We start from the raw sequence: 55209 nt of genomic DNA on the forward strand, positions 1-55209 counted from the left end.
GCGGGTCGGTGCACATCTCTTGCGGCACGTGTATGCCACACCGGTCAGATTTTGAGGTGAGACGCCGCCCCTCCCTGCCGCCCGTGAGGACCTGGAGGCCTCATCGGCCAGAAATATGGTGCCGTGTTGGTCCTTGTGGGTATGGGGGGTGCTGGTTGGCGTCGTTTCTTGGTCGTCTTTTGGGCCACGCCGCCGGGCCCGTCGCGAGCGGGTTGGCCAAGCCAGTCTCGCCCAGCGCCCGCCCCGGCCAGGATGCACGGGTCACCGTGGCCGCTCTGGTCCTATGGAGCCGTAGGCGCAGGCGCCGTTGAGGCCGTTCAGGGAGGCGCCGGTCCGCGGTCTGCGGCCGGCGCCTCTGCGCGTCACGGGGCCGTGGCCGGGCGCCTGCGGGACGCTGCGGGCGAGCAGCTCGGCCCGCATGCTGCCGCAGCCGGGTGAGACAGAGATTGCTGGGGAGGGAGTGCGGCGCCTTGTGGTGGACGAGCCTGGTGGGTGTCTCGGCCGCCTAGGCGAATCGCCGCAGTTGCTCAAGAAGGCCGTGGATGCTTCCGAGCTCTAGGTGATCTCGGGAAGTGAATTGCCTGTTCGAATGCGCCGGAAGGACGGGGGCGTGCGGACTCAGTGGCTTTCAGGTGGCGGGGCGGCCGAGTTCGAAGTGCAGGACCGTCTTCAGGTCGGCTGTGCGGTTCTGGATGTCGATGGCGCCTGCGGCGTCGAAGTCGAAGTAGGCGTGGAGGGTGGCGGGGATGTGGTCCTGGGTGGCTTGGCCGAACTCGATGCGGTGACATCGACTGGGCAGTGGGAGGCGACGAGATAGATGGAGCCGTCGATGTAGCCGTCCTCTGGGTTCACTGGGAAGGTGAAGGTGCGTTGGCTCAGACCGGTCAGTTCGGTGGCTGACAGGTGAATGTGATCGAGTGATATTTCCGTCTTGACGAGTTCTGGCCCGCCGTCGCCGGGTCGGAAGGTGGCGGGCTCGTACTCGTCGTCCGCAGAGAAGGGCTCAAGGGGAATCGTGATGTGCCAGGTTCCAGCGACCGGATGGTCTAGGGTGGCCGGCCAGTAGCAGATGGTTCCGGGCTTGAGCTTGAGGAAATCGTCGGTCAGTTCGATCACGAGAGAAGTGTGTCAAAGGATCTGAGTGTGGGGCTGGCAAGGCCCGAACAGGTCCTGGCAGTGGATCCCGGTCACTGTCCGGAAGTGGTTGCCGTTCGCGGACGGTTGGGGGCTGTCTGCTTCGTGGTACCTTCGCCTGCAGCGTCGCGTGCTGGTGGCAGGCCGTGCCAGGCATGGAGGCGCCGGACCGAAGGGAATCGACGACGATGATCGTCGTACCTTCGCTCTCCACCTGTGGGTGAGGGCGAGAAGACCAGGCTGGTGGCCTGGAGCAATGAATTGCGCCGCGTGCATGACAGGCTTCGCGAAGCGCTGAAGGTGACCCGGCACGCATTGGCCGCTGGTGAGCAGGCCGAGTCGGCGACCAGGGATCTGCTGCTGTTCTGTCACGGGTTCTGTGCTGCCTTGAGTGCGCACCACGTGGGCGAGGATCGTGACCTGTTTCCCGCTATCGCCGAGCGGCATCCCGAGCTGGGTGAGACGTTGCGGTACCTGCGGCAGGACCATTCGATGATCGAGCACCTGCTGACCGGGCTCCAGGCTGCCGCGGCTCGCGCGGCCCCGCCTGCGGAACTGGATAGGCACCTGGAAGGGCTGGCGGCGATCATGGAGTCGCATTTCCGGTACGAGGAGCGACGGTTGCTGTCCGTCCTGGAGACACTGGCGCTGGACGCGGACCCCGACGCAGTGCTGGGGCCTCTGTGACCGTCCCAGCGGGCGTCAGTTCGGACGACGTCCGGCGGCCTCCGCTGTATCGCGGGACGTCCGCGAACCGGAGCGGCTGGTGCGGTGGCCCGGGAAGCATGTTCGGCATGAAGAATCGCGCGGGCGTCCGTTGCCGGTGGCCGTCGTGTCGGTGCTCTGTGGCTTGTGGCCGTGCGGCGATCGGACGCGGCGGTGCCGTCCGTTGCACTTCTTCGAAGGGGTGCGGTACGTCACCGCGAGCCGCCTAGCCCGGGGTCTTCCACGGAGCCGCCCACCTGCACCTGCGTCTTGGGCAGCACCGCCGACTCCCTTGGTATGGACGGCGCTGCGTATCGCCCACCTTGACCTGGACTTCGAGGTGCAGGGGGCGACCGAGTTGGTCGACCGCCTCACCGTGATGGCCGCTCGGCTCCTAGGCAAGCCGGGGATCGCAGACGAGCACCACCGGCAGGACGTCCTGCCCCGGGTCAGCCGCGTTCCGACAGCACAGCGCCACGATGCCGGGATGGTGATCGTCCGCCAAGACCACCCACCGCGAAGCCGTTTGCCTTGAGGGCCATCAGGATCGTTAGCGGGACTGTTTGGTGTAGTCGCGGGTGTACCAGCGCTCCGGACGCACCCGTGTCAGGACCATTTCCCCGGCGACGTCCTTCGTCGCCTCCAGGTACTCGGCGCCGCCTTCGGCGCCTAGGTAGCGCTCGGCCAGTGCGCGGCGGTCCTCGGGACGGGCCGGGTCCTCGAACCCGATGACCGGTCCCTCCACCGAGGCGTACCGGTAGGGCAGTGCGGCCTCCTGAACCACCAGGCTCACCCGGCCCGCCGCCCGGATCAGGGCCATCTTGCGGCTGTCGCGGCCGGTGATGAAGGTGATCTCGCCGCCCGGCTCGTAGGTGTACCAGACGGGCAGTGCCAGCGGCGCCCGGCCGGCCTCGTCCGCGACGCTCAGAATGCCCACGTACGTGCCGGCGAGGAATGCCTCCCGCTCGGCCGCGCTCATCACCAGGGTCATCACGGCTCCTCTCCGCCGATCTCCCAGCATGCCCGAGACCCGGCGTTCCGACGATACGGCGGACCAGGGCGCTCTGCTCCTGATCTGATGAGTGGACACTTCCAAGGGCCACATGGCGCATGTAACGCATGGAGTTGAACAGTATTCAGTGGCGTCCTTTTCATTCGGGTGCTTGTGAGCTGGCACGGTGAGCTGGGCAGGCGCGACCGCTTATTGCCGTAGGTACCAGTCGCCGCATGTCCTGGACGAGATCGCCCGCAGGTGCTCCCAGCCGCCTCCGCCGCTGGATGGCGTCACGGGCGAACTGGACGCCTTGGTCGCCGCCCTCCCGGCCAAGGACCCGGCGGCCCCGCCCCGGTGACGTCCTCGGCGTCTACCGGCGCCTGTGCCCCTGGATGCGGGAGCCGACCCCGATCCCGGGCTGGACGTCCCGCGACCTGCCGATTGCCCCCGCCCACCTGGGAGAACGGCGAGGGATCCCGGTGACCGCCTGTTTGCCGTGCGTGTTCGCGGGTAGCCCGGCGTTCGTCAGTGGAGCGGGGCCACTGGCGGAGCCGCGGCAGGGGGAGTTGGCGGTGGGGATTCCGGGGGCGTCCCTGGTCAGGGCGGTGGCGCACGCGCCGGTCACGCTCGTGGACGCGGGCGCCCGGCGGGTCTCCGAGGGGGCCGGTGCGCTCGCGACGCTGGCCGGTGGAAGGCCCCGGCGGCGCGTGTGGATCGGCGAGGGGCGCGCTCACATCCAGGTGAACGGGCTGTCGGGGGCCGGAGGCCGGCACCGGCGGTACGTGGACGCGTTGACGGGCGCGCTGCGGCGGCTGGACGGGGTGAACTGGGCGGAGGTCAACGCCGTCACCGGCCACGTCCTGGTCGCCTTCGCGGAAGCCGAGGTCGGCCTGGACGCGTTGATCGAGACCGTCCGCGACGTGGAGGAGGCGCACAGCGCCGCCCGGCCTGACGCGCAAGCCGCCCAGAAAGGCGTGCACGCCGCGCCGCCCGATGACGAGATGGCCTGGGCGGCGGCCATGTCCGCCCTTGTCGCGGACTGCGCGGGTGCGGTCGGGGCCGTGGCCGGGCGGCTGCTCGTCCTGCCGCCCATTCCGAGCCCGGTGCGGGCGGCGGTCTCGGTGGCGGACGCGGCGCCCCACGTGCGGCGGATGCTGGACCGGTCGCTCGGCGGCATGCGCACCGACGCTCTGCTCGGCACCGCCAACGCCGTCCTCCAGGGCGCAGGGCAGGGCATCGCCCCGCTCGCCACGGACGCCGTGCACCGCGTCTTCCAGCTGTACGAGGTCGCGGCCCGCCGGGACGCGTGGCGGCGCCGGGAGCCGGACCTGGCGGCCGGGCCGCAGCCGCAGGAGTGCGGTGCCCCGAGGCGGCGGCCGTGCCCGCTGCCGGACGGTCCGGTGGAGCGGGCCGCGAACCGCACCGAGCTGGGGCATCTGCTCGGCGGGGCCGGTGTCTTCGCGGCCACGCGCGACATGTCCGCCGCCGCCGAACTGCTGCTGGCGACCATGCCGAAGGCCGCGCAGAACGGGCGGGACGCGTTCGCCTCCGTGCTGGCGCACGACCTGGCCCGCCGCGGCGTGGTGGTGCTGGAACCGGGCGCGGTGCGCAGGCTCGACCGCGTCAGCGCGGTGGTCATCGACTCCGCGGTGCTGTGCAGCGGGGAACTGCGGATGCTGTCCGCGACCGGCGAGCGCTTGGACGACACCGACGTCTGGCGCACCGCGGGCGCGCTGATCGCGGGCCGCGCCGCCGGGGACCGCCGCCTGGTGAAGGTGTCCGGCACCCCCGCCGGCCCCGAGGGCATGACCCTCGACCTGCTGGACGAGCGTGACCGGCTGTGCGGGCAGGTCCTGGTGGGCTGCGCGCTCGACCCGACGGCCGAGGGACTGCTCGCGGCGGCGCACCAGGCGGCCGACGTGGTCGTCCTGACCGAGCACGCGAGCACCCGGGAGCTCGTGGCCTGGGGGGACGACTCCCCGGTGACCGTCGACGACCTCGCGGACTCGGTGCGGGCCCTGCAGCAGGAAGGTCATGGAGTCCTGGTGATCTCGCGCGGGCAGGACCGGGCGCTGGACGCGGCCGACGTCGGCGTGAGCGTCCTCTGCGAGGGCGGATCGGTGGACTGGCGCGCCGACCTGGTCTGCGGGCCGGAGCTCGCCGACGCGTGGCGGGTGCTGGCGGCCGTCCGGCCCGCGCGGCGCGCGAGCGAGCGCGCCGCGGAGCTGTCGCTGAGCGCGTCGGCGCTCGGTGCGCTGCTCATCGCGGGCGGGCGGCCCCGGCGCCGCGGGCTCGCGGGCTGGCGGGAACTGCCGCCGGTGCACATGGCGGGCATGATCGCGATGCTGACCAACGCCGTCAGCGCCCGGCGGCTGGACCACCGTCCGCCGCCGCCGCCCGTCGTCCGCGACGCCTGGCACGCCCGCACCGCAGAGGAGGCGTACCGGCGGCTGTCCCGCGTCCCGTCCGCCGGGCCCGCCGCCGAGTCGTCCCGGCCCGCGGGCGCCGGGGCGCGGCTGGCGGCGGCGGTGCGGCAGGAACTGGACGACCCGCTGACGCCCGTCCTCGCCCTGGGCGCGGCGGCCTCGGCCGTGGTCGGCTCCAGCGTGGACGCGCTGCTGGTCACCGGGGTCATGACGGGCAACGCGCTCATCGGCGGCGCCCAGCGGATGCGCGCGGAGCGGGTGCTGGGCGACCTCCTCCTGGGGCAGCAGGTCAGCGCCCGCCGCCTGCGCGCCGCACCCGACGCCGCCGACTCCGAGGCGTTCGCGCGTCTGCGGTCGGCCGACGTCGAGAAGGTCTCCGCGGGTGACCTGCGGGTCGGCGAGATGGTGCTGCTCCGGTCGGAGGACGTCGTCCCGGCGGACGCCCGCCTGCTGTGGGCGGAGTCGCTGGAGGTGGACGAGGCGACGCTCACCGGCGAGTCCGTGCCGGTCGGCAAGGACGTCGAGCCGGCACCGGGCGCCGACCCGTCCGACCGGCACTGCATGGTGTACGAGGGCACCACGGTCGTCGCCGGCGAGGCGGTCGCGCTCGTCGTCGCCACCGCCGACGCGACCGAGGCCGGACGCGCCGCCGCGCTCGCCGGGGCGATGGACGCCTCGTCCAGCATGCAGGCGCGGCTCGCGGAGCTCACCCACGAGGCGCTCCCCGCCACCGTGCTCGGCGGCGCCGCCGTCACGACGCTGGGGATGCTGCGCGGGCTGTCGCTGCGCCGCGCCCTGGGCTCCGGCGTCGCGGTCGCGGTGGCCGCCGTCCCCGAGGGGCTGCCGCTGGTCGCCACCCTGTCCCAGCTCGCGGCGGCGCGGCGGCTGTCCGGCCTCGGGGTGCTGGTCCGCTCGACGCGGGCGCTCGAAGCGCTCGGCCGCGTCGACACCCTGTGCTTCGACAAGACCGGGACCCTCACCGAGGGGAGGCTCCGCCTGGTCGCCGCGGCCGGTCCGGCACGCCCGCTGTCGCTCACCGGGGCGGCCGGGCAGCGCATCCTCCGGACGGCCGTGCGCGCCTCACCGCCGCCGCGCGGGACGAAGGCCCCGCACGCCACCGACCGGGCCGTCCTCGACCGCGCCGCCGACCTGCCGCCGGACGACCGCTGGTCGCTGGACGAGGAACTCCCGTTCGAGGCCACCCGCGGGTTCTCCGCTTCGCTCGGGCACGACGGCGACCGGACCGTCCTCGCGGTCAAGGGCGCGCCCGAGGTGCTGCTCGGCAGGTGCGCGCTGATCCACGCCCCGCGCAGCAGCGCCGACGCCGACGAGCCGCTCACCCCGGCCCGGCGCCGTGCCGCCGCCGCGACCGTCCGGCGCCTCGCGGGGCAGGGGCTGCGGGTGCTCGCGGTCGCCGAGCGGCCCGTCCCGGACCCGGCCGCGTTCCAGGGGGAGTTGGCCGACCACGTCGAGGACCTCACGCTGCTCGGCTTCATCGGCATCGCCGATCCGCCGCGTCCCACCGCCGAGGACGCGGTGCGGCGGCTGAACGACGCGGGCGTGCGGACCACCATGATCACCGGCGATCATCCGGCCACCGCCGCCGCGGTCGCCGCGCGGCTCGCCATCCCGGGCGCCGGCCGGGTCGTCACCGGGGCCGAGCTCGACGCCATGTCCGCCGGCGAACGGCTCCGTGCGGTGCAGCGTGCCGCCGTCTTCGCCCGCGTCTCCCCTGCCCAGAAGGTGCGCATCGTCAAGGATCTGCGGCGGGCCGGGCGGGTGGTCGCGATGACGGGCGACGGCGTGAACGACGCCGCCGCCATCCGCCGTGCCGACGTCGGCATCGCGGTCGCCGGACGCGGCTCCGGCGCGGCCCGCAGCGCGGCGGACCTCGTCCTCACCGCGCCGGACACCGCGCTCATCCTGGAGGCGCTGCGCGAGGGCCGCGCCCTGTGGCACAGCGTCCGCGACGCCGCGGCCATCCTCGTCGGCGGCAACGCGGGCGAGGTGGCCTTCACCATCCTCGGAACGGCCCTCAGCGGGAACGCGCCGCTGAGCACCCGGCAACTGCTCGTCGTCAACATGCTCACCGACATGCTCCCCGCCCTCGCCGTGGCCCTCACCCCGCCCACCCCGCCACCGACCACCGCAGACCAGCAGGACGCGGACCAGCGCGAGGGCGAGCAGCGCGGGGCCGATGAGCTTGGTGCGGCGCCGAGTCGCGGGTTCACGGGGGAGGACATGCGGCGCGTCCTCTGGGTGCGCGGCACCGCCACGGCCGCGGCCGCGCTGGTGAGCTGGCAGACCGGGCGGCTGACCCGGCTGGTCCCCGGCGGCCGCCGCCGGGCGTCCACGATGGCGCTGGCGTCCCTGGTCGGCGCCCAGCTCGGCCAGACCCTCATCGCCCGCTGGCGCAGCCCGCTCGTCATCGCCACCTGCGTCGTCTCGGCCGCCGCCCTGTTCGCCGTCGTGGAACTGCCGGTCCTCAGCCACTTCTTCGGCTGCACGCCCCTCGGCCCCGGCGCCTGGGCCATCGTCGTCGCGTCGGCCGTCGCGGCGACCCTGGGCGCCGCCCTCGCCCCTCGCCTGCTCCCGCCCGCGGCGACCGGCTGACCAGCGCCGCGGCCCGGAGATGTCACACCTGATCGTTAAGCGCGGTCTATACGGGGCATACGGAGCTTTTCAGGTACGAGTGGGGGGATGAAATGACCATTGCAGCTCGGAAACCGCGGTCCCGTGTCCGGAGCGGCACCGGAAGGGGCCCCTGATGCCGACGATGACGGATCCGGGGGCGGACCACGAGCGGCAACGCTTCGAGCGGGACGCGATGCCCTACATCGACCAGCTGTACGCCGCCGCGCTGCGCATGACTCGCAACCCCACGGACGCCGAGGACCTCGTCCAGGACACCTACGCCAGGGCCTACGCGTCGTTCCACCAGTTCAAGGAGGGGACCAACCTGAGAGCCTGGCTGTACCGCATCCTGACCAACAACTACATCAACGAGTACCGCAAGCAGCGGCGGCGGCCCACCGAGGCTCCGGGCGAGGAGATCGAGGACTGGCAGCTCGCGGAGGCGGCCTCGCACACGCCGGGCGGCCTGAAATCGGCCGAGACCACCGCGCTGGAACGGCTCCCCGACTCCGAGGTGCGGCAGGCCCTCGCCGACCTGCCCGAGGAGTTCCGGCTGCCCGTCTACTTCGCCGACGTGGAGGGCTTCTCCTATAAAGAGATCGCAGAGATCATGAGCGTCCCGATCGGCACCGTCATGTCCCGCCTGCACCGGGGGCGGCGCCGGCTCCGCACCCAACTGGAGGACTACGCCCGCGAACGCGGTTTCGTCGCTGTGTCATAGCAGTCCAGCCCACTTCACTCGCCGGCGCTCGCTACGTGACCTGGCCTGGGCGAGCGCGGCATCGCTTCGCGATCTTCCCGGTAGGGGCTCGCCTTCGGCTTCGCCCCCACCGGTCAGGTAACGCGCTCGCGTGCGTGGCCGGGGTCGGGCGTGGGGGCGCGGGCAGGCCTCGGGGTAGGCCCTCGGGTTGGGTGTGGGTCAGGCGTAGGGAGGGGCTGCGGCGGTTATGGCGCGGGCCTGGGCGATCGCCTGGGCGGCCCAGGCGCTCGACTGCGGGCCGGGCGGGAACTGGGCGGTGTGGTGGAAGCCGGGGCCGGTCACGGAGATGGAGACGAACCCGAGGTAGCGGGTCTCCTTCATCAGCAGGAACAGCAGGCCCAGCAGGCAGAACCAGACGAAGATGACGGTGAGGATGATGCCCGCCGTGGAAATGCTCTCGGTGATCTGGGTCGAGTCGTGCACGGTCCACTGGGCGCCGTGCAGCGGGTACTGCCCATGGGGCAGGATCACGTGCGTGCTCGTCAGGGACATGTCACCGATCTGCAGCAGGACGGGCTCGGTGCCGCTCTGAGGGTACGGGTACATCCACTCACCTCTACTCAAGGCAGCCACCCGCTGCACCGGGATCACCCCATGCTATTGCGCATCCCGGATCGGGGGCAGCCGTCCGGCCACGGCCGGTCACCGACCGTGCAATGGCGGCGACGCCGTCCGCGGTGACGGGGCTGGACGCGTTCCCGCGTAGGCCGAGGCCGTCGAACGGGCCTTGCACGGTCAGTCCGTCCGACTGGCTGGGCACCGTCCAGAGGGTCATGGGGCCGGACGCGTTCAGCGGTCGGCTCGACCAGACGTAGGTGTCCGCCTCGCCCGCGGCGGTGACCCAGCTTTTCCGCGCCTGGAGCCGGACGAGGTCGCCGCCCGCGCGGCCGGGGCGATGACGGTGTCGATGACCGAGGTGAGGGGATCGGCTACGAGGGCATCGGCCGTGTGGGGATCAGGGTCGCCGAGACCGGTCGTGCGCTCGGTGGACGGGGCAGAACTCACAAGACCTCCAAGGTGGACGCAGTGGGCGCCGCGATCGCGGTGCGTGCGTGGGATGCCGTGCGTGGCGTTGTGCGGACCGGTCTCCGGCGGGTCCCGGCCGTTGAACACGGGCACCATTCCCGAGCGCTTCCCCGGGCAAGCGCTCCCGGAGGAAAGGTGATCGAAAGGTCTCGTCGTGGTGCGCCCCCGCTTCCCCATATAGTTGACACTGACTATTTGGATGTGGATAGTTGAACTTGGCTATGGAAGGTTCGGTGGATTCGGTGGCTTCGGTGGAGAAGCGGCGCAAGGTGGGCAACCCGTTGGCGCTGGCGGTGCTCGCCTGGCTGATGCTCGGGCCGATGCACCCCTACGAGCTGGCGCGTCGGCTGGAGGAGAGCGAGCAGGACCGCAACATCAAGTACAACCGCGGCTCGCTCTACATGGTGGTGAAGCAGCTGGCCAAGGCCGGGTTCATCGCCGAGCAGGCGACCGTCCGCGACACCCAGCGCCCCGAGCGCACGGTCTACGCGCTCACCCCGGAGGGGCGGGCGGAGATGCGCGACTGGCTGAGCGAGCTGGTCGCGCGGCCGCGGCACGAGTACCCGCACTTCGGCGTCGCGCTGTCGCTGCTGGCCGTGCTGCCGCCGGACGAGACCGTCCGGCTGCTCACCGCGCGGAACGCCGCGCTGACCGCCGAGATCGCCGAGATCCGCGGGCGGGCCGACGCCGCCATCGCCCAGGGCGTCGAGTGGGTGTTCCTGGTCGAGGAGCGCTACCGGGCCGCCCTGCTGGAAGCCGAATCCGGGTTCGTCGCCGAGCTGATCGAGGCGATGCGGGACCCGGACCACGTCCGCAAGTGGCACGAACAGTTCGGGAGCCGATCATGACTGCAGCGAGGACGGCCCTGGTCATCGGCGGCGGGATCGCCGGCCCGGTCACCGCCATGGCGCTACGGAAGGCCGGGGTCGAGGCGACGGTGTACGAGGCGTATCCGAGCGCGGCCGACGGCGTGGGCGTCACGCTCACCGTCGCGCCCAACGGGCTCGCCGCCCTGCGCGTCATCGGCGCGGAGGACGCCGTGCTCGGCATCGGCCAGCCGCTCACCCGCGCGCAGCTGTGCGACGGGCGCGGCGAGCGGCTCGGCGACCTCCCGGGCCTGCCGGGGCTGCCGCCGAGCCGCGGGCTGTGGCGGGACGAGCTGTGCCGCGTCCTGCACGAGACCGCGGAGGCCCAGGGCGTCCGCGTCGAGTACGGCAAGCGGCTCGTCGGCGCCGAGGAGTCCCCGGAGGGCGTCACCGCCCACTTCGCGGACGGCACCAGCGCGACCGCGGACGTGCTCGTCGGCGCCGACGGCATCCGCTCCACCGTCCGCACGCTGATCGACCCGGCCGCGCCCGAGCCGGAGACGACGCGGCTGCTCAACTTCGGGGCGGCGGCGGACATCGCGGTCCCGGCCGACCGCGAGTCCGCGTACTTCGTGTTCGGCGCGCGCGGCTTCTTCGGCTACTGGGTGCAGCCCGACGACCGCACCGCCTGGTTCGCGAACCTGCCCCACGACCGGCCGCTGTCGTCGGCGGAGGCGCGCGCGACGGCCAAGGCCGACTGGCTCGCCCGGCTGCGCGACCTGTACGCCGGCGACACGCCCTGCCGGGAGATCCTCGCGCACACCGACGCCGACGCCCTGACCGTCCTCGGCTCGCTGGAGAACATGCCCAAGGTGCCGGCCTGGCACCGCGGCCGGATGGTGCTCGTCGGCGACTCCGCGCACGCACCGTCGTCCAGCTCCGGGCAGGGCGCCTCGCAGGCCATAGAGAGCGCCGTGCAGCTCGCCCGCTGCCTGCGCGACCTCCCCGACCCGCAGAGCGCCTTCGCCGCCTACGAGCGGCTGCGCCGCACGCGGGCCGAGAAGGTCATCGACCGGGGCAACAAGACCAACAACAGCAAGACGATGGGCCCGGTCGCCAAGAAGATGATGAAGCTGATGATGCCGCTGATGATGAAGACGTTCCTCAACCCGGAGAAGACCCTCGGCCCGGAGCAGCGCTACACCATCGATTGGGACGCCCCGGCGACGTCCCCTGAGAAAGTGCCAGCGTAGGGGGGTAGGGAGGTTCTATAGGGCGTGGGTGAAAGTGTGGGTCCGGCCGCGCTCGACAAAGGTGACTTCTCCCGCCAGGCCGCGCCGGTCGAGTTCCCGGCGGAAGTCGTCCAGTGACGAGCTGAACACGGTGTAGTCGTCGTAGTGCACCGGGACGGCATTCGCGGGACGGATCGTCTCCAGAAGGTCGGCGCCTTGTGCCGCGTCCATGGTGACGATGAGCCCGCCGGGCAGCTTTGTGCCGCCCATATGGAGGATGGCCAGGTCGATGGCGGGATTTCTGCGGGCGATCTGCTGGATTCCGTCGAACATCAGGGTGTCCCCGGTGATGTAGAGCCGGAACTGGACGCCGGTCTGGGCATCACCGCCCGCCGGGCCGAACTCCAGCAGGCTGCCCATCACCGGCGGCAGGAGCAGCCGCGCGGGGCCGGGCGCGTGCCGGCCGGGCATGGACGTGATGCGCAGTTGCGCCCCGTCCTTCACGAGGGTGTGCGACTCCCACGTGCGCAGGCCGACCGCGTGGCGGAACCGGTGCCATCCCTGGAGGCGCCGGGCCGCGTGCGGGGTGGTGACGATCGGCAGGCCCCGGTCGAGCTTGGCGCGGGCGACCCGGTCCCAGTGGTCGCCGTGCAGGTGGGACAGGACGACCGCGTCCAGCCGCGGGAGTTCCTCGATGCGCAGCGCGGGGTCGGTGAGACGCCGCGTGGTCAGCCCGTTTCCGAGGTACGCGCGTTGCCCGCGATGCAGGAAATTCGGGTCGGTGAGCAGCGTGAACGGCCCGCAGCGCAGCAGCGCCGTCGCGTTGCCGATGAACTGCATCGTCAGTTGCCTGAGCGCGAGATTCGGCGCGGTTTTCATAATCGTTCCTCCCCCGAGTGCTTCGATTGCCGGGTCATGCCCGTGTGAGGAGGGGTGATGCCCGCCGATGCCGGTCCCGGCGGAACCATCGCGGGCCAGGGGGACATGTTTCATAATTCGTGCATCACAAGTTGCGGCGACGGAGGCAAAACGGTGAGCGAGACCGAGCAGGCCCCACCCGGCGTGGACATCACGGTTCCCAGCCCGGCCCGGATGTACGACTACATCCTCGGCGGCACCGACAACTACGAGGTCGACCGGCAGGCCGTGGAAACGGTCCGCAAGCAGATGCCGGAGCTCGAGGACGCGGCGTGGGCGAACCGCGGATTCCTGCAGCGCGCCGTCCGGTGGCTGACCCTGCAGGGCGTGCGGCAGTTCATCGACATCGGCGCCGGGCTGCCGACGATGAACAACACCCATGACGCGGCGCAGGCCGTCGCGCCCGACGCGCGGGTCCTGTACGCCGACAATGACCCGCTGGTCACGGCGCACGCCAACCGGCTGCTGGCGAACTCGTCCGGGACGGCGTTCATCACGGCGGACTTCCGGGACCCGGACGGCCTGCTCGGGCACGAGGTGACCCGGGCGACGATCGACTTCACGGAGCCGGTGGCGCTGCTGGCCGTCGCGCTGACCCACTTCGTGCCGGACGAGGACGACCCCTGGGGCCTCATCCGGCAGTACATGGACCGGCTGGCGCCCGGCAGTTACCTCGCGCTGTCCTCGATCACCAGTGACCGGCAGATGGACAAGGCGGTCGGTACGGTCCGGGAGGTGTACTCGCGGTCCACGGCCGGCGCCAGGCCGCGGAGTCTCCGGGAGATCGAGCGCTTCTTCACCGGCCTGGAGATCGTCCCGCCGTACGAGGGGGCCGCCGCGAGCCTCACCTACGTCGGCCTGTGGGGGGCCGAGGACCCGGAAGAGGCCGACAGTGAAGGCTCCCGCTGGGGCTACTGCGCTGTGGCGAAGAAGACAGGGTGAGCAGGGCACGGTCGGGACGAGCACGGTCGCGACGAGCACGGTTGGGACGAGCACGGTCGGGAGAGGCACGGAGAGGTGTGGAGAGAGGTACGGAGAGAGGCGGGGGAGGGGGCGCGATGAGGAAGCCGACCGTGGCTGAGCTGGGCGTCGACCCGGCCGCCCTGGACTGGAAGCGCTCGGGAACGGACGAGGGCTCGATCGAAGTCGCTTTTGTCAATGAATGGATACTTCTGCGCACTTCAGGGGAACTCATCTCGGTTTTCGACGAGCACGAGTGGGCCTGCTTCCTGGACGGCGTGAAGAACGGCGAGTTCGACCGCGCCGCGTCCTGACCGAAATCTGTGATTCACAAATTCGGAAGGCGTATGATGATGCTGGCCGCGTGTCAAGAGAGCGAGTCTCAGGGGAGCGCGTGTCAGCGGAGCGCGGGTCAGGGGAGGTGGTTCCGATGAGCGAGGCTTACGGAGCCACGATCGCGAAGCGGGGCCTCGCGCGCCGCCTGCGGGAGCTGCGCGTCGAGGCGGGGTACACCGCCAACCAGGTGTGCGACCGGCTGAACTGGGGCCGGGGCAAGGTCGGGCGGTTCGAGGCCAACAACTGGGTGCGGCCCGAGCTGAGCGACATCCGCGACCTGGCGCGCATCTACCAGGGAAGCGACCTCCCCGAGCTGGAGGAACTGGCCGGGCGCGCGCGGCGGCGGGCCTGGTGGCGCGAGTACTCCGACGTGTTCGAGAACGAGTTCCCCGGCTACGAGGGCGACGCGCGGGAGATCCGGGTGATCATGCCGCTGGTCCTGCCGGGGCTGCTGCAGACCCTCCCGTACATGCAGGCGCTGCTCGCGTCCGGGTCGAAGCCGCCGGAGTGGCGCGAGCGGGCGCTGCGGGCGCGGCTGCGCAGGCAGCAGATCCTGGAGCGCGACGACGGCACCGCGCCGATGCTCATCGCGGTGCTCACCGAGGCGTCGCTGCTGTACGAGTGGGGCGACGCGGGGGACCGCCGCGCCCAGCTCCGCCACCTGCTCGGCATGGGTGCGCGCACCAACGTCGAGCTGCGGCTCCTGCGCCTGTCGGACGGCCTGCACCCCGGCATGGCGACCCTGGTCAACATCTTCCGCTTCCCCGGGGACGAGCCGCCCATGGTCTTCCTCGAGAACGACGCCGACATCCAGGAGATCGACACCCCCGGAAAAGTGGAGGCCTATGACCGCATCTTCGAGCAGATCCGCGCGGCGGCGCTGAGTCCCGCCGACACCGCGGAGCACCTGGAGAAAATGATCGCGATGCTGGAGTAGGAGCGTATGGACCTCTCTCAGGCACGGTGGTTCGAAGCACGGTGGTTCAAGGCCACCGCCAGTGCGAGCAGCAACGGAGGCTGCGTCGAGGTCGCCGACCTCGACACCGCCACCGGGCTGCGCGACAGCAGGACGCCCGAGGCCGGGGCGCACGTCGTGGCCCGGCCCGTGTTCGCCGCGTTCCTCGACGACGTGCGGGCGGGCCGCTACGACCGCTGATCAGGCCCGAAGGATTGGGCACTGATCGGGCCGCACACCAGGTCCCCCAGGGCTGCACCCCTGGGGGACCTTTCACGTGTGCGGCCCTCTCTCAGGCGTCCTCAACGCTACAGCGCCGGCGCCGGCCGGTCTCCGCTCCGCCGGTACGCGCTCGCCGCACCCGGTGGAAACGTGTTTTGTATGGCTTCAGGCGCATTAGTGAACGTCTCAATCGTGCTCGTACCACCTTCGTCGTGTGCCGGGTCTCCCGGCCTGGAATGTGCGAAGCTTGCATCTGTGAATCACACATAGCGACTCGCGAACCATGAGGGTTCATGTCGCGATTGTCGGAAATGCGAATAGGCGGCGGCAGGACTCCGTGAACACTGAGGGTGGCGTCATGACGGAGACCGCGACGGCTCGCGGAATTCCCTGGAGACTCGAGACCGGCGGCTGCGCGGCGCTCCCCCTACCGGGGGACGAGACCATCGCGGCCGTGGCGCGCGCACACGTCACGGGTCTGCTCCCAGCGCTCGGGCTATCGGTCGACGACGTCGACGACGTCGCCCTGATGGTCAGCGAACTCGCCACCAACGTCCTGGACCACGCCATCCCCGGGAGCGGGCCTTCCAACGCCGAACTCTGGGTCTACCAGAGGGGCGACGGGCGCGGCCACGACGAACTGGTCGTCAAGGCGTTCGACACGCTCAGGGAATGGCGCGGGCACCCGGGCGGCCCCGGCCGGATGCGCGAGCGCGGCCGCGGCCTGGAGATCATCGACATCCTCGCCGAGGGCCGGTGGGGGCACCACCCGTCCCGGTCCCGGCTCGGCTCCCCGGCCCTGCGCGGCAAGGCCACCTGGTTCGCCCTGCCGATCCCGCGCACCCGCATCGCGCGCACCCGCCGCCATGTCCGCATGCCGCGGGGCGAGGCGCAGGCCGTGAAGGTCCTTCACTCACTGCTCGTCCAGCGCGGCATCGACCGCTTCTCGACCAGGCACGAGCCGGGTGTCTCCGTCCTGTCCTGCGACGACCTGTGGGTGCGGTGCGAGGACGGGACGTTGCACTGGCGCGCCCGCACCGGGGAGGCCGGCGAACTCCCGGTCGCCGACATCACCGAGGTCGGCGAGCAGATCGTCCGGCTCTGCGAGGCGATGGACGACGTCCACGTGGCCTGACCGTACGGGGGGGACGGTCAGGCCACGTGGCCCTTCCCGGCGACCCGGCGCCACGCCGCTTCGCCGGCCGGTCACATCAGCCGGTCGCTCAGCCGGCCACGTCCTCCCGGACGTGCCGCGCCGCCGCCACCAGGTTCCGCAGCGACGCCTCCGTCTCCGGGTAGCCGCGGGTCTTCAGCCCGCAGTCGGGGTTGACCCACAGCCGCGCCGGCTCGACGGCCCGCAGCGCGCGCCGCAGGTTCTCCTCCATCTCGCCCGCGGCGGGCACGCGGGGCGAGTGGATGTCCCACACGCCGGGCCCGATGCCGTTCGCGTACCCGGCGGCGCGCAGGTCGCCGACCAGCTCCATGTGCGAGCGGGCCGCCTCCACGCTGGTGACGTCGGCGTCCAGCGCCCCGATCGCGCCGATGATCTCGCCGAACTCCGAGTAGCACATGTGCGTGTGGATCTGGGTGGTGTCGGCGACGCCCGACGTGGCCAGCCGGAACGCGCCGACCGCCCAGTCCAGGTACGCGGGGCGGTCGGCGGCGCGCAGCGGCAGCAGCTCGCGCAGCGCGGGCTCGTCGACCTGGATGATCCGGATCCCGGCCGCCTCCAGGTCGGCGATCTCGTCCCGCAGTGCCAGCGCGACCTGCCGGGCCGTCTCGGCGAGCGGCTGGTCGTCGCGGACGAACGACCACGCGAGCATCGTCACCGGGCCGGTCAGCATCCCCTTGACCGGCCTGCTCGTCAGCGACTGCGCGTACGTCGCCCACTCCACGGTCATCGGCCGGGGCCGCGCGACGTCGCTGTGCAGGATCGGCGGGCGGACGCAGCGCGTCCCGTACGACTGCACCCATCCGTGCTCGGTCGCGGCGTACCCGTCGAGCTGCTCGGCGAAGTACTGCACCATGTCGTTGCGCTCCGGCTCGCCGTGCACGAGGACGTCGAGGCCGAGGTCCTCCTGCAGCGCGATGACGCGGGCGATCTCGTCCTTCATCGCCCGCTCGTACTCTGCCGCGGTGATGCGCCCGGCGCGGCGGCCGGCGCGGACCCGGCGGATCTCGGGGGTCTGCGGGAACGAGCCGATCGTGGTCGTGGCGAGTTCGGGCAGGCCGAGCGCCTCCCGCTGGGCGGCGAACCGGGTGCCGCGGTCGCCGCGCCGCGCGTCGCCGATCGAGTCCAGCCGCTCGCGGACGCCCCGGTCGATGCCCGCGGCCGCCGGGGTCGCCGGTGCCTCCGCCGCGGCCGGGACGTCCTCGCTCAGGGCCCGTCCGACCGCGATGACCTCGGCGACCTTCTGCCGGGCGAACGCGAGCCGTCCCCGGACGTCCGGGTCCAGCGCGGTCTCGGCCTCCAGGTCGATCGGGACGTGCAGCAGCGAGCAGGACGTGCTCACCACCAGCTGATCGACGAGCCCGAGCAGCGAGGCGCACGTCGCCCTGGCCCGCCGCTGGTCGGCGCGCCACACGTTGCGGCCGTCCACCACGCCCGCGACGAGCGTCTTGCGCGGGAGGCCGCCGACGGAGGCGAGGACGTCCAGGTTGCCGGGCCCGGCGACGAAGTCCAGCCCGACCGCCTCGACGCGGCTGCGGGCCAGCCGCCGCAACGCGGCCGCGCCGATCGTCCCGAAGTACGTCGCGACCATCAGGCGGGGCCTGCTGGTCAGCCGCCCGAGCCGCGTGTAGGCGCGGGCGAGGGCGTCGATCTCCTCCTCGGTGCGGTCGGCGACGAGGGCGGGCTCGTCCAGCTGCACCCACGCCGCCCCCGACCCCGCCAGGCGCTCCAGGACCTCGGCGTACACGTCGACGAGCCCGTCGAGGAGGTCGAGCGGCCGGAAGCCCTCCGGCGCGTCCGGCGCGGGCTTCGCCAGCAGCAGGTACGTGAGCGGCCCGACGAGCACCGGACGCGTCTCGATGCCGAGCGCCTTGGCCTCCCGGTACTCGGCCAGCGGCTTCGCGGCGGCGCCCTCGGCCAGCCGGAACCGGGTGTCCGGCCCCAGCTCGGGGACGATGTAGTGGTAGTTCGTGTCGAACCACTTGGTCATTTCGAGCGGCGGGACGTCCTGCACGCCCCGCGCCATGGCGAAGTAGCGGTCGAGCCCGGTCAGGTGCCTGTACCGGTCGGGGACCGCGTCGACCAGCACGCTCGTGTCGAGGACCTGGTCGTAGAAGGAGAACGTGTTCGACGGGACCGCGTCCAGGCCCGCGTCGCGCAGCTCGGTCCAGACCGCCGCGCGCAGGTCGGCCCCGGTTTGGGCGAGCGCGTCGGCGCCGGCGCGTCCCGCCCAGTAGTCCTCGGTGGCGAACTTCAACTCCCGGCGCGCCCCGATCCGGGGATATCCGAGAATCGTGGTTTTCATGGAGATCGTGGTTTTCATGGAGGCTGTGTTCATGGCGGCTTCCCTCGCTGTGCCACGGGCGGCCCGCAAGAGGAGTGCGCACGATGCCGTGCCGCAGACCTTCCCGCGAGGCCGCCGACCGCCGCGTACCGGCCGGTACACGGGCGGAGGCAGGTCTTCGGACTCGCGGGCACCGCCTCTTCCGAGGCGTCCTACTGGCCGTCGCTTCCCAGGCCCGCGTGGGCCCAGTGCGTGATGACGGCGGTCGTTCCCGCTCACCGCTGCGGGGCAGTCCCGGATTCGCACCGGGTTCCCTCTTACGACACCCGCGGCCCTCACGGGACCCGGGTGAACCATCCGCACGAAGAAGTCTAACCCCGCCCCCGCTTCGTTGACTTGCGGCGTGTTGTTGTTATGGCGAGCCGGATAACAACAACACGCCGCAAGTCAACGACTTGGCGACTCGCTAGTCGAAGCGCGCGTGGGAGGCGGTCGCGGGCGTGCTGAACGTCTCGGCGAGGTGCATCGTCGCCCCGGCGGCGACCCGCCACCCGTAGGGCCCGCCGGGACGCCAAAGCTCGACGATCGAGCAGTTGGGGACGTCGTAAAGCCCCTGGAAGTCGCGGAAGGCCCGCATCGCGGCGGCGTCGGGTTCGGTGACCCCGCTCAGCAGCGACCACACCACCGCCTTCGTGAAGACGCCGTGCGTGAACACCGCCACCGGCCCGTCCGCCGGACGTCCGGCCAGGCGGTCGAGGAAGGCGCGGGCCCGCGTGATCAGCGCCTGGAACGACTCCCCGTCATGGCCGTGGACGTAGGCCGGGTCGAGCCGCCGCCAGTAGTCGTCGGCGAAGGGCCGCCGCTGCTCACCGGTGGTCTGCGGGCCGTGCAACCGGCCGAGGAAGGTGAACTCCTGGACGGGCCACTCCTCGTGCGGCACCTCGGGGAACCGCTCCACGGTCGGTTCCGCGGTCTGCCTGGCGCGCAGGAACGGGGAGCTGACGATGAGCGCGGGCGGTTCGGTGAACGTCTCGGCCATCCGCGCGGCCTGCCGCCGCCCCCGCTCGGTCAGCGGCGACGCCCCCGGCCCGTTCGTCGGCAGCCCCGCGTTCGACTCGCTCTGCCCATGCCTGATCAGCCAAACCCGCCGCACCGTGATCACGCCGACAGACTGACACAGGGCCGCGGCGGCACGGAAGATCGGAGGAGCCGCACGAGAGAGGGGCGATAGTGAGCGAGTCCTACGTGGTGACCGGTGGCGGACGCGGCGTCGGCCGGGCCATCGTCGAACGCCTGCTGGCCGACGGCGGCAAGGTCGTCGTCATCGAACTGGACCCGGCCGCGGTCGAGTGGACGCACGGCAACCCCGACGTGACCCCGGTCGTGGGCTCCGCCGCGGACGAGAGCGTCGCGGACCGGGCCGCCGACCTGGCACAGGAGGCGGGGACGCTCGCGGGCTGGGTCAACAACGCCGCCGTCTTCCGCGACGCGGCGGACCCGTCCGCGACCGAACTCCTCGACCTGATCGCGCTGAACCTCGACCCCGCGGTGATCGGCTGCGTGACGGCCGTGCGGCGCTTCCGGGACGCGGGGACGGGCGGCGCCATCGTGAACGTGTCGTCCCACCAGGCGCAGCGGCCGGTGCGCGGCTCCCTGCCGTACGCGACGGCGAAGGCGGCCACCGAGGCCCTCACCCGCGCCCTGGCCGTCGACCACGGCCCGCACGGCATCCGGACCAACGCCGTGGCGCTCGGCTCGATCACGACGGAACGCTACGAGACCTTCCTCGGCCGCCAGACCCCGGCGGAGGCCGCGCGCATCGAGGACGAGATGCGCCTGCTCCACCCGGTCGGCCGGGTCGGGCGCCCGGACGAGGTGGCCGCCGCCGTCGCCTACCTGCTCTCGGCCGAGGCGAGCTTCGTCAACGGCGCCGTCCTCCCCGTGGACGGCGGCCGCCACGCCGTGGGCCGCGACCCCGAAGAAGCCTGAGGCCGGACGTCTGGCCTCAGCCGATGAGGGCGTCGGCCAGTGCGCGCCACTCCGCGTGGGGCACGGTGTCCGGGTCGGTGGACTGCACGGAGAGGACGACCTGGTCGGCGCCTTCGTCCAGGTGGCGCTTCACCCGCGCGGCGACGGCGTCGATGTCGCCCCAGGCGACCAGGTCGTCGAGCAGGCGGTCGCTGGGCCCGGCGATGTCGTCCTCGGTGAAGCCCATCCGGCGCAGGTTCTGCGGATAGCCGCCGACCTGCGTCAGGAAGCCGATGGGGCCGCGAACCGTGTCCCTGGCCCGTTGCGGATCGCTTTCGAGGACGACGTACTCCATCACGGCCATGGTCGCCTCGTCGCCAAGGATCTCCCGGGCGTGCGCGGTGTACTCGGGGTTGACCAGCAGCGTCAGCGCCCCGGCCGCCCGGTCGCGGGCCAGCTCCAGCATCCGCGGCCCCAGCGCCGACAGCATCCGGGTCTCCGCCGGGACCGGCGGGTCGGCCGCGTCCAGGCGGTCGAGGTACTCGTTCATGGTGCGCAGCGGCCGTTCACCGTGCACCCCGCCGAGCCCGGTGATCAGCCGCCCCGGATCGGTGGCCTCCAGGTCGCGGCGGAGCGCGACCACGTCCTCGGCCGGGTGCACCCGCGCGGGAATGATCGCGCTGCCCACCCGGACCGTCCCGGTCGCCCGGACGACGTCCCGCAGCGGATCCAGCGTCGACAACTGCCCCCCGGCGATCCAGACGGCCGAGTACCCGAGCTTCTCCAGCATGACGGCGTCGTCGAGATGCCCGCCCCCGTCACGCACGTCGAGGGTCACGCCTATGGGCCCAAGACCAAGTGTCATCGCGGCACCTTCCCTAGAGTTCCTCCACCAACGCCCGCGACGCTAGTTCCTAAACCAAACTTGAGGTCAACCGCCGCCTTGCGGCCCGCGACGCCCCACCGGAGAATGCCGGGAAGCGAAGGGGCATACCGTGTGGACCACCTTCATGCACGCGTTTTTCACCCTGTGCGGCGTGGCCGCGGTCGGTGTGGGCGTAAGGGGGTTGCGCCCCCCGCCGAGGCGGGGGGAGCCCGACTTCCGGCAGCGCCGCTTCGACCAGTACTTCCATTCCATCCTTGTCATGCTCATCGGTTCGATCTTCGTGGTTTCCGGCATCGCGGCTCTCTTCTTCGATTGGGATCTCGGCGTTCCCTCCGAGGGGGAGTTCGTCCAGTCGGTGTTGTGGTCGCTGGTACTGCTGGTGATCGTCGGCGCGTGGAGGAGATTCCGCAGGCGCCGCCGCTCCTGAGTTCACCTGCGCCCGGCGGTATGGGCATCCTGGGCTGGCGGGGAAGAGATTTCTGCCGGCGATGTCGAGAAGCGGGGGCGGGCGTCGTCCCCGTGTCGAGAGCGACGACGACATGGGTCGCACAGGCACCGAGGAGAACCACGATGGCCAAGTACCTGCTGCTGAAGCACTACCGCGGCGCCCCGGCGGCGGTCAACGACGTGCCGATGGAGAAGTGGACGCCGGAGGAGATCACGGCCCACATCCAGTACATGGCGGACTTCGCGACGCGGCTGCAGGAGACCGGCGAGTTCGTCGACGAGCGGGCGCTCGGGCCCGACGGGACGTGGGTCCGGTACGACGGCGAGGGCCGCCCGCCGGTCACCGACGGGCCGTTCGCGGAGACCAAGGACCTCATCGCCGGGTGGATGGTGATCGACGTGGACAGCTACGAGCGGGCGCTGGAGCTGGCCGCGGAGCTGTCGGCCGCGCCCGGGGCGGGCGGAAAGCCGATCCATGAGTGGCTGGAGCTGCGCCCGATCTTCACCGCGCCGCCCACGATCACGGAGTGACCTTCCAGGTGGACGAGCTTCTGCTCCGCAGCCTCACACCGCACGTCCTGGCGATCCTCGTCCGCCGCGGAGCCGGCTTCGCGGCGGCCGAGGACGCCGTCCAGGACGCCCTGGTCGAGGCGATCCGGGTCTGGCCGGACGACCCGCCGCGGGACCCCAAGGGCTGGCTGATCACCGCGGCCTGGCGCAAGTTCCTCGACGCGACCAAGGCGGAGACCGCGCGCCGCCGCCGGGAGGACGCCGTCGAGGAGGAGCCGCCGCCGGGTCCCGCGTCCGGCGTGGACGACACGCTCCAGCTCTACTTCCTGTGCGCGCACCCGTCGCTGACGCCGTCGTCGGCGGTCGCGCTCACGCTGCGCGCCGTCGGCGGGCTGACCACCCGCCAGATCGCGCGGGCGTACCTGGTGCCCGAGGCGACCATGGCGCAGCGCATCAGCCGGGCGAAGCGCACCGTGTCCGGCGTGCGGTTCGACCGGCCGGGCGACGTCGGCACCGTGCTGCGCGTCCTCTACCTGGTGTTCAACGAGGGCTACTCCGGGGACGTCGACCTGGCCGCCGAGGCGATCCGGCTGACCCGGCAGCTCGCCGCCGCGATCGACCACCCCGAGGTGGCGGGGCTGCTCGCGCTCATGCTGCTCCACCACGCCCGGCGCGCCGCCCGCACCGCGCCCGACGGCAGCCTCGTGCCGCTCGCCGACCAGGACCGGAGCCGCTGGGACACCGGGCTGATCGCCGAGGGCATCGAGATCCTCCAGGCCGCCCTGGCCCGCGACCGGCTGGGCGAGTTCCAGGCCCAGGCCGCCATCGCCGCCCTCCACGCCGACGCGCTCACCGCCGAGGAGACCGACTGGGTGCAGATCGTCGAGTGGTACGACGAGCTGGTGCAGCTGACCGACAGCCCGGTCGTCCGGCTCAACCGCGCGGTGGCCGTGAGCGAGGCGGACGGCCCGCGCGCCGGCCTGAAGGCCCTCGCGGAGCTGGACGACTCCCTGCCCCGCTACACCGCCGTGGCGGCATACCTCCACGAACGAGACGGCGACCCGGTGACGGCGGCGCGCCTGTACGCCGAGGCGGCCCACAAGGCCCCCACCCTCGCCGAACGCGACCACCTGACCCGCCAGGCCGCCCGCCTCAACGCGTCCCTCCGGCTTTGACGTCCGGCTCGGAGCGCGGGATCGCGGCCTGGCCGGCATAGTCGGCCGGTCCGGCGGCGTCCTGCGTCGCGGCCCACGTGCCGAGCAACCGGAGCGCCTCCGCGGTGCGGAACGCGTTCGGCATCGCGAACCGCGCGGACGGGCCGGTCGTCGATCTCTGCCGCGAGAACGGCGTCGCGTAGCGTCCGCCGACCCGCCGCTCCTTCCGGCACTATGGATTTCCGGCACTATGGATGGATGCGGGTCGGAGTCCTTGGGCCATTGGTCGTGACGGACCGGGGCGAGGACATCCGGGTCGGCGGGGCGCGGCTTCGGGTGCTGCTGACCAGGCTGGCGCTGGAAGCGGGGCGGACGGTCACCGTCGACGCCCTCGTGGAGGCGCTGTGGCCGGACGGCGGCCCCAAGGACCGGGTGCACGCGTTGCAGGCGCTCGTCTCGCGGTTGCGGCGGTGCCTGCCCGCGGGGTCGCTGCGTTCGGTTCCCGGCGGCTACGTCCTGGACGTCGAATCCGTGGACGCGGCGGAGTTCGAGCGGCTGGCCAGGAACGGCGGCGAAGCGCTGCGGTCCGGGGACGCGAAGCTCGCGGTCCCGCTGCTGCGGGACGCCCTGAGCCTCTGGCGGGGGGACGCTCTCGCGGACTCGGCCGGTGTGCCGTTCGCGGACGCCGCGGCCGTGCGGCTGGAGGCGCTGCGGCTGTCGGCGACGGAGGACCGGGTGTCCGCCGAGCTGGCCACAGGCGCCGCCCCCGGGCCGCTGGTGGCGGAGCTGGAGGAGCTGGCGGCACGGCACCCGCTGCGTGAGCGGCTCCGCGTCCTGCTGGTCGAGGCCCTGCACGGGGCGGGACGGTCCGCCGAGGCGCTCGCGGTGTTCGAGAAGTTCCGGGGCGTCCTGTCCGAGGAGCTGGGCACCGACCCTGGACGCGAGTTGCAGGACGCGTACCTGGCCGTTCTGCGGGCCGTCCCCCGAGACCGGGTGCGCGGGAACCTGCGGGTGGCGGCGACCAGCTTCGTCGGCCGGGAGGACGAGCGCGCGTGGGTCGCGCGGCGCCTCTGGGAAGGGCGGCTCGTCACCCTCGTCGGCGCCGGCGGCGCCGGGAAGACCCGGCTCGCCACCACGGTCGCGACGGAGCTGGCCGGGCGGTTCCCGGGCGGGGTGTGGGTCGTGGAGCTGGCGCCGGTCGACGACCCCGGGGAGGTGCCCCGGGCGGTCGCGGGCGTGCTCGGCCTGCGGGACGGCACCACCCTGGCCGAGGCGCTGTCGGCCGACGAGACGCTGATCGTCCTGGACAACTGCGAGCACGTGGTGGAGGCCGCCGCGCGGCTGGCGGGCGAGCTGCTCGGCACCTGCCCCAGCCTGCGGGTCCTCGCGACGAGCCGGGAGCGGCTCGGGGTCGACGGCGAGGCGCTGTGCCCCGTGCCGCCGCTCGACGACCCGGCGGCGGCCGCGCTGTTCGCCGAGCGCGCCGCGGCCGTCCGGCCGGGGTTCACCGGCGACCCCGCGACCGTCGCGGAGATCTGCCGGCGGCTGGACGGCCTCCCGCTGGCGATCGAACTCGCCGCGGCCAGGATGCGCTCGATGCCGCTGGACCAGCTCGCCGCCCGGCTCGGCGACCGGTTCCGCCTGCTGAACGGCGGGGACCGCACGGCGCTCGCGCGGCACCGGACGCTGCGGGCGGTCGTCGCGTGGAGCTGGAACCTGCTGGACGACGCGGAACGCCGGTTCGCCGAGCGGCTCGCGGAGTTCCCCGGCACGATCACCCCGGACACCGCCGCCCGCGTCACCGGCCGTCCGGACGCGCTGGACGTCCTCGACTCGCTGGCCGACCGGTCGCTGCTCCAGGCCGTCGAGGGCGCCGAGCCGCGCTTCCGCATGCTGGAGACCATCCGGGAGTACGGGCGGGAGCGGCTCGCCGAGGCCGGGGGGACCGGGCGGGTCCGGGCCGCGCACGCCGCGTGCTTCCTGGAGCTGGCCGAACGGGCCGAACCGCATCTGCGCCGTCCCGAGCAGCTCGAATGGATCCCCCGGCTGGCGGCGGAACGCGACAACCTCCTCGCCGCGCTCCAGTTCGCCACCGAGCGCGGCGACGCCGGAACCGCCGTGCGCCTCGGCGCTGCGCTGGCGGTGTTCTGGATGATCCAGGGCGACCACGCCGAGGCGGCGCGGCGGTTGCGGGCCGCGCTGCACGTGCCGGGCCGCGAGAGCGTCCCCGAGGACGCGGAGGCGGCCGCGCTCGGCGGCTACCTGTTCAACACCGTGATGTCGGGCGGCGACGCCCGCGACGACCCGCTGATCGGCGGGCTTCCCGAGCGGGCCGCGCACCCCCTGGCCGCGCTGGCCGAGCCCGCCGCCGCGCTGCTCACCGGCGACAACGCGGGCGGCCTGGCCGCGATCGACCGCCGACTGCCCGAGCCCGACCCGTGGACGCGGGCGATCCTGTACCTGACGCGGGCGATGCTCAACGGCAACGGGGGCGAGATGGACGCGGCCCACGGGGACATCGCCGCCGCGGAGGCCGGGTTCCGCGAGGCTGGGGAGCGGGCCGGGCTCGCCCTCACGCTCACCTTCGCGGCCGACACGCAGACCGTCTCCGGGCGGTTCGGCGAGGCCATCGCCACGCTGGAGGAGGCCATCGGGCTCCTGCGCATGCTGGGACAGGACGACGCCTGCATGCAGCGCGTCATGCTCGCCGTCGCCCGCGCCCGGTCGGGCGACATGGCGCGGGCGCGGGACGAGCTGGCCGCGATGGTCGCCCCGGGCGCCGGGACCCCGGCGCGCCACCTGGTGCCCGTCCGGCTCGCCCTGGGCGACCTCGCCCGCCACGCCGGCTCCGCGGCCGAGGCGCAGGAGCACTACGACGCCGCCGAACGCGAACTCGACCGCGTCCCGTCCTACCCGCAGTACCGCTCGCTGCTGGAGACCGCGCGGGGCCAGCTGGCGCTCGACCGGGACGACCCGGACGCGGCGCGGCGGCACCTGCGCACCGCCCTCACCCTCGCCGTCGGCGCACCGGACATCCCGATCGCCGCCGTCGCCGGCTACGCGGCCGCCCGGCTGCGCGCCGCCGCCGACCCGCGGGCGGCGGCGGCACTGCTCGGTGCGGCGGCCGTGCTGCGCGGGGCGCCCGACACGCACAACCCGGACGTCGTGCTGGTGACCCGGCCGCTGCGCCGGACGCTCGGCGAGCGCGCCTACCGCGCCGCCCGCGACCGCGGCGGCAGCCTGGACGTCCCCGGAGCACTCGCCCTGCTCGACGATCAGCTACAGGGGGATCAGCTACAGGGGGATCAGCTACAGGAGCGAGGTCAGGCGCGGCGCCGGTAGGCGTACACGGCCAGCGGGCAGAACACGGCGAGGAACCCCGCCGACCACAGCAGCGTCGCCGTCGCCGGACCGGCGACGGGCCCGCCGACCAGCAGCCCGCGCGAGGCGTCCACGGCGTAGCTGACCGGATTGACCTCGACCCACGCCCGCAACCAGCCCGGCAGCGTCTCGGCCGGGACGACCATGTCCGTCCCGAACGCCAGCGGGAAGATCCCGAGGAACGCCACCGTCTGGACGATGACCTCCTCCTTGATCAGCACCCCGATCAGCACGTTGACCCAGCCCAGCGCGAAGCCCAGCGCGGTCGACAGCGCGACCGCCGCCACCGCCGACACCGCATCCGTCTCGACCCGGAACCCCATCAGGTAACCGGTCGCGAACAGCACGCACGCCGCCACGACGTAGCGGATCAGATCGCCCAGCACGATGCCGGTGAGCGGCGCGGACCGCCCGATCGGCAGGCTCCGGAACCGGTCGAACACGCCCTTCTTGATGTCCGTGTTGATGCTGAGGCCGGTCGACAGCATCCCCACCAGCAGCAGCGTCATCACCAGGACGCCGGGAAAGACGTACTGCAGGTACTCCCGCGTCGACCCGGCCACCGCGCCGCCGAACAGGTAGACGAACAGCAGCAGGAAGAGAATCGGCATGAACAGCGCGTCGCTGAGCAGCCCCGGGTTCCGCCGGGTCTTGGTCAGGCTGCGCCCCGCCAGCAGCAGGCTGTGCCGCGCCAGCCGATGCCCCCGTTCCGGCCGCCTTCCCTCGATCGCTCCCCACTCCCGGCGCTCCTCGGTCAAGACCGCGCCGCGCCCCTCCGCCTCGCTCATGCCGCCTCCTTCTCCGCGTGGTGGCCGGTCAGCGTGAGGAAGACCTCGTCGAGACTGGGCAGGCGGAGCGACAGTTCGGCGACGCCTATCCCGGCGGCCTCCAGCCGGTGCACGGTCTCGGCGAACGCGCGCTCCCCGTCCTCGCCGACCGGCACGCCCACCACGTCCCTGCGCGGCGTCTCGGCGGCACGTCCCGACACCGCGTTCAGGATCGCGGCGACCTCGATGAGCCGCCCCGGATCGCGGGGCCGCACGACGATCGTCTGCCCGCCGGTGACCCGCTTCAGCTCCGCGGGCGTGCCCGACGCGATGACCGCCCCGCGGTCGATGACGGTGATCTCGTCGGCGAGCGCGTCGGCCTCCTCCAGGTACTGGGTGGTCAGCAGGACCGTCCCGCCGTCGCGGGTCATCGACCGGATCAGCCGCCACGCCTCCTCCCGCCTGCCGGGGTCGAGGCCGGTCGTCGGCTCGTCCAGGAAGATCACGGCGGGGCGCCCGACCATGCTCGCGGCGAGGTCGAGCCTGCGCCGCATCCCGCCGGAGTAGGTGGACACCCGGCGCCCGGCGTCCTCCGCCAGCTCGAACCGCTCCAGCAGCTCGGCGGCGCGGGCCCGTGCCCCGGCCTTGCGCATGTCGAGGAGCCGCCCGATGAGGACGAGGTTCTCCATGCCGGTGAGATCCTCGTCCACGGACGCGTACTGCCCGGTGAGGGCGATCCTCTCCCGCACCTCGGCGGCGTCCCGCACGACGTCCAGCCCGCAGACCTCCGCCCGGCCCGCGTCGGGCCGAAGCAGCGTCGCCAGAATCCGCACCGCCGTAGTCTTCCCAGCGCCGTTGGGCCCGAGGACACCGAGCACAGTGCCCGGCCGTGCCGCGAGCTCCACTCCAGCGAGGGCGGTAGTGGCCCCAAACCGTTTGACCAGGCTCTCCGCCTGAAACGCGTAATCCATGCCGCCGAGGCTGCCGCGCCCCGCTCACAAACCCCTCACACGTCGCGGATCGCCTGCTCGGAACATGAATCGGCGGCGGACGCCCCGCTTCGTCCGCCGCCGGATCACGTTCCGGGTCGTTGCCCCGGGGCTTGCTCGACCTCCTGGGCGTCCACGGATGTGGTGTTGCTACTCGATGTCGTACTTGACCGTCTCGCCCTCGATGGAGGTGACCGTGATCCGCGCGTCGCGGACCCGGACGGAGCGGCCCACCTGGATGCGGACGCCGCGTGAGCGGTCGACGGAGAAGACGGCCGAGTCGGCGTAGATCTCGGTGATCTTGACGTCCCACTGGTCGATGCTCTGGGTCTTGCCGGTCCCGGTCGTGGTCACGTGGCATTCACCGCCTCTGCACGTGTGGCTGTTGACCTGGCAGCCGGTCAGCACAAGGGTGGCGCCGAGCATGAGGACGGCCACGGCGTGAAAGGGACGGGTCATTTTGCTCCTTACGGTGTGCTCAGATCGTTCGACCCACCGCGAGGAGTTTCGGTTCAGCCGGGGAGGGCGAGGTGGCCGGGGTTGGCCACGGTGAGCTTGTCCACGACGGAGGCTCGCACCGCGGCGACCACCACGTCCCGCCGGTCGTCCAGGGTGCCCTCCCGGATGGCCTTCGCCAGGTCGGCGTCGGTTACGCAGCCGAGTTTCCCTAGGCGCTCGTGGTGGGCGGCCTTGTGGGTTTCGGCGAGGAGGATCTCCCGGCGCGCTATCCGGAGCGCCGACATGGCCACGCGCGTGTGGAAGCGGAGCCGGTCGTCGGGCTGCTCGGCCTCCTTGAGGAACGCCCCCACGGCCTCGATCAGGGTGGACGCGTCAGGCCGGTCATGGGGCGGTGTCGCAGTGGCCTGGACGGTCTCCAGCGGGTCCTGGACGGTCATCGGTTCGGTCAGGCCGAGGGCCAGGAGGAGGTCGTGTTCCTGCTCGCAGACCCTCCGTCCCAGGGCGGCGAACTCGATGGACGTGTCCGTGCCGCTCAGGAAGCGCTCGGCCTGGTGGCGGCACAGGATCGCCCAGCGCAGCGTGCCGTAGACCTCCCACCAGCGCAGTTCTTCAGGGGTGGGCGGGGTGCCGCCCGCTTCGGCGTAGCCGGCTAGGAGGTCCTCGCGGGAGCCGAAGCCGCCGGCGGCGTGCGGTGAGCCGAAGCGCCAGGCCTTCACACAGAGCCAGCCGAGGTCCTCGGCCGGGTCGCCGAGGTGCGTGAGCTCCCAGTCGAGGACGCCCGTCACCCCGCTCATGTCGATCATCAGGTTGCCGTTGCGGAAGTCGCCGTGCACGACCGTCCGGCGGCCGGACGCGGGCGGGCGGTGGTCGCGCAGCCAGCGCAGCGCGAGCTCGACCGTGGGTCGCGGCTCGTCGAAGTCCTCGTAGAGCATGACGAGCAGGGCGAGCGGGTCGTCGTCCGACAGGCCGGGGACGGGCTCCATCGTGTGCAGCCGGGCCAGGATGCCGCCCAGGTCGCGGGCGAGGCGGCCGCGCACGGGCGCGAACCGCTCGTCGCGCAGGAGGCGGCGGGGGATCGTCTCGCCGGACAGCCGGCCCATGATCAGGAAGGGCAGGCCGCCCAGGTCGTCGCCGTGGTCGACCAGCTCCGGGACGGGCACGCCGGCCGCCGCGGCGGAGGACAGCAGGGCGGCCTCCCGCGCCATCGCGCCGGGATCGAGGGCGCCGGGCCGGTCGCGGCGCAGGATCAGCGGGCGGCCGTCCGCGTCGAACGACCAGGTCTCGCGGCTGGCGCCGCCCGACAGCCGGACGAGGTCCGACACCGCCGCGCCCAGGCGGGCGGTGAGCTCGGCGTCCAGCGTGCTCATGCGCCGGCCCCGCGCCGGGCCGCGAGAGGGGCGGTGAACAGGGTGGCGAGAGGGGCCGCCCGAGGGGCGGGGGAGGGGGCGAGGGCGTCCACGGGTCTCCTTCAGGTCGGCAGGCCGAGGGCTCGGACGGTGAGGGCGTCGAGGGTATCGAGGAGGCGTCCGGCGTCCGCGTGGTCCCCCTGGACGAGCCACAGGTACAGCGAGTGGTCGACCATCGTGGCGAGCGCGCCGGCCGCCAGCTCGGGGTCGAGGTCGGCCGGCACGAGCCCCGCCCGCTGCCAGTGCTCGATCGCCTTCGCCGACCGCGCGGTCGAGGCGGCCCGGTGCTTGCGCCGCAGCTCCTGGAACTCGCCGTTGAACGTCGCGACCTGCTCGATGATCGCCATCATCTTCGCGTTGCGCAGGTAGCCCTCGTAGTAGGCGCGGTTGGCGCGGCGGACGCGGTCGGCGGGGGACGGGCCGGCCGCCGGTTCGAGGGCGTGCTCGGTCATGTCCGCGAAGAGCCGGTCGGCGAGCTCCAGGAACACCGCCTCCTTGGACGGGAAGTAGGTGTAGAAGGAGCCGTAGGCGACGCCGGCGTGCCGGGTGATGTGCGCGACGCGGGTCTCCGGGAACCCGCGCTCCTCGAACACCTCGCGCGCGGCGGCGAGGAGGCGCTCCCTGGTGCGGGCGCCGCGCTCGGTGAGCGGTGCCTGCTGCCCGCCCGGGGCGTCGCCGCTGCTCATGGCCGTGGTCCCTTCCGCCGGTCTTGACAATCCGATGTTCGGAGGAACAGTATCCGAGCATCGGAAAAGTTGATATGACTGTCAAGTCAACTGCGGGAGGACGGTGACCGGGACCCGGCTCCGCGCCCGCGGTGAGGAGGTCTCATGACCGGCGGCAACACCGAGTTCGAGCTCGGTGGCATCAACCATCTGGCGCTCGTGTCGTCCGACATGAAGCGCACCATCGACTTCTACTCCGGCGTCCTCGGGATGCCGCTGATCAAGACGCTCGACCTGCCGGCCGGCCTGGGCCAGCACTTCTTCTTCGACTGCGGCGGCGGCGACTGCCTGGCGTTCTTCTGGTTCCCGGACGCGCCGGACCCCGTCCCCGGCATCTCCGCGCCCGCCGGCCGCCCCGAGCAGGGCGAGCTGCTCAGCGCCGTCGGCTCGATGAACCACGTGGCGTTCCACGTCCCCGTCGAGAAGTTCGAGGACTACCGGCGGCGGCTCAAGGAGAAGGGCGTCACGGTCAGCCCGATCCTGAACCACGACGACAGCCCGATGGGCATCTCCCCGGACGTGAACGAGGGCGTGTTCGTCCGCTCGTTCTACTTCCAGGACCCGGACGGGATCCTCCTCGAATTCGCCTGCTGGACGCGGACGTTCGACGAGTCCGACGTCTCCCACGAACCCAAGACCGCCGCCGACCGGACCATCCCGAAGGACGAGCATGCCCCGACTGCGTGAGGTGCCCCGCGCCGAGGTCACCGACGAGCTGATCCTCTTCTTCTACGACCACCTGTTCGCGCCGGACCGCGACCCGGCCGTCGACCACGGCACCGCCACCGGCTCGCCCGGCGACTGGTGGACGGTCTTCGCCCAGTCCCCGGACGTGTTCCGGCACGCGGTCAAGGGGTTCCAGCTCTACCGCAGCGCCGACCTCGACCCCGTCCTCCGCGAGCTCGGCCAGTGCCGGGCCGGCTGGGCGCGCGGCAGCCAGTTCGTCTTCTCGCAGCACTGCAAGCAGATGCGGGCGCTCGGCATGCCCGAGGAGAAGATCGAGGCGATCCCGCACTGGCAGACGGCGGACTGCTACTCGCCGCTGGAGCGCGCCGTCCTCGCCTACACCGACGGCCTCGTCCTGGACGGCGGCCGGGTGGCCGACGCGATATTCGACGTCCTCCGCGAGCACCTCTCCGACAGGGAGATCCTCCAGCTCACCTACATCACCTGCATGTACGAGATGCACGCGACGATGTCGCGGGCGCTGCGGGTGGAGTTCGACGATCGTCCCGAGCCGGTCGTCGAGGTCGCGGCCCCCGAGGGCTACGGCGACCGCGACATCGCCGCCGACCTGACCGGCGGGTGAGGGCCGGCCGCCGTCCTCGGGGCCCGGTGCAGGCCCGGTCCGCCGCGCTTGACGGCGAAGTCGACCGCGGGGAAAAGAAGCCGTGGCACTCGTTTTTCTGGTGGCTTGAGTTTCCGCAGAAGATCAGCGGGAAATCTGGCTGCTAGAGGGAACGGAGGCGAATGGCATGGAGGTCGTTCTTGAAATGACCCTGCCGAGGAACGCCGAGAGCGCTCCGCTGGTGCGGCACACGCTCGATGCCTCGCTGCGCGGGCTCGGGGTGGCCTCGGAGATCCGTGCCGATATCGCGCTCGCCTTGGGTGAGGCTTGCGCGAACGTCATCCAGCACGCGGCGAACGCGAAAGAGTACGAGGTCCGCGCGCGGATGGACGGGACGCGATGCATCGTCGAGGTCATCGACGGGGGTTCGGTCGATGGAGCCCCGGTGGTGGGCGTCGGCGTGGCCGGTGTGGACGCCGACTGGGGGAGTGAGCAGGCCCCGCCGCTGGCCGAGCACGGGCGGGGGCTCCAATTGATGAGGGCGTTCACGGAGGAACTGCACATCGCCGATCGCGTGCACCGGGAGGGCGCGGTCGTGCACTTCGAGAAGTCGCTGGCGATCTGACGGCGACGGCCCGGCGGAAAGCGTTCCGCCGGGCCGTGCGCCGATACCAGTGGGCCGGTGCCTGTGGACGGGTGCCCGTCAGCCGGTGACGGGCAGGTCGTGCTCGACCGGGGTCGGCGCGGGCGCGTCGGCCGGCTGCTCGGCCGGGCCGGACTTTCCGCAGGTCGCGGACGCGATCCGGATGGTCGCGGGCTTGCCCGGCAGCGGCAGCCGGAGCTCCATCGCGGTGACGGCGAGGCGGCCGTCGGCCATGCGCTCCTGCTTGTTGAGGGTGAGCGAGGTGCGGCCGACGCCCTCCACGTCGACCGGGATCGTGGTGTTGGGCGGCGGGGAGGCGTCGAGTCGCTTGCCCGCGATGACGGCGCGGGCGAGGTGGGCCGAGCCGTGGCCGCCGCGGCACTTGGCGGTGACCGCGTCGGCCATGAGGTCCGCGGCCGGGACCGCGGCCTTCGCGACGGTGGACCGGGCGCGGGCCGCGGACGCGCTGACGTCCAGCGCGGACGCCTTGACGAGGTCGGTGCTCTCCTCGCGCAGCAGGCTCTTGCGGACCGTCTCCGTGGTGGAGGAGACGGCGGGCACCGGCGGGACGGACACCGGCCCGGAGGCCGTCAGCCCGTACGCGGAGCCTTCGCCCTGCGGCACGGTGGCCTGCGGGGCAGCGCCCTGCGGGGCGGTGGCCAGGGCGGACGCCGGGGCGGTGACCAGCCCGGCGGCGAGCCCCGTTGTAATGAGCCCGGCGGCGAGGACGCCCCTGACGGCATGGCTGTAACGCATGAGTGTTTCTCCGATTTCCTTGGATCGTGGGAGTACCTGGCCGGCCGGTCAGCCGTCGATGAACACCAGGGACCCGAGCGGGACCCGTGCGAGGGCCTTCAGCGCGGCGTCCGGCACCCGGACGCAGCCGTGCGTGACGGCCCTGCCGAACACGGAGGCGTCGGGCCAGCCGTGCAGCGCGACGGTGCCGGGACCGCCGCCGAAGGTGTCGAGGGTCGCCGAGTGGGTGCCGAGCGGCAGGACGATCGGGCTCGGCGCCTTCTCGTCCCGGGTGAGCGTGGCCATGAGGAACGTCCGGCCGGTCGGCGTCGGGGTCTCGGCACCGCCGATCGCGACCTTCCACCGGCCGACCTGCCGCGCGGACCTGAGCAGCGTGAGCTTCCGCTCGGCGAGGTCGACGCGGATCGTGTACGGGGTGCGCGCGGTCCGGACTCCGGTGCCGGAGATCCAGCCGGTGGCGCGGTTGGGGCGGCTCGGCAGCAGCACCCGCCGCCAGTCGCCCGAGGTCTCGACCACGGGGACCCAGGTGGGGCCGCCCAGCTGCGTCGCGGGGAGGGTGGCGATGCGCCGCCCGTCCGGGCGGTCGAGCACGGGCACGGACTCGGCCGGGTTCACGACCAGGCCGTCGGTGGCGCCGCCGGGTGACGCGTCCTCGGGGGCGCCCTTGACCGTGGTGTACGTGGTCGCCTCGGGGACCTTGGCCGCGCGGGCCCGCCCGCCCTCTCCCGGACCGTTCTGGTCCGCGGCCGCGCCGCCCTCCTTCGCCGCCGCCGTGCCGGGTGACGAGCCGCCGCATCCGCCGAGCAGCAGCGCGGCGGCCACCGCCGGGACGAGCCCGGCGGTGACGGCGCGGCGAGAAAGCCGCGGGGGATTATTGGTCGCCATGAGCGGCGATATTAGCGGCGGGAACCAGGCGTGTAGCGGAAATGGCGAAGTTTTGCGCGGCGTCGGCTGGGGGAATGGCTATATTCTCTAACATCCTGGATGATTCGGCATGCTCCGACTCATCCGGCAAAACGGATTATTCACGATGAAATCATGCGAGCAGCGAAATGGAATTGCCGCCGACATCCGGGTTGGCCGCGGCCGCCCGGAACTCCTCCAGCCCCCACAGCAGCGCGGCCCGCGCGGGCGCCGGCATCGAGGCCAGTATCCGGGCCAGGTCCTCGCGCCGCCGCACCCGTATCCGGTTCAGCAGCGCCTCCCCGTCGGCGCTGAGGCGTACCGTGACCTCGCGGCGGTCCCGGCCGTGGTCGCGGGTCAGCAGCCCGGACGCCTCCAGCCGGTCGCACAGCCTGCTCGCCGACGACACCAGCGCGCCGAGCTCCTCCGCGAGGCGGCTCATGTTGACCGGACCGCGCTCCACCACGAACAATGCGCGCAACTGGGTCGATGGAACGGGTACATCAGGGGAGTTGTGCGCACTGGACCACACGCTCATCAGGGTCGAGGCGGCGTCGTCGAGCGCCGCCAAGGACTCCGCCGTTCCATCACTCGACGTGTCCACCATGCCTTCCACTGTTACATAAGACGCCGCCCGGGGCATCCGGCAGGGCACGGTCCGGCGGGACCGGCCGGGCGGCGCCGCCCCCCACCTGGCAAGGATCCCGATGCATGACGAACCTGGAAATAGAGATTTCGCGGCGATCGCGGGGGCCCTGTGGGCCGCCGCTCCGCACGAGCTGATCGACGTCGCGGTCAGGCTGGTCGAACGCCATGCGCACGGGACCTGCGCCGAGGTGCTGCTCGTCGACTACCGGCAGGCGTACCTCGTCCGGACGGCCCCCGGCCGCGCGGAGCTCTCGGTCGACAACACCGCGCCGGGCCGGGCGTTCGCCTCGCAGCGGATCGTCCGGGAACCTCCGGACCCGGACGGCGGCCGGGTCCTTCACCTGCCGCTGACCGTGCAGGGCGAGCGGCTGGGCGTGCTGAGCGTCCGTCTCCCGGCCGGCGAGCCGCCCTGGCTGGCGGAGTTCGCCGGCACCGCCGCCCGCGCGTTGAAGATCGCGAACCAGGCCACGGACCTGTTCCGGCGCCTGCGGCGGCGGGGCAGGCTGACGGTGGCGGCCGAGATGCAGTGGGACCTGCTGCCCGCGCCGTCCTTCGACTCCGGCGAGTTCCGCTTCGCCGGGCAGCTCGAACCCGCCTACGCGGTGTGGGGCGACAACTTCGACTGGGCCGCGTCCGAAGACCGGCTCACGCTGACCGTCAGCAACGGCATGGGATCGGGGACGGAGGCAGCGGCGCTGACCAACCTGGCGATCAGCGCGCTGCGCAACGCGCGGCGGTCCGGCGACGGCATCACCGAGCAGGCCGCGCTCGCCGACCAGACCCTGTTCGCACGGCACCGCGGCGAGCGGCACATGGAGACCCTCCTGCTGGAGTTCGAGCTCGCCACCGGGCTGGTCCGGGTGGTCGACGCGGGCTCGCCGATCATCCTGCGGATGCGCGGGAACGCCATCGACAGCATCGGGTTCGACGCGCAGATGCCGCTCGGGATGTTCGGCGACACCGGGTACGTCACCGAGGAGTTCACCGCCGAGCCGGGGGACCGGCTGGTCGTCGTCAGCGACGGGGTGAACGACGCCCTGTCCCCGGCGGGTGAGCGGTACGGGGAGCACGCCCTGGCACGGGCCCTGCGCCGCACCCGGCTGCAGGATCCGCCCGAGGCCGCCCGGACCATGATCCGGCACTTCCTGGACCATCACGGGGACGGCGAGCCGGCCGACGACGCGGTGATCGTCTGCGTCGACTGGACCGGCCGGGACGGCTGAAGGGAGGGGCTGAGGGGAGGGGCTGAGGGGAGGGCTGAGGGGAGCGTGCGGGCGGGCCGGGTCAGCGCGGGAGCTTGACCACCGTCACGAAGAAGTCGTCGATCCGGCGGACCACGGAGATGAACCGGTCGAAGTCGACCGGCTTGGTGACGTAGGCGTTGGCGTGCAGGTTGTAGCTGCGCAGGATGTCCTCGTCGGCCTCCGACGTGGTGAGCACGACGACGGGGATGCGGCGCAGGTCGTCGTCGTGCTTGATCTCCTCCAGCACCTCCCGGCCGTCCTTGCGCGGCAGGTTGAGGTCGAGCAGGATCAGGTCGGGGCGCGGGGCCTCCGGGTACTCGCCCTCCCGGCGCAGGAAGTCCATGGCCTGCTCGCCGTCGTTGACGACGTGCAACGAGTTGTTGACCTTGTTGTGCTCGAACGCCTCGACGGTGAGCAGGACGTCGCCGGGGTCGTCCTCCACGAGCAGGACCTCGATCGGGTGCGGGCCGTCGTTCATTTATGTCCTCGCTCGTTGTTCGGTGTGCCGGCGGGTTCGCCGCCACCGGCGCCTTTGCCGCCACCGGTGTGTCCGTTGTGACCGGCGCCGCCGGAGGCCACGGCCACCGGTACGCGGTCGGCCGGCAGCGTCCAGTGGAACACGGTGCCGGGCTCGTCGCCGTTGCCGTCGGGGTCGAGCCAGATACGGCCCCCGTGGTACTCGACGATCTTCTTGCAGAGGGCCAGGCCGATGCCCGTGCCCGCGTACTCGTCGCGCGGGTGGAGCCGCTGGAAGATCAGGAAGATCCGGTCTGCGTAGCGTGGCTCGATGCCGATGCCGTTGTCGGCGCAGCTGAACTCCCACTCGTCCCCGGCGCGGCGGGCGTCGATGACGACGCGGGGCGGCACGCCCTCGCGGCGGAACTTGATCGCGTTGCCGACGAGGTTCTGGAAGAGCTGGGTGAGCTGGGTCCGGTCGCCGGACACCTCCGGCAGGTCGCCGACCTCGATCTCGGCGCCGGTCTCCTCCCGCAGCGTCTCCACGTTGTCCAGCGCGTGCCGGGCGACCTCGTTGAGGTCGACCGACTCCTCCGGCCGCGACATGCGGCCCACCCTGGAGAAGCTCAGCAGGTCGTTGATGAGCGCCTGCATGCGCTTCGCCCCGTCCACGGCGAACGCGATGTACTGCTGCCCGCGCTCGTCCAGCTGGTCCCCGTACCGGCGCTCGATCATCTGGCAGAAGCTCGCCACCTTGCGCAGCGGCTCCTGGAGGTCGTGGCTGGCGACGTAGGCGAACTGCTCCAGCTCGGCGTTGGAGCGGCGCAGCTCCTCGGTCTGCTCGTCGAGCTGCCGGGTCTTGTCGACGCTGGCCCGCCACTCGTCGATGATCCGGGTGCGCATCGCGTCGATGATCGCCGCGAGTTCGTTGATCTCCGCCGGTCCGGGCACGTCCAATGGATGCGCGAAGTCGCCCTGGGACACCGCGCGGACCCGTCCGGTCAGCGACGACACGGGGGTCAGCACGGTCCGGCGGATCAGCATGGCGAGGGCGAGCGCGGCCACCACGACCAGGGCGAGCGCGGCGCCCGTCGACCACATCGCCGTTCCCGCGCGGGAACGCAGCCGGTCGGCGGCCCGGTCGTGCACCCGGGTGACACTGGCCTGGAGCGGCGTGAGGTCGCCGCGCGCCCGGTTGAGCAGCCGCCGCGCCTCCCGGCCCTCCGCGCGGCCGATGCCCTCCCCGCCGGGACCGGCGGCGATCCGCTCGGCGTATCCGGTCCGCCATGCGTCCGCGTCGGCGCGGGTCCGGTCGAGGAGCCGGAAGACGTCGGCGCTGCCCGGCACCCCGGCCAGCAGCTCGCGCATCGTCTCGGCGGCCACCCTCTCCCGCTCGACCGCCGCCCGGTACTCGGCGAGGTGGGCCTCCCCGCCGTCCTGGGCGTAGTCGCGGATCGCCGCGTCCTGGGTGGTCAGCGCGGAGGAGAGCCGGAACTGCTGCAGCGCCGCCGGGTCGACCTGCTCGACGAGCACGTCGCGCGCCCGGTGGTTCTCGTACAGGGCCATCCCGGCCTGCACGAACGCGGCGAGCAGGAGCAGGCCGAGGACGAACGAGCCCAGCCGGTAGATCTGGACGAGCCGCAGCCGGCCCATCCCGTGCCCCTGGGGGACGTCCCCGGCGGGCAGCACGATCGCCGGCCCGGAGACTGTGATCTTCCGTCTCCGCTCCGCGTCCGGCGGCGCGTCGTGCTCGTGCTCGTGCTCGGGCGGGTTCGCGGTCATCAGGCATCCCCCCGGCTCAGCAGCAGGACGGCCAGGTCGTCGGCCAGGACATCGCCGTTCAGCCGCTCGGCCTCCGCGATGAGCCCGTCGACGAGTATCTCGCCGCGCCGCCCGTCCCCGTACGCGATCTTCGCCAGTTCCAGCAGCCCGGCCAGGTCGAGGTACTCGCCGCCGGCGGAGCCCTCGATCAGCCCGTCGGTGTAGAGCAGCAGCCCCCACGAGTCGCCGAGTTCGAGGTCGAGGGCGGGCCAGTCCACGCCGGGGAACAGCCCGAGTGCGGGGCCGTGCGGCTGGTCGGGGACGGGCTCGACCCCGCCCGGGCCGAAGAACAGCGGGCGCGGATGCCCGGCGCGGTGCAGCCGGGCGCTGCGGCGGTCCGGGGCGATCGTCAGCGTGCACACCGTGGTGAAGATCTCATCGCTCCAGCGCTCGTGCTGCAGCACGGCGTCGAGCGTGTCGAGCAGCCGCCCCCCGGTGTGCCCGGCGAGGACGAGCGTGCGCCACGCCATGCGGAGCCTGACCCCGAGGGACGCCTCGTCCGCGCCGTGCCCGCTGACGTCGCCGATCACGACGTGGACCGCGCCGTCATCGGTCTCCACGGTGTCGTGGAAGTCGCCGCCGAGCAGCGCGCGGTCGCGTCCCGGCCGGTACCGGGTGTGGTGCCGCAGCGCCGTGTCCTTCAGGATCGGGACGGGCAGCAGGCCGCGTTCCAGCCGGGCGTTCTCCCGGCTGAGCGCCCGCGCCTCCACCAGCTGCCGCTCGGACTCGTCGGCGCGCTTGCGCTCGATGGCGTAGCTGATCGCCCGGGTGAGCAGGGCGCCGTCCACGTCCTGCTTGACCAGGTAGTCCTGCGCTCCGGCGGCGACGGCCTCCACCCCGACGTGCGCGTCGGCGAGGCCGGTCAGCACGAGGACGGCGATGGACGGCGCGTGCGCGCGCATCCGGCGCAGTGCGTCGAGCCCGTCCGCGTCCGGCAGCGACAGGTCGACGATCACGCACTGGATGTCGGGCCGCAGCGCGTCGATCGCCTCGGCGAGCGTGGTCGCGACGGTGATCCGCAGATCGGGCTGCGCCTCGCTCAGCAGCTCCTCGAACAGGAAGGCGTCGCCGGGGTCGTCCTCGACGAGTAGCAGGTGGGGGGAACCGGCCACACCGAGAAGTCGTTCCGCACCGCGACTGTGCATCGCGGTCATCGATCAGCTCCTTCGGCAGGGCAGAGCGACCGGACATCAGGCGGGTTAGTCGCTTGCCGTCGAGCAAATATTAGAGGTACTCAGGCGGCTTGATGCACCTCATCGACGGACGTATCACCCGAACCTACCGTTGGGGACTCAACGCTCCTTGTGCCGGGCGTAGTACCGGGCGACGCGCGCGCGGTTCCCGCAGCGTGCCGCCGAGCACCAGCGGCGGCGCGGATGCGCGGGCAGGAAGAGCAGCGTGCAGTCGTCGGCCGCGCAGGCCCGGACGCCGCCGATCGCCGGGTCGGCGAGGAACTCCGCGGCGTCCTCGGCGAGGTGCGCGGCGAGCCGCGCACCGTACCCGCCGGTGCGCCGGACGCTCGCCGTGACGGCCGTGCCGTCCCAGGCCAGGTGCTTGATCGCCGGTGCCCGCGACTGGGCGTCGTTGAGGCCGTCGAGCGCCTCGCCGGGCGGCCGCTCCCCCCTGCGCGCCCGGTCGACCGCGGCGGCGACATGGTCGCGGACGGCGTGGACCGCCGCGAGGTCCTCCTCGGTGAGCGGGCCGGTCCCCGGTTGCGGTACGCGGTCTCCCTGGAGGGCCAGCCAGGCGGCGAGCCCGTCCGGCGCGGCGATCAGGTCGCCGGTGGCCGGACGGGTGTTGACCAGGTCCAGCGCGAGCGGCTCCCCGGTCAGCGGTACGAGATCGCCCATAGGGGCTAATGCTACATCCGCTCATTGACACGTTAGACGGAACCGGGTTGTACTAATGCATCATCTGACCTAGGAGGCATGTGATGCCGCTCGCCCTGCCCGCCCGCACCGCACACCGGCACGTTGACGTGGACGGTGTCCGGATCTTCTACCGGGAGTCGCTGCCCGAGATCCCCGACGCGCCCGTGCTGCTCCTGCTGCACGGTTTCCCGTCCGCCTCGCACCAGTACCGGCGCCTGATCGACGTGCTGGGGGCCCGCTACCGGCTGATCGCCCCCGACTACCCGGGCTTCGGGCACAGCGACGTCCCCGAACCCGCGTCCACCGGCGGGACGTTCGACTACACCTTCGACGGGCTCGCCGACGTCATGGAGGGGTTCGTCCAGCGGCTGGGGCTCGACCGGTTCGTCATGTACGTCTTCGACTTCGGCGCGCCGGTCGGGTTCCGGCTGGCCCTGCGGCACCCGGAATGGATCGCGGGGCTGATCGTCCAGAACGGCAACGCCTACGAAGAGGGGCTCTCCCGGGAAGCGGCTGAATTCATCTCCCTGCGCCCGCACATGGAGGGCGCGGAGAAGGCGGTCCGCGATCTCCTGACACTGCCCTCGACACGGGCGCAGTACGAGGGCGGCACCCGCGACCCCGAAATGATCGCCCCCGACGGCTGGACGCTGGACCAGCATTTCCTGGACCTGCCCGGCCGGACGAGGCCCCAGATAGACCTCGCCTTCGACTACATCTCGAACGTGGAGCGGTACCCGGAATGGCAGGAGTGGCTGCGCGAGCACGCCCCGCCGGCCCTCATCGTCTGGGGCCGCGACGACGTGTTCTTCCCCGAACCCGGTGCGCACGCCTACCTGCGCGACCTTCCGGACGCCGAGCTGCACGTCTTCGACACCGGCCATTTCGCGCTGGAGGACGGGCTCCGCGAGATCGCCCCGCTGATCGCCGCCTTCCTCGACGGCGTCGCCGCCGGTTCACACGGCGCGTAACGATGGCCGTCCCCGCGCCACTACCTGGTGACGTGAACATCCGGACGGACGGAGGCGCAGGCGGTGGCAGACCAGGCCCCTGAGGGACGAACGGGCGGTGCGCGTGACTCCCGATGAGAAGCGCTTCACCGCGATCTACGACGCCTGCCGCCAGCACGTGTGGGCCTACGCGGTCAGCCGCGCCGGGCGGCAGGTCGCGGACGAGGTGGTGAGCGAGACCTTCGCGGTCGCGTGGCGGCGCCTGGCCGACGTCCCGGACCCGGCGCTGCCGTGGCTGCTCGGCGTCGCGCGCAACGTCCTGCGCGACAGCCACCGCGCGGACGTGCGGCGCGAGTCGTTCGCGTACGAAGTCGGGCGGTGGACGGCGCGTCCCGCGGGAGACATCGCCGAGGACGTGGCGGAACGGCTCGCGGTCCTGCGCGCGATGGCGACGCTGCCGGAGGGCGACAGGGAGATCCTGATCCTCGTCGCCTGGCACGGGCTGGCCCCCCGCGACGCCGCCAAGGTCGTCGGATGCTCGCCCGCCGCGCTGCGAGTCCGGCTGCACCGGGCGAGGCGACGGCTCCTCCGCGCGGCGGACACCGCCCCGGGGGAGACAGGCCAGGGGGAGACGGGCCAAAGAGAGAAGCAACAGGGCGCCCGACCCGGGACACGTCCGCAGGTGGGAATCATCGGTGAGGAGATGTCATGAACGACGTGCTGCGGACCCTGAGCGAGGCACGCCCCGACGAACTGAATCCGGACGCCCCGGTCGGCCACGACGTCCGGCGGATGGAACTGGCACGCGCCATGACCGCGGGCGACGACACGGCCGCCCGCGGGAAGCGCCGCCGTGTCCGCCCGGTGTGGGCCCTGGGCCTCGCCGGGGCGGTGGCGGCCGGCGCGCTGGTCGCGGTGACGGTGATCCCGGCCGGGACCGGACCCGCCGGCGACCCCGGCGGCGGGCAGGCTGTCGACGCGAAGACCGTCCTGCTCGCCGCCGCCGAGAGGGCGGACGGGCAGCCCGACACCGTCCGCGCGTACTGGTACCGGGTCCTGGTCGCGTCGCACACCCACACGGTGGGGAGCGCCGGAGCCCGCTACACCATTGTGACCAGGGAACGGGAGGAGAGTTGGATGCCGAGTGAGCCGGGCGTCAAGGCGTGGAGCCGGCACCGGTACCTGGGCGCGAAGCCCGCGACGGAGGCGGACGCCGAGGCGTGGCGGCGCGCCGGGTCGCCCCGCCGCTTCGAGGTCGCTCTGCCGATCGCGCCGGGCAGCAAGATCGCGAAGCCGCGCACCGTGTTCGAGGCCGGGGCCGGTCCCGTGCGGAGCGTGCGAGGAACGCCGATGGTGGACGGGAACAAGATCTACTGGATCGGCCACAACGTGACCATGCGGGAAGTGCAGTCGCTGCCGGCCGACCCGGAACGGCTGAAGGCCGAGCTGATGCGCTGGTACGACGGCCGCGGCACCGAGGGCGGCGGCCCGGCGCGGGCCGAAATGTGGCTCTACAACGTCGCGCAGGGGCTCGTGATGGAACTGCCGGTGCGGCCGCGGGTCCGGGCAGCCGCCTTCCGGATGCTGGCGGGGCTGCCGTCGGTGAAGTCCCTCGGCAGGGTGCGTGACCCGCGGGGCAGGGCGGGGGACGCCGTCGCGGTGGACCGGAAGACGCCCGGCGGCGTGGTCCGGCACCGAATGATCATCGATTCGTCCACCGGGACCGCGCTGGCCACGGAGAACATCATGCTGAACCCGAAGGACGGGAAAGGCGGCCCGGCCGGGCGGGCAATGAGCTCGGTCGTCACGCTCACCGCGGAATGGACGGACTCGGGCCCGCGGTAACGGCCCCGGAGTTCGGGACGGCAAGGGGCGGCGCCCACCGGGTGCCGTCCCTTTCGGGGCGTCCCGGCGATGTTTTGCGACCGGTCTGTGATCAGGCGCTTCGGGGGGTGTGGCGGGCGGCTTTCTGGGCGGCTCTCCGCTGGGCCGCGTTGGCCCTGGCGCGGTTCAGGCTTTCCCTGACCTTGGCGGCGCCGCGCGCGGCGGTAACGGTGTCCTTGGCGCGGCCGGCGTAAACCGCGAGGACCTCCGCGACGGGCGGCGGCTGCCATTCCTCCTTCTGGACGATGGGCAGCAGCGGGACGGCGGTGGCGGCGGAGTTTCCAGGCACGGGGACGAGCGCGAGAAGCGATTGGCAGTGCGGGCACTGCGCCCCCGGATGGGTGTCTCTGCTCATACCACAAATCATTACCCAGGCGTCTGACAAAACAGCCCCGCATTCCCCGGCGGGAAAGGTTATGCCCGCCCGCCGCGCCGCAGCCAAGATCGCCTGGGCGCGCCCCCGCCACTGGCGGGCCGCCGAGGCAGGGCGCATCCGCCCAGGTCAACCCCGGTCACCTCAAGCAGCGCAGCGTCGGTACGCAGCAGCGACGTGAGCCGGACGCCCGCCGGCGGCCACGACGGTTCCATGACCCCCGGGATCGGCTCGGACAGCGAACGCACCGATGCCGTCCCCGTGAAGGCGGCGTCCTCCAGGTCCAGTTCCGCGTACCGGAGCCCGAACTCGGCGTCACCGTGGACGGTCGCCCCGCGCGCCGTGACGTGCCGTGCCGCCGCGTGGACGTGCAGTCCGCCGTGCACGACGGCGTCCGCCAGCGAGATCCCCCCGATCGCGACCAGCGGCCCCAGCCGCAGCCCCCGCCGGAACTTCGCCCGCTCGAACCGCGCGTACCGCGCCACCCGCACACGCCGGAACGAGGCGGCCCCACCGAAGGCCGCCGCCTGCATCCCCGCATCCCGCCCGAACGCGGCGTGGTCAAAGGAGACCGAGCCCACGAACGCCGCGTGCCGGAACGACACATCGACGTGCCAGCGCGCCCCGCTGAACACCGCCTCCCCGACGGACACCGTCTCCTCGAACGAGGCATGCCGATGGAAACGCGCCCCCTGGAAGGAGGCGTCCCGCGCGAACCGCACGTCCCGGAACGAGGCGTTGCCGAAGAACCGCGCGTCATGAAACGAAGCGACCCCGAGAAAGCAGGCCCCGTCGAACGAACTGTCCCCCTCCACACAGAAGCCCCGCAGCGCGGCATCAGAAGGCAGCACGGCCCCATCGAACCGAGTACGCCCAAGATGAGGCCGCCCGTCAGGCCCGGTAACGGCATCGAGCACGGCCTCAAGCAGCCAAGAGGGAACGGTGACACCCCGCAGATCGACCTCGGCCCCAGGGCGCAGCGCCCCCATGAACCGCTCGAACCCACGAGGACTCAGATGCGCCGGACACCCCCCGTCCGGCTCCACGGCACGCCCCGTGCACCCGGCAACAGCCGAACACCGAGCCCAGAACAAGGAGGCGGGAGACGTTTCACGAGGGACCACGCCCCCCTTGTGCCCACGCCCCCACCCCCATAAGGCTCCCCCCACAGCCACGATCCACTGCCCCCGCTTCCTTGGACGGTGCTACCCGCGCTACTCCGAACGGTGAGGGGATCCGCACCCGACCGACGACCCGCGTGATCATCAGCACGGGTCGTGCGGCCGGAGGCGCCCAGCGCCGGAGGCCGCACGACCCGACGCTCGGCGCGCCGTTTCACGAGACGCGGAGCGGATCGGGAAACGGTGCGCCGAGCGCAACGGGGGGTTCCAGGGGGGTCGCCCCCCTGGGAAATAAAGAGTGATCTGCCGGAACCCAGGGCATGATCGGGGTGTCTGATAGTTCGGCGAATCAGCCGAGTTCGACCATCGTTCACCTGGTACAGGGGAAAATCACTGGTATGACCGTCGACCCAGGACAGCTTCCCCAGCGGGCCGAAGCGCTGCCCGATGACCGCTTCCTCGATCGGGAGGAGAGCTGGCTCCGGTTCAACCAGCGCGTCCTGGAACTTGCCGAGGATCCCGGCCTGCCGCTGCTGGAGCGGGTCCGCTTCCTGTCGATCTTCTCCAGCAACCTGGACGAGTTCTTCATGGTGCGGGTCGCCGGTCTCGCGCGCCGGATGGCGACGGGGCTGGCGGTGCAGTCCGCCAGCGGGCGGCAGCCCCGCGAGGTCCTGGAGCGCACCGGTGTGGTCGCGCACGAGCTGATGGGCCGGCACGCCGCCTGCTTCCGCCATGTGGTGCGTCCGGCGCTCGGTGAGGAGGGCATCGACATCCTGCGGTGGGACGAGCTGGCCGAGACGGAGCAGGAGAGCCTGCGGCGGCTGTTCCGCGACCGGATCTATCCCGTGCTGACCCCGCTCGTGGTGGACTCCGCGCACCCGTTCCCCTACATCTCGGGCCTGTCGCTGAACCTCGCGGTGATCGTCCGCGACCCGGAGACGGACGCGACGATGTTCGCCCGGGTGAAGGTGCCGCCGCTGCTGCCGCGCTTCATCGAGGCGTCCGCGGACCGGTTCACGCCGCTGGAGGACGTGATCGCCGCGCATCTCGGCCAGCTGTTCGTCGGGATGGAGGTCGTCGAGCACCACGCGTTCCGCGTCACCCGCAACCAGGACCTGGAGATCGACGACGACATCAGCGAGGGGCTGCTGCAGGCGCTGGAGCGGGAGCTGCTGCGCCGCCGGTTCGGCCCGGTGGTCCGGCTGGAGGTCGAGGAGTCGATCTCCGACGGCGTGCTGGACCTGCTGACGTCGGAGCTGGCGGTGGACGAGGGCCAGATCTACCGCGTCGTCGGCCCCCTCGACCTCGGTGGCCTCGCGGCCATCGCCGACCTCGACCGCCCGGAGTTGAAGTACCCCCCTTTCGTCCCGTCGAAGGAGGCGGTTCCGGAGGACGCGAACATCTTCTCCGCGATCCGTGAGCGGGACGTGCTCGTCCACCACCCGTACGACTCGTTCACCACGACCGTCCAGCGGCTGATCGAGGACGCGGCGACGGACCCGCGCGTCCTCGCGATCAAGCAGACGCTGTACCGGACGAGCGGCGACTCCCCGATCGTGGACGCGCTGATGAGCGCCGCCGAGGCCGGCAAGCAGGTCGTGGTGGTGGTCGAGCTGAAGGCCCGGTTCGACGAGCGCGCCAACATCGCGTGGGCGCGGAAGCTGGAGACGGCCGGCTGCCACGTCGTGTACGGGTTCGTCGGGTTGAAGACCCACTGCAAGCTCGCGCTGATCGTCCGGCAGGACTCCGACGGCCAGCTGCGGCGCTACTGCCACATCGGCACCGGCAACTACCACCCGAAGACGGCCCGGCTCTACGAGGACTTCGGGCTGCTGACCGCGGACGCCGAGGTCGGCGAGGACGTCAGCGCCCTGTTCAACCACCTCACGGGCTACTCGCGGCAGAGCTCCTACCACCGGCTGCTCGTCGCGCCGAACAGCCTGCGGCCGGGGCTCGTCCAGCGGATCGAGCACGAGATCGACAACTGGCGGGCCGGGCATTCCGCGCGCATCCGCGTCAAGTGCAACTCGCTGGTCGACGAGGTGGTCATCGACGCGCTGTACCGGGCGTCCCGCGCGGGGGTGCCGGTGGACGTCTGGGTCCGCGGCATCTGCGCGCTGCGTCCGGGCGTGCCGGGGCTGTCGGACAACATCCGGGTGCGGAGCGTCCTCGGCCGGTTCCTGGAGCACTCCCGGGTGTTCGCGTTCGAGAACGGCGGCGAGCCCGAGGTGTGGATCGGCAGCGCCGACCTCATGCACCGCAACCTCGACCGCCGCGTGGAGGCGCTCGTCACCGTCACCGACCGGGCGCAGCGCGACGAGCTGCTGTCGCTCATCGACCTGGCCATGGACGACGGCACCGACGCGTGGGCGCTCGCCGGCGACGGCACGTGGACGCGGCTGGCGGCCGGGCCGGGTGAGACGCTGCGCGACATCCAGACGCATCTGGTCAAGAGCCGCCGGTGGAGGACGGTCGATGCCTGAGAGTTCCGATCCGGCGGGTGCCGAGGTCGTCCGGGCGGCCGGTGCGCTGCTGTGGCGGGACGGCCCGGAGTTCGCGGTGGTCCACCGTCCCCGCTACGACGACTGGTCGTTCCCGAAGGGGAAGCTCGACCGGGGCGAGCACGTGCTGCGGGCCGCGGTCCGCGAGATCGAGGAGGAGACGGGCATCGTCGCCCGGCTCGGCCGCCGGCTGCCGACCAGCACCTATCCGGTCGGCGGGCGCACCAAGCAGGTCGACTACTGGGCCGCGCGCCCGGTCACGTCGGGCACGCTCGCGCCCAACGACGAGGTGGACGAGCTGGCCTGGCTGCCCGCCGAGGAGGTCGAGGCCAGGCTGAGCTACGAGCACGACGTCGCCCTGCTCCACGACTTCCTCGGCGGCCCGCTGGACACCTCGCCGCTGGTGATCCTGCGGCACGCGTCCGCCGGGGAGAAGGCGGAGTGGCGCGACGCGGACGAGCTGCGCCCGCTGGACGCCGCGGGCCGCGCCGAGGCCGCCGACCTCGCGGCCCTGCTGCACGCCTACGGGCCCGCGCGGCTGATCAGCTCGGCGACGGCCCGCTGCCTGGAGACCGTCCTGCCGTACGCGCGCCGCACGGGCACGCAGATCGTCACCGACCCGGCGTTCACGGTCGGCGCCACCACCCCGGAGCAGGCGATGGACAGGCTGCTGTCCCTGGTGGACGACGGCGTCCCCACCATCGTGTGCACGCACGGCGAGGTCGTGTCCGAGCTCGTCACCGGCCTGTGCGCCAAGACGGGGGAGAAGGCGCCGGACGACCCGAGCCTGCGCAAGTCGGAGTTCTGGGCGGCGCACCTGGCCGGTGGTTCGATGCCGGCTCTGGAACGTCACACGCCTAGAACGATGGCCCCAGGGTCTGCGACCACGTAGTCGACAGGTGGTCCCGCGCGGCCAGGGCCTCGCACTGCTCCTTGCCGTAGAGGACGCCCAGCGCGAACGCCTCCGCCGGGACCTTGGTGCGCTTGGCGGCCGTCCCCAGGTGCTCCATGGCGATCACGCCGTCCTGGTAGCCGCCGAGGACCTCCTGGATGCGCTTGGCGTCCTTGACCACCCGCTTCGCGGCGACGCCCAGCACCGGTACCGCGAGCTCCGCGGCGTACCGCGCGCGCTTCGCCGCCTTCCGGGTCTCGTGCCGCGCGACGTCGGGGTCGTCCGCGCTCTTGATCGACGCGTAGTCCTTGGCCATCCGGTCCCACGCCCGCGTGACGAGGAGGGGCAGCTCCTTGCGGGCCTTGCGATCCGCGGCGCCCGCCAGCGGCGGGTCGAGGATCAGCCGGTCGAGCTCGTCGAGGAGCTTGAAGTACCTCGGCTCCCGCAGGCTCGCGTTCATCCGCCGGTACGCGGCCTTCTCCCGCTTCTCCAGGTCCTCGACCACGAACGCGGGCGCCTCCGCGAAGCGCATCCGCAGCACCTCCAGGTCGCGGACCTCGCCGAGGACGGCGGCCAGCCAGCGCAGCTCCGGCCCCAGCGGCACGGTCCGCTCCGCGTCGAGGACGGGCCGGTAGCTGCGCAGGGCGCTCCGCGTCCGCCGCACGGCGACGCGCATCTTGTGGACGGCGTCCTCTTCCTCCAGCCGCGCCTTCGGGTCGTACGTCGCGATGGCCTCGACCTGCTCGGCGAGGTACGCCAGGACGACCTCGCCGGTCGTGATGCCCGGCCCCTTGCCGTTGGACGTCGCCGCCGCGATCCGCGACCGCGCCGCGGCGCGGGCGGCCGCCGCCTGCGCCGGGACGACGGCCTCACCGAGCAGCCGCCCCAGCTTGGACGACGACTTGCCCTTCTTCGCGCCGACCTTCCGCAGCCGCTTGCCCGCCGCCTTCAGCAGCTCGGGCGTGCCGCCCTTCAGCTCGACCTCGATCTCCCGCCACCGCTCGGGCTCGGCGTCCGGCCCGCAGCCCGTGACCAGGTCGTCGGCGACCTCCGCCAGCTCCGCCCCGTCCGCGGCGAGCAGCCGGACGACCGTCCTCCTGGTCTCCAGCGTCGCGACCGGCCGCAGCTCCGCGCCCCGCGTGTACGCGGCGACCAGCCCGGCCAGCCGCGCCGGGACGACCAGCGGCCGGCCCAGCGGCGCCCGCATCTCCTGCTTGCTGTCCGTCCCGGCCGGCATCTTCAGATGCCAGCCGGCGTCCGTCCCGCCCCGCCGGCGCCGCAGCGTGATCCCGTGCGCCGCCAGCCGCAGGTCGGCGGTGTCGAAGTAGCTCGCGTGCAGTTCGTGGACCTCGGGCTCCCCGGCCGACGCGACGCCCGGCAGCCCGTCCAGCTCCGGCAGGACGAAGTCCGCGGCGGCATCGTACTTCTGCTCGATCTCGAGATGCCTCTCGGCCACGCTCTGCTCCTCAACGACGACGCGACAGGGCGCACACCCCCAGAGGTCCAGCATTCCACGCTTAGCCGATCAACAACAGAAATCCCCAGGTCAACCTCACACGCATCCAAATCCCCCACGCCTACGGCCCTCGGCCGATCGGGTCAGTTGTCCTGGAGGTGGTATTTCATGCCCATGTGGGAGGGGCGGAAGCCGATCTTCTGGTAGAAGCGGATGGCCTCGGGGCGCTGGCGGTCGGTGGTGAGCTGGACGACGCGGCAGCCGCGGGCGCGGGCCCGGTCGATGGCCCAGTTGATCATGTCCTGGCCGAGTCCGATGCCGCGGTGGTCGGAGGCGACGCGGACGCCCTCGATCTGGGCCCGCTCGCCGCCGGTGTAGGTCAGGCCGGGGATGTAGGTCAGCTGGAGGGTCCCGGCCACGGCGCCGGCCACCTCCGCGACGATCACCTGGTTGTTGGGGTCCTTCTCGATCGCGGTGAAGGCGGCGAAGTACGCCTCCGGTATCTCGTCGCCCGGTGTTTCGCGGGTGGCGCCGAGGGGATCGTCCGCGAGAAGCCGGACGATCTGCGGCAGATCGGCCACCGTAGCCTCGCGGAAGGTCACTTCTTGATCACGCTTCACGCCTAACAGGGTATCCGGACGCTAACTTGCAACGTCCACGCACGTCTTGTAGTACTACGACTTGTAGTACTACGCTGAGTGGGACCACCCCGACGAGCCGAACTGCCGGTGGTCTCTTCGCCGCGCAGGGAGATGCCATGAATCATGACGAGAACGAGGAGCACTGGAGCGACCACGCCATCTGTCGCGGTGCCGATCCGGACCTGTTCTTCCCCATCGGTTACTCGGTACCGGTGCTCCAGGCGCAGGAGGAGGCCGCCAAGGCCATCTGCGCGAACTGCCCCGTGAAGGCCGAGTGCCTCGCGTGGGCGCTGCGGGTCGGCGAGCCCGACGGGATCTGGGGAGGGACGACGCCGGAGGAGCGCCGCTACCTGCGCCGCACCGCGGACGCCCCGGCGCGACGCCCGCTGCCCGTCATCGTCGTCCGCGGAGACGCCTCCGAGTCGGAGCACGCGTCCGCCGCCTAGGAGCGCTGCTTAGGGGATGAGGGCCACCTTGCCCACGACGCGCCGGTTCAGCAGGTCGTCGATGACCTGGGCCGTCGAGGCGAGGGGCTCGGTACGGGGGGCTACGGGGGCCAGGTCGCCCTTGGCGACCATGGCGAGAAGCTCGTCCAGCAGACGACGTTGTTCCAGGGGATGCGTCATCGACCAGGCGCCCCAGTCGACGCCGACGATCGTGCGGTTGCGCAGGAGGACCTGGTTGAGCGGGAGGGACGGGATGTCCCCCGACGCGAAGCCGATCACGATGTAGCGGCCGCCTTCGCGGAGTGCGCGCAGCGCGGGTCCGGCGAGGGCGCCGCCGACCGGGTCGTAGACGGCGTCCACCCCGCCGTCCGACCATTCGCGGGCGGCGGCCTTGATGTCGTCGGCGCTGCTCAGCGCGGCCTCGGCGCCGGCGAGGCGGGCGGCCTCCTGCTTGGCCGGCGTGGACGCGACCGCGAGCACCCGGGCGCCGAGGGCCGTCGCCACCTGGATCGCGGCCAGCCCGACACCGCCGCCGGCGCCGAGGACGAGGAGCGTCTCGTCGCGGCGCAGGGCGGCCCGGTCGCGGAGGGCGAACAGCGCGGTGCTGTAGCTCTGGGTGAAGGTGGCGGCGCGGGGGAAGTCCAGCCCGTCCGGGATCGGGACGGCCGCGGCGGCGGGCACGGCCACGTGCGTCGCGAAACCGCCCAGCCCGCACATCGCGAGGACCCGCTCCCCGGTCGGGAGCGTGCCCGCGACCTCGCTGCCCGGGACGAACGGCAGCGGCGGCTTGATCTGGTACCGCCCGTGGACGAAGAGGGCGTCCACGTAGTTCACTCCGGCGGCCGCCACGGTGACGAGCACCTGGCCGGGCCCGGGGGCGGGCGGCTCGGTCTCCCGGACGGCGACGGAGCCGAGTTCCTCACAGATCGCTGCGCGCATCCGTCCAATATGCCGGAACGGTGCCGGGCGCCGGGTCCGGGGGGCCGGGCACAATCCGGGCATAACGTTCGTTGACTTTGCAGGGTCGAGATTTACGGTGGCTGATATGAGCTATGTCCCCGAACGGCAGAGGTCCGAAGGGCTCGCCAAGCACGGCGTCCGCGCGCTGTCCTCGGCGGTCCTGATCGGTTCCGTCACCGCGGTGATGTGGGTGCTGGAAGCGGTCGACTACACGATGAACGGCTGGCTGGACCGGTTCGGCGTCCAGCCGCGGAACGTGAACGACCTTCCGGACATCTTCACCGCGCCGTTCATGCACGGCGGGTTCGGGCACCTGATGGCGAACACCGTCCCGTTCCTGATCCTCGGGTTCATCGCGGCCGCGCGGGGCATCGCCAAGTTCCTGGCCATGAGCCTGATCGTCGTCGTGGTCGGCGGGCTCGGGGTGTGGTTCACCAGCTCCGCCAACACGCTCGGGTCCAGCATCCTGATCTTCGGCTTCTTCGGCTACCTGGTGGGGCGCGGCATCTTCGAGCGGCGCCTGCTCGACATCGGGATCGCCATCGCGGTCGTCGCCGTCTACGGGACGATGCTGTTCGGCGTCATCCCCGGCGAGCCCGGCATCTCCTGGCAGGGCCACCTGTTCGGGCTGATCGGCGGCGTCCTCGGCGCCTGGTTCCTGCGTAGAAGCTGAACGATCCGGCCCGGCTCAGGTGGGCCGGACGGTGACGTCGGCCACGACCGCGTCGCGGGGCGTCTCCAGTGCCGCGACCAGGACCCGCGCCACGGTCGCGGGCGCCGCGAAGTCGTCCTCGGCGTAGGTCCCGCCCTCCTGGGCGCGCACCTTCCGCTGCATCTCGGTGGCCGTCCGCCCCGGGTAGACGGTCGTGACCCGCAGGGACGGCTCCTCGGCGCGCAGCGAGTCGGCCAGGGCGCGCAGGCCGAACTTGCTCGCCGCGTACGCCGACCACTGCGGGTTGGCGCGCAGCCCGGCGGTCGAGTTCACGAAGACGACGTGCCCCTCGGCGGCGCGCAGCGCGGGCAGCAGCAGGCGGGTCAGCTCCGCCGCGGACACCAGGTTGACCGAGATGTGCTCGATCCACTCGTCCGCCTCGGTGTCCGCGACCCGCCCGAGGTGCACCATGCCCGCGGCGTGGACGACGCCGTCCAGCCGCGCGGGCATCCCGGCCATGGCCAGCGACGCCTCGATGCGGCGCGGCTCCCGCAGGTCCAGCGGGATTGTGGTGATGGCCGCGCTCCGCGACGCCGGCGGCACCGCGCCCGGGTTGATGACCTGCGTCGGGGCGTTCGCGCCGCCGCGCAGCGCCGCCTCCAGCTTGGCCAGCCGCTCCGGTGAGCGGCCGGTCAGGACGAGGTCGTGCCCGCGTTCGCGGAGCAGCTCGGCCACCGCCGTCCCGATGCCGCCGGTCGCCCCCGTGATCACATACGTCCCCATGGCCGTCCATTCTGATCGATCCCCTACCTGGGTGGACGCCCGGGGCGGCCCCCCGGTTCGGGGCCGGGCCGGTACGCCGGTGCTCAGTTCGGGTTCTGGGTCGGGCGCAGCACCCGCGCGGCGCCCGCGATGAGCGCGGTGGCGAGCACCCAGCCCGTCGTGACCAGCCCGTACGCCACCCATCGGGACCAGTTCACGGCGTCGTAGGACAGCTGCTGCCCGAACGTGTCGAGCGGGATCAGCAGGTCGAGGCTGTAGATCAGCGCGTGGAAGTCGGGGAGCTCGTCCTTCGGCTTGACCGGGCGCGGATGCTCGATCGAGAACACCGTCGTGCCGATCGCGAGCAGCGCCGCGAACCACGCGAACGCCAGCCAGGGCCGGTGGCCGAACCCGACCGTCCAGTCCAGCAGGTGGTTCCACGCCTTGGCGACCGGGTTCAGCATCCCGCGGCGCGCGCGGAGCTTGGCGACCTGCACCTTCCGGGCGAGGTCGTCGTGGCCGGTGCCGTGGTACCAGGACGCGAGCTGCTCGTACGGCTGGAGGTGGAACTCCTTGTCCCGGGAGACCCAGTCGAGGCGGTCCTTGAACTCGGCGCCGCGCAGCGTCTCGTACGTCATGCCGTTCAGGTACAGCTCGTCCGGCCAGACGGACGGGTGGTCCATGATCAGCTCGATGCGGGAGTACGACAGCGACACCCGGCCCTTGATCTTCTCCTCCGGCCAGAGCAGCAGCTCGTCGGCCTGGATGTGGCTGGCGTGCAGCGCCATCCGCTCGGGGTCGCCGGAGTCGAGCTTCGCCCGGGAGAACGACAGGATGCCGTTGTAGCGGCCGCTGCGCAGCCGCAGGGTGCCGATCGAGGTGAACCCGCGGCTGAACTCGGCGGCGTCCTCCACGACCATGTTCTGGGCGTCCAGCGCGATGCGGCCGGGGTTGCTGAGCGTCGTGCCCTCCATGAACAGGCCGCCGTTCATCCGGGCCCCGACGAAGCGCACGCCGCCGCTGATCTGCGCGTTGCGGATGAAGGTGCCGACTTCCACGACGAGGCCGCCGCTGAACAGCGCCCACTTGTCCGGGTCGGACGCGGTGATCGTCGTGCCGTTCATCCGCAGGCCCCCGGCGAGCTGCGCCCGCGGCAGCCGGACCTCGCCCTCGATCTCCGACCCGGACAGGCTGAGGTAGCCGTCCGCGCGCAGGCCGCCGCCGTCGAAGCCCGGCATCCGGCAGTCGGCGAAGCGCATCTCCCGGGTCGCGGCGTTGGAGAAGTCGGGCTCCTCCACCAGCCGGCACTTCTCCAGCCGGAGCTCGTACTCGACCGAGCCGCCCGAGACGTCCATCGTCCCCGTGATGTAGGCGCCGCGCAGCCGCACGGCCGCCACCATGCCGGGACGCGGCTCCTCGGCGCCGAGCAGCAGCCGGGTGATGATCTCGGCGCGGACCATGCGGTCGGGGAGCGGGCCGGCGGGCCGGTCGTCGCCGAGGACGACGGTCGCGCCGGTGGGGAACGCGGCCCAGAGGCGCCGTTCCGCGTCGTTGAGTCCGGGGGGCTGGGGCACGGAACCTCTTTCTACGCGGAGATCCCCTCCGCGATCAACACCGCGGAGGGGATCCCGTCATCGGACGGACGGGGGCCTAGAAGAAGCCCCTGCGGCGTCCGGCGTCCTGCAG

54 protein-coding genes and 1 riboswitch (1 of these 55 only partly in view) are annotated in these 55209 nt (G+C 72.4%); of the genes, 26 read left to right on the top strand and 28 right to left on the bottom strand.

Annotation, left to right across the window (positions count from 1 at the left end; genetic code table 11):
• Positions 1 to 669: 669 nt before the first annotated feature.
• Positions 670 to 1116, bottom strand: a complete 447-nt coding sequence (locus IEZ03_RS35655) for a hypothetical protein (RefSeq protein ID WP_184879210.1) — start codon at positions 1114 to 1116, stop codon at positions 670 to 672.
• A gap of 234 nt (positions 1117 to 1350) precedes the next feature.
• Here IEZ03_RS35655 and IEZ03_RS35660 point away from each other — a divergent pair, with 234 nt between their 5' ends.
• On the top strand, positions 1351 to 1821 hold the full coding sequence (locus tag IEZ03_RS35660; RefSeq protein ID WP_184879212.1) for a hemerythrin domain-containing protein: 471 nt from the start codon (positions 1351 to 1353) through the stop codon (positions 1819 to 1821).
• A gap of 568 nt (positions 1822 to 2389) precedes the next feature.
• Here the strand turns inward: IEZ03_RS35660 and IEZ03_RS35665 are convergent.
• Positions 2390 to 2830 (bottom strand): pyridoxamine 5'-phosphate oxidase family protein, encoded by a 441-nt coding sequence (locus IEZ03_RS35665; protein WP_184879214.1) that lies wholly within the window; start codon positions 2828 to 2830, stop codon positions 2390 to 2392.
• A 575-nt stretch (positions 2831 to 3405) separates the two neighbouring features.
• Here IEZ03_RS35665 and IEZ03_RS38745 point away from each other — a divergent pair.
• Together IEZ03_RS38745 and IEZ03_RS35675 are read left to right on the top strand one after the other, a co-directional pair.
• Positions 3406 to 7872, top strand: coding sequence for a cation-translocating P-type ATPase (locus IEZ03_RS38745; RefSeq protein ID WP_184879216.1), 4467 nt, complete (start codon positions 3406 to 3408; stop codon positions 7870 to 7872).
• A gap of 154 nt (positions 7873 to 8026) precedes the next feature.
• The gene (locus IEZ03_RS35675) at positions 8027 to 8614 is read left to right on the top strand and encodes a sigma-70 family RNA polymerase sigma factor (protein WP_184879218.1); all 588 of its coding nucleotides are present in this window, start codon (positions 8027 to 8029) and stop codon (positions 8612 to 8614) included.
• Between the two features lie 198 nt (positions 8615 to 8812).
• Here the strand turns inward: IEZ03_RS35675 and IEZ03_RS35680 are convergent, their stop codons facing one another.
• The gene (locus IEZ03_RS35680; RefSeq protein WP_221480522.1) at positions 8813 to 9199 is read right to left on the bottom strand and encodes a hypothetical protein; all 387 of its coding nucleotides are present in this window, start codon (positions 9197 to 9199) and stop codon (positions 8813 to 8815) included.
• Positions 9200 to 9912: 713 nt separating this feature from the next.
• Between IEZ03_RS35680 and IEZ03_RS35685 the strand changes: the two genes are divergently transcribed.
• Positions 9913 to 10527, top strand: a complete 615-nt coding sequence (locus IEZ03_RS35685; RefSeq protein ID WP_229808789.1) for a PadR family transcriptional regulator — start codon at positions 9913 to 9915, stop codon at positions 10525 to 10527.
• The gene (locus IEZ03_RS35690) at positions 10524 to 11738 is read left to right on the top strand and encodes an FAD-dependent monooxygenase (protein ID WP_184879221.1); all 1215 of its coding nucleotides are present in this window, start codon (positions 10524 to 10526) and stop codon (positions 11736 to 11738) included. Before IEZ03_RS35685 ends, IEZ03_RS35690 begins: the two co-directional genes overlap by 4 nt.
• A 15-nt stretch (positions 11739 to 11753) precedes the next feature.
• Here the strand turns inward: IEZ03_RS35690 and IEZ03_RS35695 are convergent, their stop codons facing one another.
• Positions 11754 to 12596 carry an MBL fold metallo-hydrolase gene (locus tag IEZ03_RS35695; RefSeq protein WP_184879223.1) on the bottom strand — a complete coding sequence of 281 codons (843 nt, stop codon included), beginning with the start codon at positions 12594 to 12596 and terminating at the stop codon, positions 11754 to 11756.
• A 153-nt stretch (positions 12597 to 12749) separates the two neighbouring features.
• Here IEZ03_RS35695 and IEZ03_RS35700 point away from each other — a divergent pair, with 153 nt between their 5' ends.
• From IEZ03_RS35700 to IEZ03_RS35720, 5 genes are all read left to right on the top strand, one after another.
• Positions 12750 to 13577, top strand: a complete 828-nt coding sequence (locus IEZ03_RS35700) for an SAM-dependent methyltransferase (protein ID WP_184879225.1) — start codon at positions 12750 to 12752, stop codon at positions 13575 to 13577.
• 131 nt (positions 13578 to 13708) lie between these two features.
• Entirely contained in the window at positions 13709 to 13909 is a 201-nt protein-coding gene (locus IEZ03_RS35705) for a hypothetical protein (protein WP_229808790.1), read from the top strand.
• Positions 13910 to 14025: 116 nt separating this feature from the next.
• Positions 14026 to 14868 carry a helix-turn-helix domain-containing protein gene (locus IEZ03_RS35710; RefSeq protein ID WP_184879230.1) on the top strand — a complete coding sequence of 281 codons (843 nt, stop codon included), beginning with the start codon at positions 14026 to 14028 and terminating at the stop codon, positions 14866 to 14868.
• 6 nt (positions 14869 to 14874) lie between these two features.
• Positions 14875 to 15087 (top strand): DUF397 domain-containing protein, encoded by a 213-nt coding sequence (locus IEZ03_RS35715; protein WP_184879233.1) that lies wholly within the window; start codon positions 14875 to 14877, stop codon positions 15085 to 15087.
• 379 nt (positions 15088 to 15466) lie between these two features.
• Positions 15467 to 16243 carry an ATP-binding protein gene (locus tag IEZ03_RS35720; RefSeq protein WP_184879236.1) on the top strand — a complete coding sequence of 259 codons (777 nt, stop codon included), beginning with the start codon at positions 15467 to 15469 and terminating at the stop codon, positions 16241 to 16243.
• 88 nt (positions 16244 to 16331) lie between these two features.
• Here IEZ03_RS35720 and metE read toward each other — a convergent pair whose 3' ends face one another.
• Together metE and IEZ03_RS35730 are read right to left on the bottom strand one after the other, a co-directional pair.
• Positions 16332 to 18584, bottom strand: coding sequence for a 5-methyltetrahydropteroyltriglutamate--homocysteine S-methyltransferase (gene metE / locus IEZ03_RS35725; RefSeq protein ID WP_184879239.1), 2253 nt, complete (start codon positions 18582 to 18584; stop codon positions 16332 to 16334).
• Positions 18585 to 18715: 131 nt separating this feature from the next.
• Positions 18716 to 18937, bottom strand: a riboswitch (cobalamin riboswitch).
• Positions 18938 to 19029: 92 nt separating this feature from the next.
• Positions 19030 to 19725 (bottom strand): histidine phosphatase family protein, encoded by a 696-nt coding sequence (locus tag IEZ03_RS35730; protein ID WP_229808791.1) that lies wholly within the window; start codon positions 19723 to 19725, stop codon positions 19030 to 19032.
• A 68-nt stretch (positions 19726 to 19793) separates the two neighbouring features.
• Here IEZ03_RS35730 and IEZ03_RS35735 point away from each other — a divergent pair, with 68 nt between their 5' ends.
• A complete protein-coding gene (locus IEZ03_RS35735; protein WP_229808792.1) occupies positions 19794 to 20552 on the top strand; it encodes an SDR family NAD(P)-dependent oxidoreductase in 759 nt (252 codons plus the stop codon).
• 16 nt (positions 20553 to 20568) lie between these two features.
• Here IEZ03_RS35735 and IEZ03_RS35740 read toward each other — a convergent pair whose 3' ends face one another.
• Positions 20569 to 21396 (bottom strand): TIGR03620 family F420-dependent LLM class oxidoreductase, encoded by an 828-nt coding sequence (locus IEZ03_RS35740; RefSeq protein WP_184879242.1) that lies wholly within the window; start codon positions 21394 to 21396, stop codon positions 20569 to 20571.
• A 130-nt stretch (positions 21397 to 21526) separates the two neighbouring features.
• Between IEZ03_RS35740 and IEZ03_RS35745 the strand changes: the two genes are divergently transcribed.
• The 3 genes from IEZ03_RS35745 (at position 21527) to IEZ03_RS35755 (ending at position 23549) form a co-directional block, all read left to right on the top strand.
• On the top strand, positions 21527 to 21844 hold the full coding sequence (locus tag IEZ03_RS35745; RefSeq protein ID WP_184879245.1) for a hypothetical protein: 318 nt from the start codon (positions 21527 to 21529) through the stop codon (positions 21842 to 21844).
• Positions 21845 to 21987: 143 nt separating this feature from the next.
• Positions 21988 to 22395 (top strand): YciI family protein, encoded by a 408-nt coding sequence (locus IEZ03_RS35750; RefSeq protein ID WP_184879248.1) that lies wholly within the window; start codon positions 21988 to 21990, stop codon positions 22393 to 22395.
• 8 nt (positions 22396 to 22403) lie between these two features.
• Positions 22404 to 23549 (top strand): RNA polymerase sigma factor, encoded by a 1146-nt coding sequence (locus tag IEZ03_RS35755; protein WP_184890275.1) that lies wholly within the window; start codon positions 22404 to 22406, stop codon positions 23547 to 23549.
• Here the strand turns inward: IEZ03_RS35755 and IEZ03_RS35760 are convergent.
• Entirely contained in the window at positions 23527 to 23673 is a 147-nt protein-coding gene (locus IEZ03_RS35760) for a hypothetical protein (RefSeq protein ID WP_184879251.1), read from the bottom strand. The two genes, IEZ03_RS35755 and IEZ03_RS35760, sit on opposite strands and share 23 nt — an antisense overlap.
• Positions 23674 to 23786: 113 nt before the next feature.
• Between IEZ03_RS35760 and IEZ03_RS35765 the strand changes: the two genes are divergently transcribed.
• A complete protein-coding gene (locus tag IEZ03_RS35765; protein WP_184879254.1) occupies positions 23787 to 26870 on the top strand; it encodes an AfsR/SARP family transcriptional regulator in 3084 nt (1027 codons plus the stop codon).
• On the opposite strand, the gene IEZ03_RS35770 is transcribed toward IEZ03_RS35765, so the two are convergent.
• The 5 genes from IEZ03_RS35770 to IEZ03_RS35790 all read right to left on the bottom strand — a co-directional run bounded on the left by IEZ03_RS35770 (position 26852) and on the right by IEZ03_RS35790 (position 31216).
• Positions 26852 to 27697, bottom strand: a complete 846-nt coding sequence (locus tag IEZ03_RS35770; protein WP_184879257.1) for an ABC transporter permease — start codon at positions 27695 to 27697, stop codon at positions 26852 to 26854. The two genes, IEZ03_RS35765 and IEZ03_RS35770, sit on opposite strands and share 19 nt — an antisense overlap.
• Positions 27694 to 28647, bottom strand: coding sequence for an ATP-binding cassette domain-containing protein (locus IEZ03_RS35775; protein ID WP_184879260.1), 954 nt, complete (start codon positions 28645 to 28647; stop codon positions 27694 to 27696). Before IEZ03_RS35775 ends, IEZ03_RS35770 begins: the two co-directional genes overlap by 4 nt.
• Before the next feature lie 168 nt (positions 28648 to 28815).
• Positions 28816 to 29124, bottom strand: a complete 309-nt coding sequence (locus IEZ03_RS35780; RefSeq protein ID WP_184879263.1) for a hypothetical protein — start codon at positions 29122 to 29124, stop codon at positions 28816 to 28818.
• 53 nt (positions 29125 to 29177) lie between these two features.
• Positions 29178 to 30491, bottom strand: a complete 1314-nt coding sequence (locus tag IEZ03_RS35785) for a phosphotransferase family protein (RefSeq protein ID WP_184879266.1) — start codon at positions 30489 to 30491, stop codon at positions 29178 to 29180.
• Between the two features lie 101 nt (positions 30492 to 30592).
• On the bottom strand, positions 30593 to 31216 hold the full coding sequence (locus IEZ03_RS35790) for a TetR/AcrR family transcriptional regulator (RefSeq protein WP_184879269.1): 624 nt from the start codon (positions 31214 to 31216) through the stop codon (positions 30593 to 30595).
• A 144-nt stretch (positions 31217 to 31360) separates the two neighbouring features.
• Here IEZ03_RS35790 and IEZ03_RS35795 point away from each other — a divergent pair, with 144 nt between their 5' ends.
• The 3 genes from IEZ03_RS35795 to IEZ03_RS35805 all read left to right on the top strand — a co-directional run bounded on the left by IEZ03_RS35795 (position 31361) and on the right by IEZ03_RS35805 (position 33168).
• Positions 31361 to 31942, top strand: a complete 582-nt coding sequence (locus IEZ03_RS35795; RefSeq protein WP_184879272.1) for a VOC family protein — start codon at positions 31361 to 31363, stop codon at positions 31940 to 31942.
• Entirely contained in the window at positions 31926 to 32564 is a 639-nt protein-coding gene (locus IEZ03_RS35800) for a carboxymuconolactone decarboxylase family protein (RefSeq protein WP_184879275.1), read from the top strand. Before IEZ03_RS35795 ends, IEZ03_RS35800 begins: the two co-directional genes overlap by 17 nt.
• 166 nt (positions 32565 to 32730) lie before the next feature.
• A complete protein-coding gene (locus IEZ03_RS35805) occupies positions 32731 to 33168 on the top strand; it encodes an ATP-binding protein (RefSeq protein WP_184879278.1) in 438 nt (145 codons plus the stop codon).
• A 78-nt stretch (positions 33169 to 33246) separates the two neighbouring features.
• On the opposite strand, the gene IEZ03_RS35810 is transcribed toward IEZ03_RS35805, so the two are convergent.
• From IEZ03_RS35810 to IEZ03_RS35820, 3 genes are all read right to left on the bottom strand, one after another.
• Complete coding sequence (locus IEZ03_RS35810) at positions 33247 to 33942, bottom strand: choice-of-anchor P family protein (RefSeq protein ID WP_184879281.1); 696 nt, start codon at positions 33940 to 33942, stop codon at positions 33247 to 33249.
• 48 nt (positions 33943 to 33990) lie between these two features.
• On the bottom strand, positions 33991 to 34827 hold the full coding sequence (gene ldt-CoaP / locus IEZ03_RS35815) for a L,D-transpeptidase (protein ID WP_184879284.1): 837 nt from the start codon (positions 34825 to 34827) through the stop codon (positions 33991 to 33993).
• Positions 34828 to 34978: 151 nt separating this feature from the next.
• Positions 34979 to 35452, bottom strand: coding sequence for a MarR family winged helix-turn-helix transcriptional regulator (locus tag IEZ03_RS35820; protein WP_184879287.1), 474 nt, complete (start codon positions 35450 to 35452; stop codon positions 34979 to 34981).
• Positions 35453 to 35552: 100 nt separating this feature from the next.
• On the opposite strand from IEZ03_RS35820, the gene IEZ03_RS35825 reads away from it, so the two are divergent.
• Complete coding sequence (locus IEZ03_RS35825) at positions 35553 to 36716, top strand: PP2C family protein-serine/threonine phosphatase (protein WP_184879290.1); 1164 nt, start codon at positions 35553 to 35555, stop codon at positions 36714 to 36716.
• 61 nt (positions 36717 to 36777) lie between these two features.
• Here the strand turns inward: IEZ03_RS35825 and IEZ03_RS35830 are convergent, their stop codons facing one another.
• From IEZ03_RS35830 to IEZ03_RS35845, 4 genes are all read right to left on the bottom strand, one after another.
• Positions 36778 to 37215, bottom strand: coding sequence for a response regulator (locus IEZ03_RS35830; RefSeq protein ID WP_184879293.1), 438 nt, complete (start codon positions 37213 to 37215; stop codon positions 36778 to 36780).
• On the bottom strand, positions 37212 to 38975 hold the full coding sequence (locus IEZ03_RS35835) for a sensor histidine kinase (RefSeq protein ID WP_229808793.1): 1764 nt from the start codon (positions 38973 to 38975) through the stop codon (positions 37212 to 37214). The genes IEZ03_RS35830 and IEZ03_RS35835 overlap by 4 nt, the downstream gene beginning before the upstream one ends.
• Positions 38975 to 40168, bottom strand: a complete 1194-nt coding sequence (locus tag IEZ03_RS35840) for a PP2C family protein-serine/threonine phosphatase (RefSeq protein ID WP_229808794.1) — start codon at positions 40166 to 40168, stop codon at positions 38975 to 38977. Before IEZ03_RS35840 ends, IEZ03_RS35835 begins: the two co-directional genes overlap by 1 nt.
• Positions 40169 to 40306: 138 nt before the next feature.
• Positions 40307 to 40864 (bottom strand): CGNR zinc finger domain-containing protein, encoded by a 558-nt coding sequence (locus IEZ03_RS35845; RefSeq protein WP_184879296.1) that lies wholly within the window; start codon positions 40862 to 40864, stop codon positions 40307 to 40309.
• A gap of 83 nt (positions 40865 to 40947) precedes the next feature.
• Between IEZ03_RS35845 and IEZ03_RS35850 the strand changes: the two genes are divergently transcribed.
• From IEZ03_RS35850 to IEZ03_RS35860, 3 genes are all read left to right on the top strand, one after another.
• Positions 40948 to 41856: an alpha/beta fold hydrolase gene (locus tag IEZ03_RS35850; protein ID WP_184879299.1), complete on the top strand. Its 909-nt coding sequence runs from the start codon at positions 40948 to 40950 to the stop codon at positions 41854 to 41856.
• A gap of 103 nt (positions 41857 to 41959) precedes the next feature.
• Positions 41960 to 42547 (top strand): RNA polymerase sigma factor, encoded by a 588-nt coding sequence (locus IEZ03_RS35855; protein WP_229808795.1) that lies wholly within the window; start codon positions 41960 to 41962, stop codon positions 42545 to 42547.
• Entirely contained in the window at positions 42544 to 43680 is a 1137-nt protein-coding gene (locus IEZ03_RS35860; RefSeq protein ID WP_184879302.1) for a CU044_5270 family protein, read from the top strand. Before IEZ03_RS35855 ends, IEZ03_RS35860 begins: the two co-directional genes overlap by 4 nt.
• Before the next feature lie 91 nt (positions 43681 to 43771).
• Here IEZ03_RS35860 and IEZ03_RS35865 read toward each other — a convergent pair whose 3' ends face one another.
• Both IEZ03_RS35865 and IEZ03_RS35870 read right to left on the bottom strand, forming a co-directional pair.
• Positions 43772 to 44074, bottom strand: a complete 303-nt coding sequence (locus IEZ03_RS35865) for a hypothetical protein (protein ID WP_165966234.1) — start codon at positions 44072 to 44074, stop codon at positions 43772 to 43774.
• A gap of 59 nt (positions 44075 to 44133) precedes the next feature.
• On the bottom strand, positions 44134 to 44943 hold the full coding sequence (locus IEZ03_RS35870) for a pentapeptide repeat-containing protein (RefSeq protein WP_184879305.1): 810 nt from the start codon (positions 44941 to 44943) through the stop codon (positions 44134 to 44136).
• Positions 44944 to 45611: 668 nt separating this feature from the next.
• Between IEZ03_RS35870 and IEZ03_RS35875 the strand changes: the two genes are divergently transcribed.
• Together IEZ03_RS35875 and IEZ03_RS35880 are read left to right on the top strand one after the other, a co-directional pair.
• Entirely contained in the window at positions 45612 to 47696 is a 2085-nt protein-coding gene (locus tag IEZ03_RS35875; RefSeq protein WP_184879308.1) for an RNA degradosome polyphosphate kinase, read from the top strand.
• Entirely contained in the window at positions 47689 to 48606 is a 918-nt protein-coding gene (locus tag IEZ03_RS35880; RefSeq protein WP_184879311.1) for an NUDIX hydrolase, read from the top strand. The genes IEZ03_RS35875 and IEZ03_RS35880 overlap by 8 nt, the downstream gene beginning before the upstream one ends.
• On the opposite strand, the gene IEZ03_RS35885 is transcribed toward IEZ03_RS35880, so the two are convergent.
• Together IEZ03_RS35885 and IEZ03_RS35890 are read right to left on the bottom strand one after the other, a co-directional pair.
• Positions 48572 to 50062, bottom strand: a complete 1491-nt coding sequence (locus tag IEZ03_RS35885; RefSeq protein WP_184879314.1) for a CYTH and CHAD domain-containing protein — start codon at positions 50060 to 50062, stop codon at positions 48572 to 48574. The two genes, IEZ03_RS35880 and IEZ03_RS35885, sit on opposite strands and share 35 nt — an antisense overlap.
• A gap of 143 nt (positions 50063 to 50205) precedes the next feature.
• Positions 50206 to 50664: a GNAT family N-acetyltransferase gene (locus IEZ03_RS35890; protein WP_184890279.1), complete on the bottom strand. Its 459-nt coding sequence runs from the start codon at positions 50662 to 50664 to the stop codon at positions 50206 to 50208.
• Positions 50665 to 50819: 155 nt separating this feature from the next.
• Here IEZ03_RS35890 and IEZ03_RS35895 point away from each other — a divergent pair, with 155 nt between their 5' ends.
• Complete coding sequence (locus IEZ03_RS35895) at positions 50820 to 51149, top strand: WhiB family transcriptional regulator (RefSeq protein ID WP_131988018.1); 330 nt, start codon at positions 50820 to 50822, stop codon at positions 51147 to 51149.
• 9 nt (positions 51150 to 51158) lie between these two features.
• Here the strand turns inward: IEZ03_RS35895 and IEZ03_RS35900 are convergent, their stop codons facing one another.
• Positions 51159 to 52088, bottom strand: a complete 930-nt coding sequence (locus tag IEZ03_RS35900; RefSeq protein WP_184879317.1) for an NADPH:quinone oxidoreductase family protein — start codon at positions 52086 to 52088, stop codon at positions 51159 to 51161.
• 106 nt (positions 52089 to 52194) lie between these two features.
• Between IEZ03_RS35900 and IEZ03_RS35905 the strand changes: the two genes are divergently transcribed.
• Positions 52195 to 52782, top strand: coding sequence for a rhomboid family intramembrane serine protease (locus IEZ03_RS35905; protein ID WP_184879320.1), 588 nt, complete (start codon positions 52195 to 52197; stop codon positions 52780 to 52782).
• 15 nt (positions 52783 to 52797) lie between these two features.
• On the opposite strand, the gene IEZ03_RS35910 is transcribed toward IEZ03_RS35905, so the two are convergent.
• From IEZ03_RS35910 to IEZ03_RS35920, 3 genes are all read right to left on the bottom strand, one after another.
• Entirely contained in the window at positions 52798 to 53544 is a 747-nt protein-coding gene (locus tag IEZ03_RS35910; RefSeq protein ID WP_184879323.1) for an SDR family oxidoreductase, read from the bottom strand.
• Positions 53545 to 53627: 83 nt separating this feature from the next.
• Positions 53628 to 55097, bottom strand: coding sequence for a hypothetical protein (locus IEZ03_RS35915; RefSeq protein WP_184879325.1), 1470 nt, complete (start codon positions 55095 to 55097; stop codon positions 53628 to 53630).
• Positions 55098 to 55173: 76 nt separating this feature from the next.
• Positions 55174 to 55209 carry the end of a sporulation protein gene (locus IEZ03_RS35920; RefSeq protein WP_184879328.1) on the bottom strand. It continues 750 nt past the right edge of the window, so 36 of the gene's 786 nt are visible here — the last part of the coding sequence; the start codon falls outside the window, past its right edge; it ends in the stop codon at positions 55174 to 55176.

The organism is Actinomadura livida (assembly GCF_014648675.1).
Taxonomy (GTDB): Bacteria; Actinomycetota; Actinomycetes; order Streptosporangiales; family Streptosporangiaceae; genus Spirillospora; species Spirillospora livida.

Bases quoted from the DNA above. Each gene is read 5' to 3' on its own strand.
- IEZ03_RS35665 (WP_184879214.1), bottom strand. From the start codon at position 2,830: ATGACCCTGGTGATGAGCGCGGCCGAGCGGGAGGCATTCCTCGCCGGC.
- IEZ03_RS35675 (WP_184879218.1), top strand. From the start codon at position 8,027: ATGCCGACGATGACGGATCCGGGGGCGGACCACGAGCGGCAACGCTTC.
- IEZ03_RS35680 (WP_221480522.1), bottom strand. From the start codon at position 9,199: ATGTACCCGTACCCTCAGAGCGGCACCGAGCCCGTCCTGCTGCAGATC.
- IEZ03_RS35690 (WP_184879221.1), top strand. From the start codon at position 10,524: ATGACTGCAGCGAGGACGGCCCTGGTCATCGGCGGCGGGATCGCCGGC.
- IEZ03_RS35695 (WP_184879223.1), bottom strand. From the start codon at position 12,596: ATGAAAACCGCGCCGAATCTCGCGCTCAGGCAACTGACGATGCAGTTC.
- IEZ03_RS35710 (WP_184879230.1), top strand. From the start codon at position 14,026: ATGAGCGAGGCTTACGGAGCCACGATCGCGAAGCGGGGCCTCGCGCGC.
- IEZ03_RS35715 (WP_184879233.1), top strand. From the start codon at position 14,875: ATGGACCTCTCTCAGGCACGGTGGTTCGAAGCACGGTGGTTCAAGGCC.
- IEZ03_RS35720 (WP_184879236.1), top strand. From the start codon at position 15,467: ATGACGGAGACCGCGACGGCTCGCGGAATTCCCTGGAGACTCGAGACC.
- metE (WP_184879239.1), bottom strand. From the start codon at position 18,584: ATGAAAACCACGATTCTCGGATATCCCCGGATCGGGGCGCGCCGGGAG.
- IEZ03_RS35740 (WP_184879242.1), bottom strand. From the start codon at position 21,396: ATGACACTTGGTCTTGGGCCCATAGGCGTGACCCTCGACGTGCGTGAC.
- IEZ03_RS35750 (WP_184879248.1), top strand. From the start codon at position 21,988: ATGGCCAAGTACCTGCTGCTGAAGCACTACCGCGGCGCCCCGGCGGCG.
- IEZ03_RS35760 (WP_184879251.1), bottom strand. From the start codon at position 23,673: ATGCCGAACGCGTTCCGCACCGCGGAGGCGCTCCGGTTGCTCGGCACG.
- IEZ03_RS35765 (WP_184879254.1), top strand. From the start codon at position 23,787: ATGCGGGTCGGAGTCCTTGGGCCATTGGTCGTGACGGACCGGGGCGAG.
- IEZ03_RS35770 (WP_184879257.1), bottom strand. From the start codon at position 27,697: ATGAGCGAGGCGGAGGGGCGCGGCGCGGTCTTGACCGAGGAGCGCCGG.
- IEZ03_RS35775 (WP_184879260.1), bottom strand. From the start codon at position 28,647: ATGGATTACGCGTTTCAGGCGGAGAGCCTGGTCAAACGGTTTGGGGCC.
- IEZ03_RS35780 (WP_184879263.1), bottom strand. From the start codon at position 29,124: ATGACCCGTCCCTTTCACGCCGTGGCCGTCCTCATGCTCGGCGCCACC.
- IEZ03_RS35785 (WP_184879266.1), bottom strand. From the start codon at position 30,491: ATGAGCACGCTGGACGCCGAGCTCACCGCCCGCCTGGGCGCGGCGGTG.
- IEZ03_RS35790 (WP_184879269.1), bottom strand. From the start codon at position 31,216: ATGAGCAGCGGCGACGCCCCGGGCGGGCAGCAGGCACCGCTCACCGAG.
- IEZ03_RS35795 (WP_184879272.1), top strand. From the start codon at position 31,361: ATGACCGGCGGCAACACCGAGTTCGAGCTCGGTGGCATCAACCATCTG.
- IEZ03_RS35800 (WP_184879275.1), top strand. From the start codon at position 31,926: ATGCCCCGACTGCGTGAGGTGCCCCGCGCCGAGGTCACCGACGAGCTG.
- IEZ03_RS35805 (WP_184879278.1), top strand. From the start codon at position 32,731: ATGGAGGTCGTTCTTGAAATGACCCTGCCGAGGAACGCCGAGAGCGCT.
- IEZ03_RS35810 (WP_184879281.1), bottom strand. From the start codon at position 33,942: ATGCGTTACAGCCATGCCGTCAGGGGCGTCCTCGCCGCCGGGCTCATT.
- ldt-CoaP (WP_184879284.1), bottom strand. From the start codon at position 34,827: ATGGCGACCAATAATCCCCCGCGGCTTTCTCGCCGCGCCGTCACCGCC.
- IEZ03_RS35820 (WP_184879287.1), bottom strand. From the start codon at position 35,452: ATGGTGGACACGTCGAGTGATGGAACGGCGGAGTCCTTGGCGGCGCTC.
- IEZ03_RS35825 (WP_184879290.1), top strand. From the start codon at position 35,553: ATGCATGACGAACCTGGAAATAGAGATTTCGCGGCGATCGCGGGGGCC.
- IEZ03_RS35830 (WP_184879293.1), bottom strand. From the start codon at position 37,215: ATGAACGACGGCCCGCACCCGATCGAGGTCCTGCTCGTGGAGGACGAC.
- IEZ03_RS35835 (WP_229808793.1), bottom strand. From the start codon at position 38,975: ATGACCGCGAACCCGCCCGAGCACGAGCACGAGCACGACGCGCCGCCG.
- IEZ03_RS35840 (WP_229808794.1), bottom strand. From the start codon at position 40,168: ATGACCGCGATGCACAGTCGCGGTGCGGAACGACTTCTCGGTGTGGCC.
- IEZ03_RS35845 (WP_184879296.1), bottom strand. From the start codon at position 40,864: ATGGGCGATCTCGTACCGCTGACCGGGGAGCCGCTCGCGCTGGACCTG.
- IEZ03_RS35850 (WP_184879299.1), top strand. From the start codon at position 40,948: ATGCCGCTCGCCCTGCCCGCCCGCACCGCACACCGGCACGTTGACGTG.
- IEZ03_RS35860 (WP_184879302.1), top strand. From the start codon at position 42,544: ATGAACGACGTGCTGCGGACCCTGAGCGAGGCACGCCCCGACGAACTG.
- IEZ03_RS35865 (WP_165966234.1), bottom strand. From the start codon at position 44,074: ATGAGCAGAGACACCCATCCGGGGGCGCAGTGCCCGCACTGCCAATCG.
- IEZ03_RS35875 (WP_184879308.1), top strand. From the start codon at position 45,612: ATGACCGTCGACCCAGGACAGCTTCCCCAGCGGGCCGAAGCGCTGCCC.
- IEZ03_RS35880 (WP_184879311.1), top strand. From the start codon at position 47,689: ATGCCTGAGAGTTCCGATCCGGCGGGTGCCGAGGTCGTCCGGGCGGCC.
- IEZ03_RS35895 (WP_131988018.1), top strand. From the start codon at position 50,820: ATGAATCATGACGAGAACGAGGAGCACTGGAGCGACCACGCCATCTGT.
- IEZ03_RS35900 (WP_184879317.1), bottom strand. From the start codon at position 52,088: ATGCGCGCAGCGATCTGTGAGGAACTCGGCTCCGTCGCCGTCCGGGAG.
- IEZ03_RS35905 (WP_184879320.1), top strand. From the start codon at position 52,195: ATGAGCTATGTCCCCGAACGGCAGAGGTCCGAAGGGCTCGCCAAGCAC.
- IEZ03_RS35910 (WP_184879323.1), bottom strand. From the start codon at position 53,544: ATGGGGACGTATGTGATCACGGGGGCGACCGGCGGCATCGGGACGGCG.